Below are 43,648 nucleotides of genomic sequence, written 5' to 3' on the forward strand. Positions count from 1 at the left end.
GGCCTGGCGTCGGTGGGCTGCGCACTGAGCACCGACCTCACCACCCTGCTGGTGTTCCGTTTCATCCAGGGCCTCTGCGCGGGCGTCGGCATGATCGTCGGCCGCGCCGTGATCCGCGACGTCTTCGACGGCGAGGACGCGCAGCGCCTGATGAGCCAGGTCTCGATGATCTTCAGCATCGCGCCGGCCATCGCGCCGATCGTTGGTGGCTGGATCCTCGGTTTCGGCGACTGGCATGCGATCTTCTGGTTCCTCGCCGCCCTGAGCCTGGTGCTGGGGGCGCTGGTGTGGCGCCTACTGCCGGAAACGCACCCGCCGGAGCGCCGCCTTCCGCTGGATGCGGGCGTGTTGATGGGGAATTACGTCGCCATGCTCCGTCACCGCCGCTTCGTCTGGCTGGTGGCGGTGACGACGATGAACTTCGCGGCGCTGTTCCTCTACATCGCCTCGGCGCCCGTGGTGGTGATGACCCACCTCGGCATGGGCGAGGCGGACTTCGGCTGGTTCTTCGTCCCGGTGATCAGCGGCATGCTGGCGGGCGCTTGGGCGACCGGGCGCGCCGCGGGTCGATTCACGGCGCGGTCCATGGTGCGCGCCGGTTTCGCCTGTTGCCTGGTCGCGGCGTTGGCGAACCTCGCCTATGCGGCCTTCGCGCCCGGCTACGTCTATCCGTGGGCGATCCTGCCGTTGATGCTGCTGAGCTTCGGCGTCGCGCTGGTGTTCCCGCAGCTGATGCTGCAGCTGCTCGACCTCTACCCGACGCAGCGCGGGAGTGCCTCCTCGATGCAGGCCTTCCTCTCGCTGATGTTCCAGGCCGGCGTGGCGGGCCTGCTTTCGCCGATGCTCTCAGCCAGTCCGCTGTTGCTCGCGCTCGCGGCGGCGGTGCTGTCGGTGGTGGCCTTCGGCCTGTGGCGATGGGGCGACGCGCACCTGATGCGGCGCGCGGTCGCCCCCGCCTGATCAGCCCTGCGGCCAGCCGCAGGCCTTGCCTTCGTTCTGCGTCTTGAGCCACGCCTGCAACGGCGCGAAGTACTCGAGCACGGCCGAGGCGTCCATTCGCTCGCCACCGGTGAGCTCCCGCATCGTCTGCTGCCAGGGCTGGCTGGCGCCCTTCTGCATCATCGCCCAGTAGCGGCGGCCGGCTTCCGGGTTGCCCGCATAGCTGCACTCGTACAGCGGGCCCTTGAAGCCGGACGCGTCGCACAGCGCCTTGTAGAACTGGAACTGCAGCACGTGCGAGAGGAAGTAGCGGGTGTAAGGCGTGTTGCCGGGCACGTGGTACTTGGCGCCGGCGTCGAAGAATGCCTCGCCGCGCGGCGTCGCCGGCGCGACGCCCTGGTACTTCGCTTTCAGCTCCCACCACGCCGCGTTGTAGCGGTCCGGGCTGATCGAGCCGTCGAACACGCCCCAGCGCCAGCGGTCGATCATCAGGCCGAAGGGCATGAAGGCCACTTTCGCCAATGCCATGCGCATCTGCGCGTTGATCGTGGCCTCGCGGCTGACTTCAGCTTCGCCGACGAGGCCCACCGACTTCAGGTACTCCGGCGTCATCGACAGCACGATGGTGTCGCCGATGGCTTCGTGGAAGCCGTCATGCGCGCCGGTCTGGAAGCTCAGCGGCTGGTCCTTGTAGGCGAGGTAGTAATAGATGTGGCCGAGCTCGTGGTAGATCGTGGTGAGCTCTTCCTCGGTCGGCTCGATGCACATCTTGATGCGCACGTCGCTGGCGTCCGCGTTCATCTGCCAGGCGCTCGCATGGCAGACGGCGTCACGGTCGCGCGGACGCAGCAGCTGCGACTGCGTGTAGAAGCTCTCCGGCAGCGCCGGCATGCCGAGGCCAGTGTAGAAGCCCTCGGCCAGCTTGGTCATGGCGACCGCCGTTTCGTGGTCCGCCTGCCGCGCGGCTTCGGCTTGCTGGAGGATGGCTTCCTCGCGCTGCTCGGGCGGAAGCGCGGGGAGAGCGGCGAGGATCTTCGCCAGCCGCTCGTCGCGCTGCGCCTTCAGCACGCTGCTCAGGTCGAGGCTGGCGGCGTTGGGGTAGGGCTGCAGGATCGGCCAGAGGTTGCCCCAGTCCTGCTGCCAGAGGTTGCCCGTCAGGTGGGCCGGAAGCAGGCCGTTGACCTGCCCCTTGTCCTCGCCGTACTGGGCGACGAGCTTCTCGCGGGTGTAGCACTGCAACTGCTCGTACAGCGGCTGCACCTGGCCCCACAGGCGGTCGGTTTCGGCGGCGAAGGCATCGGCCGGCATGTCGTAGCCGGCGCGCCACATGGCGCCAGTATTCGCATAGCCCATCTCGCGCGCGCCTTCGTTCGCCAGTTCGACGAAGCGCTGGTAGTCGCGGCGCATCGGCACCGAGATCGTGTGCCAGCCCTGCCACGCCGCCAGTTGGGCGTCGTAGTCGCGGTTGCTGGCGAGGGTCTGGGTGATCGCGCTGATGTTCTGGCACTTGCGCTGCGGGCCTTCGCCTTCGCACCACTGGCCGGCGCCGTAGGCCTGGTCGAGGCGCGTCGCGATGGTGGCCAGTTCCTTCAGCTTCGCCGGGTCGCGCGGGGCCGGCATCGAGGTGCCGAGCTTCAGCAGGGCGATGGTGCGGGCGGTGGCCGGCGACATCGGCTGGCCTTCGAAACGCTTGGCCTGCTCGACCAGGGCGTTGAATCGCGCCAGGCCACGTTCGCTGGCCAGCGCGCTGATGCGCGCCGTGTCGCCGTTGATGTAGGTCTGCGAGAGCCAGGCGGCCGAGGTGCCCTCTTCGAAGTACTTGGCGAAGGTGGCATTGACGCGCGCGGCGAACTGGTCGGCGGTCTCGTTCGGCGGCGTCGTCGACTGCGCCTGTGCAGCGCACGCGGCGGCGAGGGACAGGGCAAGCAGGGTGCAGCGAAGGCGCATGGCGCATCACCGGATGGGAAGGTGCGCCGAGGCTAGGCCAGTGCCAGGAACCCCACAAGCCCCGAGGCTTTCGACGCCGGATTGACGTCCGTCAATCGTTGCGGCGAGCCATGGGAGGAACATCACTCCGAACCCCAATGCAGGAGCTGCCCATGTCCCATACCCCGCACGAGCTCGCGGTCGAATTCCCCGCCCACGTCGTCCGCATGCACGACCTCAAGGGTACGAATGCCCATTTCGCTCGCCTCTGCGACGAGTACCACGAGGTGAATCGCGCCATCCATCGCGCCGAGTCTCGGGCGGAGGTCGTCACCGAGGAGCACGAGTCGATGCTGCGTCGCCAGCGACTCGCGCTGAAGGACCAGATCGCGACGATGCTCGAGGCCTGAGCGACGCGTTCGCCTTCGACGCCGGAGCGAGGGCGGTTCAGCCCGGCGCTTTGCGCGCCGCGAGCAGGCTCGCGGCCGCCGAGCCGGCCAGCACCAGCAGGGCGCCGGCCCAGCCCATCGCGCCGAGCTGTTCGGCCTCGATGAGTGTCGGCCAGAAAGCGTGCACACCCGCCACGGCGCCGACGCAGAGGATCGGCGTCGTGGCGAGGATCGCCGACACCCGCGAGGCCTCCCAGTGCGCCAGCGCTTCGGCGAAGGCGCCGTAGGCGACCAGCGTGTTGAGCGCGCAGTACCCGAGCAGCACGGCGTGCAAGGCGTCGAGCTCCAGCAGCACCGAGGGTGCGGCGAACGGCCAAAGCAGCAGCGCGGCGAGCGCGTAGATGGCGCCGAGGATGGCCGGCGAAGAGAGCTGGACCAGCAGCTGCTTCTGCAGAAGGGCATACACCGCCCAGACCACCGCCGCGAGCACGACGAGGCTCGCCCCCAAGGCGTAATCGCCGTCATGGCTGGCGTTCTGCTCGCCGAAGAACAGGCCGAGGCCAACGACGATCACCGCGAGCCCGAGCCACTGCGCGGCGGCGAAGCGCTCCTTGAAGACGACGATGCCGCCGAGCGCCATCAGCAGTGGTGCCAACTGGATGATCAGTTGTGCGTTCGCCGGCGTCGTGTACTGAACGCCCAGCAGGTAGAAGACGTAGTTCCCCAGAAGCATCAGCCCGGCGAGCAGCAGCATCGCCCAGTGCCTGCCGGTGAGCGCACGGAACGCCGGGAATCCCCGGCGCGCCGCCAGCCACGCGCCCATGACGCCCGCCGCCACGAGGAAGCGGAACCACGTCAGGGTGATCGCATCGACCTGTTCCAGCGTGAGCTTGAGGGCGACCGGCAGGGTCGCCCAGCAGCCGGCGGTGACGAGGGCCAAGGCCAGCCCGATGCGCCAGCGGCCCGAGGATTGGTGGAGAGCCACGGCGTCATCCGGTTCAGGGTGCCGGATGATCGCCCGGGAAGGCGGCGCACGGCCAGCGCCGCACGCCGCCCGCCTGACCGCGAGGATCAGTAGATGACGAACTCGGCCCGGCAGCCTTTGTCCACCCAGACTTCGCCGCGATCGACACCCCAAGTGCGTCCGTACTGGCAGTCACCGCGGCTGAGCTGGCGCGTCAGCTCGACGTGCTCGCGGCGGTTGACCGTCTGGCGGCACCAGGTCATCCGTCCGCCCGTCGACTCGCAGGTGAAGTGGCGTTCCGCCCCGCCGCTCCAGCCGCCGCCACCCCAACCGTCGCCGCAGCCGCGCGGGCCGCAGTCCGGTCGGCGATCGTCGTCGCGGTCATGGTCGTTGTGGTTCGCGATCACGGCGCCGGCGATGGCCCCCATGATCAGCGCACCAGCGAGGGCACCATTGTTGTTGCCGGAGGATGAGGACGGACGGTTTCCGCCCACGCGGAACTCGGCCCGGCAGCCGTTCGTCACCCAGATGCGGTTGCGGTCGTAGCCCCAGGTGTCGCCTTGCCAGCAGCCGGCGCGGCTCAGCTGGCGGGCCAGCGTGACACCGCCGTAGGTGTCCACATTGCAGGCTTTCCAGCGCCCGTCGGTGGATTCGCAGCGCATCGTCGTGCTGGCCTCGGCCGGCGTCGATGCGAACAGCGCCGCAGCGGCGAGAAGGAGAGTGGCGAACATGCGGTTCATCGGGCACCTCCCGCGGCGGCGGCCGCGCGGCCTTGGGTGATTTCCTCGGCGCTCAGGCAGCCGCTGTTGTCCGCGTCGAACGAGGTGAAGCGCGCCGTATAGGCGTCCTGCCAAGCGTCGATGCCGATCGGCCGCGCCGCGCTCGGTTCGCCCGGCAACGGCGGGGCTTCGTTGGCATCGAGCACGTTGTCGCCATTGCTATCGAGCAGGTGGAAACGACGGCTGGTGTAGTTCCGTCCTTCCTCGAGGTCGAGGCAACCATTGGCGTTGCGGTCGAGCTGCTGCACCAGGGCTGCGGGCTCGATGCTGCCGATCGCCGGCGGCGCATCGGCCGCGACGACGACTTGGGCCAGCGCGATCGCGGCCCCTCCGATCCAGAATTTCATTGGAGACTCCCCGGACGCCGCCTCGTCGGGGGGACGAGGTCCCTCGGCTTCCGGCGCCAACCCTACGCCGCTCTCGTGTCCGCTGCCATCACGGTGGGCAGCAGGCCGTGCAGGTGCGGGAGCGACGCCAGATACGCGGCGGCATCCTCGGCATCGCCTTCGAACCAGGCCTTCGCCGAGCCCCGTCGGAAGGTGTAGCCCCACGCGTCCATATCGGCGAAGCCGCGCTCACGGCCGAAGCCGGGCAGGGTGTCGGCCAGCAGCAACTGCAGATAGCACACGGCGTCTTCGTCGCGCTGGGTGTCACTGGCATCGGTGTGCACGGCGGCGCGGCGCTCGGGCGGCATCACCATCAGGTGCCCGGCCTCATGCAGCAGGGAATGCACCGGGGTGTCGTCGCGTGCATGCACGCGGGAACCGATGATCCCGGCCTCGGCGTCACCCCAGTAGCTGCCGGGGATGGGCTCGCCCGGCTCGACCTCAATCAATTCGAGGCCGAAGCGGGCGAGCAGGGCGGCGGGGCCCACCCAGCCGATGTCGGCGAGGGTGAGCACGCTCGTCGCCTGTCGCATCGTCGCTTCCGACATCGCGCCACCCCGCGGCTGGGCCGCGGGGACCTCCTCAGCCGTTCTTTTCCGGCAGTGAGACGGAGATGTCGAGCACGTCGTGCTCGCCGTCCTTCACCAGGTCGACCTTCACCGCGTCGACGTCGACATTGACGTACTTGCGGATCACTTCGAGCAACTCGCGCTGCAGCAGGGGCAAGTAGTCGGGGCCGCCGCGGGTGCTGCGCTCCTGCGCGACGATGATGCGCAGGCGCTCCTTCGCGAGGTTGGCGGTGGCGGGCTTCTTGCCCGTCAGGAAATCGAACAGGCCCATGTCAGCCCCCGAAGATCTTGGCGAAGAAGCCTTTCTTCTCGGCCGTGGTGAAGCGCATCGGGCGCTCCTCGCCGAGCAGGCGGGCGATGGCGTCGGTGTAGGCGATGCCGGCGTTGCTCTGCTCGTCGAGGATGACCGGGTTGCCCGAGTTCGAGGCCTGCAGCACGTCCGGCGATTCCGGAATGACGCCGATCACCTTGAGGCCGAGGATCTCCTCGACGTCGCCGATCGAAAGCATCTCGCCCTTCTCGACGCGTTCCGGGTTGTAGCGGGTCAGCAGCAGGTGCTCCTGGATGCGCTCGCCGGCTTCGGCCTTCTTCGTCTTGCTCTGCAGCAGGCCGAGGATGCGGTCGGAGTCGCGCACCGAGGACACTTCCGGGTTCACGACGACAAGCGCGCGGTCGGCGAAATACATCGCCAGGAACGCGCCTTTCTCGATGCCCGCCGGGGAATCACAGACGATGAAGTCGAAGCCGTCGTCGGCAAGGTCCTTCAGCACCTTCTCGACGCCTTCCTTCGTCAGCGCGTCCTTGTCGCGGGTCTGCGACGCGGCGAGCACGTAGAGGTTGTCGAAGCGCTTGTCCTTGATCAGCGCCTGCTTGAGCGAGGCCTCGCCGTGCACGACGTTGACGAAGTCGTACACCACGCGGCGCTCGCAGCCCATGATCAGGTCGAGGTTGCGCAGGCCGACGTCGAAGTCGATGACGGCGGTCTTCTTGCCGGCGCGGGCGAGGCCCATCGCGATGCTGGCCGAGGTGGTCGTCTTGCCGACGCCGCCCTTGCCCGAGGTGACTACGAGGATTTCCGCCAAGGTCGTTTCTCCGTCTTTGTGTGGCCGTCAGGCCAGCGGCTGGATTTGCAGGATGTCGTTGTTGTCGAGCCAGATCTGCACGGCCTTGCCGTGCAGGGCCTTGGGCACGTCGTCGAGCACTTTGTACTGCCCGGCGATGGCCACAAGCTCGGCGTGGAATTCGCGGCAGAAGATGCGAGCGCCGGTGAAGCCCGAGGCGCCGGCCAGCGCGCGGCCGCGCAGCGCGCCGTAAACATGGATGGAGCCGTCGGCCACCACTTCCGCGCCGGCACCGATCGGGGCCAGCACGGTCAGGTCGCGGTTGGCCGCGAAGACCTGCTGTCCCGAGCGGACGGGCAGGGCGTGCACGAGGCCCGGCTCGGCCTCCACGACCGGCACTGGGGCCGAGGCCGCCGCGACTTCACGGGCCGGCGGCGCGGTGGCCGGGCGCTCGGCCGCGCGGGGTTCCGGGGCAGGCGTTTCGCCGGCGCGTTCGTACTGCGAACGGAACTTGGCCAGCACCGGCAAGCCGAGGCGCTCGGCGAGCGCGTCGTTCTCGGGCGTGCCGTAGGCCAGCGCGACCGGATGCACGCCGGAGCCTTCGAGCGCCGCCACCAGCGCCTTGGCGGTGGCGTCGTCGGGCAGCTGCATCAGGCCGCCGAAATCGAGGATCACCGCGGCGCGGGCGAACAGCTTCGGCGCCCGTTCCACCCGCTCGCGCATCTCCGCGGCGAGCTGGGCGACATCGAGGGTGCGGATGCGCAGGTTGGCGATGCCGACCTGGCCGAACTTCAGTTCGCCAGCCTGCTCGTAGTTGGGGAGGTCGGCGGGGTGCGGTGTCGCCATGCGTCAGGTTCCGGTGTTGCGGGCGGCGGCGGGAGGCGTCGGGCCACGGCGCGGGGCCAGCCAGGGTTCGTCGGGCAGCGTCCCGCCGTAGGTCGCGGCGATCCAGTCGTGGCTGCCGAGGTCCTTCATCAGCATGCAGGCGCGGAGGCCCGTGCCTTCCATCGTCTGCTGGCCGACCTCGCGGAAGCCGAAGGCGCCGTGGAAGAGCAGGGCCGGGTCGTAGCCCACGCCGAGGAACACCTCGCAGCAGAGGTGGGCCCAGCGCGGCTCGGCGAAGCTCATCGCGTCGGCGTAGAAGGCACGGCCGCGGCCACCACCGCGGCGGGCGGCGGCGATGACGATGCGGTCGATGTAAAGGAAATTGCGGTGCCGTTCCCGGAACCAGCGGAAGTTCGGGCTGTCATGCGGGGCCAGGTCGCTGAACCCGACGAGGAAGCCGGTGATGGCGTCGTCCTGCTCGATCACGCGGAAGTAGTCGGCGTGTTCCCAGAAGAAGCGGGCCTTTTCCGCGTCCATCGGCAGGATCGAAGGCCCCGCCGAGTTGTTGAGCGCCACCACGAGGTCCAGCTCGTGTTCGCGCACATCGCGGATCTGGAACGGCATTCCTTTCCTCCGGGGCAGGCCGGGTCTCGGTGAAGCCGCCAGTATCGCATGCCCCCCGGCCGCCTTCGCCCCGCGGGGTGACTTTCGGGGGTGCGGAAGGGGGGGGCTGGGCGTTTAGGATGCCTCGATGCTTCCGCGCCTGACCCACGCCACGCTCCTTCGCTATGCCGGCCTGTTCACTTGGGCGATGGTGGGCAGTGGCCTGGTCATGAACGCTTTGTTCGTGATGGACGCCAGCTCCAGCCCCCTGCCGGCCATGGCCTTCGTCGGGCCGGTCGGCGCCTACGTGGCCTTCGGCGTCGCGTTCTGGCTCTCCACCCAGTCGCTGGGCCACCAGCGCGGGCGCGTCTGGCCCATCGTGCTGATGCTCGCCATGGCGGCTTCGGCCATCGCGGTCAGTGCGCTCACGAACAGCGCGTTGGGCGCCATCCTGATGATGGTCATGGCCGCCGTGGTGCCCTGGTTGCTGCCGGGCTGGCCGGGGGTGCTCTGGCTCGTGGTGCAGCACCTGCCGCTGACCGCGGTGTTCGTCCGCACCTTCGAGTTCACCCCGCTCGAGGCCGTGCTGCAGTCCATGCTCTACATGGGCATGTCGGGCTTCGTCTACGTGGCCGGCCTGATCGCCAAGCAGCAGGCCGAGGCCCGCGAGGAGCAGCGACGGCTCAACGCCGAACTGCGGGCCACCCGTTCGCTACTGGCCGATAGCGCACGCGTCGGCGAGCGCCTGCGCATTTCCCGCGAACTTCACGACCTTCTCGGGCACCACCTCACCGCGTTGAGCCTCAACCTCGAGGTCGCCGGCCACCTGACCGACGGCAAGGCCCAGGAGCACGTCCGCCAGGCTCACACCTTGGCGCGCCTGCTGCTCACCGACGTGCGCGAGGCCGTCAGCGCCATGCGCGGCGAGGAACGCATCGACCTCGAGGCCGCATTGCGCACCCTGGTGGAAGGCGTGCCGGCCCTCGAAGTCACGCTGGACATCGAATCCCCGCTGCCTGTCGACGACGCCGAGTGCGCGCAGGTCGTCGTGCGCTGCGCGCAGGAAATCATCACCAACGCCATCCGGCACGCCCAGGCCCAGCGCCTTTGGCTCAAGCTGGGGCGGCAAGGGCGCGAACTGCACCTCGCCGCCCGAGACGATGGCGTCGGCAGCGACGCCTTCACCCCTGGCAACGGGCTTTCGGGCATGCGCGAGCGCCTGAAGACCGTCGGCGGCCGCGTCGAGGTCTCGACCGCGCCGGGCCAGGGCTTCAGCATCGACATCCACCTTCCCCTCGAGGCTTCCGCATGATCCGAGTGATGCTCGTCGACGACCAGACCCTGGTGCGCCAGGGCGTCCGTTCCCTGCTGGAATTGGCCGACACCATTGACGTGGTCGCGGAGGCGGCCGATGGCAAGCAGGCCGTCGAGCAGGTCCCCGTCGTGAAGCCGGACGTCGTGCTGATGGACATGCGCATGCCGGTGATGTCCGGCCTCGAAGCGCTGCGCGCGCTGGCGGCGCAGAACGCCCTGCCACCCACCATCATCCTGACCACCTTCGACGACGACCAGCTGGTGCTGGCGGGCATCAAGGCCGGGGCCAAGGGCTACCTCCTGAAGGACGTGTCCCTCGACCAATTGGTGTCGGCCATCCAGACGGTGGCCGATGGGGGATCGTTGGTGCAGCCTGCCGTGACGGCCCGGCTGCTCTCGGGCCTCGAGGGGCTGCAGAACGACTTCCACAGCCTCGAGCAGCCCGACCCGCTGACCGAGCGCGAGACCGAGATCCTCCGGCTCATGGCGGGCGGCTTCTCCAACAAGGAGATCGCCAACTCGCTCGGCGTGGCCGAAGGCACGATCAAGAACCATGTCTCCAACATCCTCTCGAAGCTCGGCGTGCGCGACCGGACCCGCGCGGTGCTGAAGGCCTTCGAGTTGAAGCTGGTGTGACAGGCAGCCCCGCGGCGGTGTCCGCGGGGCCGTCCCACGCTTACCCCGGCCCCGACGGTGCTGCTATCCTCTGGCGCTCCTCGGGGCGGCGGTGTGCCGACCGGGGCCGATCCCGGAGATTTGATGCATGGCTCGATTCCTTGAATTCGTCGTCGCGTTCGTTCTGGTGGCCATCCTCGGCGTCGCCGTGGGCTTGGTGTTGCCGCCGTCGCGCAGCGTGTCGCACTCGGTGGAAACCAACCGCCCCGTCAATGTCGCCTTCGACATGCTGAACGGCTTCCAGCGCTTCAACGACTGGAACACGCTGCATCTGCGCGACCCGAACGTGAAGTTCACCCTGAGCGGCCCCGCTTCGGGCGTCGGCGCCAAGCTCGAATACACCTCGAACGACCGGACGGTCGGTTCGGGCAGCTGGGAAATCACCGAGAGCGTGCCGGGCGAGAAGATTGTCTTCAACGTGACCGACAACGCCATGGGTGAGAACAAGACCATGCGCTTCACGTTCGAGCGCTCGGGTCGCAGCCAGCGCAACGTGAAGATCACCCAGCGCTACCGCGTCGAGTACGGCTTCGACCTGATTGGTCGCTACGCCGGCATGTACATGTCGAGCAGCGCCGGCAAGCGCGTGCAGAACGGCCTGAAGGTCCTCTCGAACGCCCTGGCCAGCGTGCCGCGCGTCGACTACACGATCTACGAGCACCCGCTGCAGCTCGTCGACGTTCCGGCCATGAACGCGCTGCGCGTCGACGTCGAAGCCCCGCTCCGCGACGACGGCGTCGCCGTCTCCATGACCAACCAGCTGGCGTGGATGGACCGCGTCATCGAGGCCAGCGGCTTCGCCAAGGACGGTCCGCTGCGCATCGTCACCGTCGACCGTACGTCGGAGGCCTACTCCTTCATCATGCTGCTGCCGGTCCGTGCGAAGGACGCTCCGGAGGGCTCGTCGCGCGCCGCCACGGTGGCCGAGCTGCCGGTCCTCGAGGCCACCATCGCCGGCGACGGCAACAAGGTCGTGCTGTCGCAGGAAGCCCCGCTGAGGGCGGCGAACACCAAGTGGGTCGGCCCGGCGCCGGGTCTGCAGCGCGTGCGTGACACCCTGCGCGCTTGGGCGATCGTCCGCGGCTACCCGCTCGACAACGCCAGCCAGGGCTTCGACGACTACAACGTCGATATCCCGGAGATCCTCAGCCCGGAAGCCGAGTTCCAGGCCTTCCTGCCATTGAAGGCCCCAGAGGCCCAGTAAGCGCAGCGAGGCGGGCCTAGGCCCGCCTCGTCGTTTGCGGGGGCGTGGAACTTGTCGTCTCCCCCGCGCTCCAACGCGCGCCGAACTGCGGTGCCGAGCGGGAACCCGACATGATCGAAGTGGAAGGACTGACCAAGCGCTTCGCAGCGTTGACGGCCGTCGAGGACCTGCGGTTCTCAGTGCAGCCGGGTGAGGTCGTGGCCTTGCTGGGGCCGAATGGCGCCGGCAAGTCGACGACGATGAAAATGATCGCCGGCTTCCTCGCGCCCGACGCGGGCCGCGTGCGCGTGGCGGGCCACGACGTCGTGTCCGACGGCCTGGCCGCTCGTCGCGCCCTGGGCTACCTGCCGGAAGGCGCGCCGGGCTACGGCGAAATGGAAGTCGCCGATTTCCTCGGCTTCATCGCCGACGTCCGCGGCCTGTCGGGCGCACACCGCCAGCAGCGCTTGGCCTTTGCCTCCGATCGGTTGCAGCTGGGCGCCGTGCGCCGGCAGCCGCTGGACACCTTGTCGAAGGGCTTCCGTCGCCGCGTAGGCTTCGCCGCCGCCATCCTGCACGACCCGCCGGTGCTGTTGCTCGACGAGCCCACGGACGGCCTCGATCCGAACCAGAAGCACGAGGTCCGTGGCCTCATCAACGAACTGGCGCGCGAGCGCACGATCATGCTTTCCACGCACCTGCTGGAAGAGGTGGACGCCATCGCCACGCGGGCCGTGGTGATCGCGGCCGGCCGTCTGCGTGCGGACCACACGCCTGCGGAACTGTTGGCGCTCTCGCGTTGGCACGGTGCGTTGTCCTTCGCGGCGCCGGACAGCGTGGCTGCCGTGGCGGCGCTGGATGGCCTGGTGCCGGCTGCGGCGACGACCGTGGACGCCCGCGAGGGGCGGGTGGTGTTGTTCGTCCGTGGCGGCGGCGTGTCTTCCGAGGTCGTGACGCGGCGACTCGACGAACGTCGCGTGGCGTGGTCCGACCTCCGCGTCGAGCGGGGCCGCCTCGACGAAGTCTTCCGCAGCCTGACCTCCGATGCCGGAGCCGCCGCATGAACGGCACGCTCGTCATCGCGCGGCGCGAGTTCGCCGCCTATTTCGCCTCGCCGCTCGCAGCGGTTTTCATCGTGCTGTTCCTGGCCCTTTCTTCGGCGCTGGCCTTCTACCTCGGCGGCTTCTTCGAGCGCGGGCAGGCCGACCTGCAGCCGTTCTTCGCCTTCCACCCGTGGCTGTACCTGTTCCTCGTGCCCGCGGTGGGCATGCGGCTTTGGGCCGAGGAGCGCAAGAGCGGCACGCTGGAACTGCTGCTCACCTTGCCGATCACGCCGTGGCAGGCGGTGCTCGGCAAATTCCTCGCAGGCTGGGCCCTGCTGGGCATCGCTCTGGTGCTCACCGCGCCGATGTGGTGGACGGTCAGCTGGCTGGGCGATCCGGACCACGGTGTCATTGTCGCGAGCTACCTCGGCAGCTGGCTGCTCTCGGGCGCGATGCTCGCCGTCGGTAGCGCCCTCTCGGCACTGACGCGCAACCAGGTCGTGGCCTTCGTCGTCACGGTGGTGGTGTGCTTCGCGCTGATGCTCGCCGGACACCCGCTGGTGCAGGACGCCGTGCAGGGCTGGGCGCCGCGCGACGTGATCGACGCGGTGGCCGCGTTGAGCTTCCTCACCCACGTGCAGTCCATCCAGCGCGGCGTGCTCGACTTGCGCGATGTGCTGTTCTTCCTGCTGTCGATCGCGGCCTGGCTGTGCGCGACGGTGCTGATCCTCGACGCCAAGAAGGCGGGCTGACGCATGGCCATCGCATCCCTCCGCCGCTCCGCCTGGGCCCTGCCGCTGCTGGCCCTGGCTTTCCTTGCCTTGGTCGGGCTGTCGTCCGTGCTGCTGCGCGGTGCGCGGATCGACCTCACGGCGAATCAGGAGCACACGCTCTCGCCGGCCACGATCGCCCTCATCGAGGGCATCGAGGAGCCGGTGACGCTCCGCCTCTATTTCTCCGAGCGCTCGGCCGGCGACTTCCCGCAGGTGCGCGCGTATGCGCAGCGCGTGCGCGAACTGCTGCAGGAGATGGCCGCGCGCTCGAAGGGCCGCCTCGTCGTCGAGGTCATCGACCCGGAGCCGTACTCCGAGCAGGAAGACCTCGCCGTCGCGCAGGGGCTCACCGCGGTGCCGCTGCCGACCGGAGGCAACTTCTTCTTCGGCATCGTCGGCAGCAACAGCACCGATGGCGAACTGCCGATCCCGTTCCTTCAGGCCGAGCGCGAGGCCTTCCTCGAGTACAACCTCGCCAAGCTGGTGTCGGCGCTGACGGTCGAAGAGCGACCCGTGGTGGCGCTGTTCAGTGGCCTGCCGATGGCCCCCGAGTTCGACCCGGCCACGGGCTCGCCGTCGCCCGGTTGGGTGGTCGACCAGCAGCTGCGCGAACTCTTCGAACTGCGCCGGCTCCAGCCGGATTTCACTGCGATCGATGCGGACGTCGACCTGCTGATGCTGGTGCATCCGGCCGGCTTGTCCGATGACAGCCTCTACGCCATCGACCAGTTCGCCCTGCGCGGCGGCCGCGTGCTGGCCTTCGTCGATCCGGACGCGGAGAACGCCGCCCCCGACGATCCGCTCGGTGGCAATGTCGGTGGCGCGCGTGCCTCCGACCTCGGGCCGCTGCTCGCCGCCTGGGGCGTGGATTTCGATCCGACGCAGGTGGTGGCCGACCCCGGCTCCGCGCTGTCGGTGCAGACGAGCGAAGGCGGTGCCAACGAGCCGCTGATCACGCTGCTCGGCCTGGACGCCGAGGCGCTGTCGAGCACCGACATCGTCACGGCGCAAATGGAGCTGATCAATCTCTCCACCGCGGGCGTGCTGAGGCCGCGCGAGGCGGCGACGACCCGCTTCGAGCCGCTGCTCTCGAGTTCCGACCAGAGCGGTGAGCTGCCGACCTCGATGCTCGGCACGGTGAGCGCGACGCCGTCGAACCTGCTGCGCGAGTTCCGCGCCAACGGTGGGGCGCGCACGATTGCGGCGCGCGTCAGCGGCCCATCCGCGACGGCCTTCCCGCAGCGCGGCGGCGACGGGCACCTCGCGGCCAGCGCCAGCGACCTGCAGCTCATCCTCGTCGCCGACACCGACCTGTTGGCGGACCCGTTCTGGGTGAACGTGGCGCCGGGGCCGGGTGGCTTCAGCGAGCCCTTCGCCAACAACGGGGATCTTGTCTACAACGCGGTCGAGAACCTGAGCGGGCAGGCGGGTCTGATCGGCCTCCGTACCCGCGCCGTCGCCAGCCGTCCCTTCCATCGCGTGCAGGCCCTGCGCCGCAGCGCCGAGCAGCAGTTCCTGCAGACCGAGCGGTCCCTCCAGCAGCGGCTCTCGGAGCTCGAACAGCAGCTCGGCGAACTGCAACGCGGCGAGGACGGCGCACCGGCGCTGGGCGCCGAACAGCAGGCCGAGCTTGAGCGCTTCCAGCAGGAGAAGATCGACGTCCGCCTGCAGCTCCGCGAAGTGCAGCGCCAGCTCAATGCCGACATCGACGCACTGTCGATGACCCTGCGCATGGTGAACATCGTGCTGGTGCCGGCCTTCGTGGCCTTCCTGTTCCTGATCGGCGGCCTGTGGCGGTTGCAGCGCCGGCGTCGCCCCGCCGCGTGATGCGCGGACTGGCGTCCGCCGCGGCGGCGCTCCTGGGGCTTTCGGCCTGCTCAAGCGAGCCTGCAGCGCCGGAGGTCCTGGTGCCGGGTTTGGCGAAGGCCCTGCCGGCGCTCTCGGAAGTCCGGCTGCAGCAGGGCGACGCCTCGCTGGTGTTCGAACGCCAAGGCGAGGAATGGCGCATCCGCGACGCCGCATGGCGTGCCGATCGCCGCTGGCTGCAACCGCTGCTGTTGGGGCTGGCCAATGCGCGCTGCGATGAGGCGAGGACGGCCGATCCGGCGCGCTTCGGGCGCATCGGCGTGGCTTGGCCGTCGGAGTCGGAGGCTTCGCCCGATGGTGCCTTCGCGCGGCCGACCGGCCGATTGAACCTGACCATCGAGGGCCGCGAGGTGTCGGTCGTCATCGGCTACCCGCAGGCGCGCGGCGGCACGTATGTGCGCGTCGAAGGCGCGCCGCACAGCTGCCTCAGCGCGGCCACGTTGCGCTTGCCGGCACGGGTTTCGGAATGGTTCGACCCGCAGCTCTGGCGGATTCCGACGGAACGCGTGACCGCGGTGGTGGTGGAGGATCCGGGAGCGGCCGCGCTGCGGCTCGTGCCCGGCGAGGGTGGCTTCCGGCCGGAGGGCGCGATCGTCGCCCTGACCCCGGACGCGGATGCGCTGGCCTCGGCGCTTGCTGCCCCGCGGCAGCTCGATCTCCGCGCTGCAGGCAGCGCCGAGCCAACGCGCGTGCTGCGCCTTGAAGGCGAGGGCGACCTCGCCTACGCCTTGGCCGTCTGGCGCGAAGGCGAGGCGACCTGGGCGCGTGTGCTCGCCGCACCGGCGGGGGAGTCCTCGTGGTACGCGGGGCGCGAGTTCCGCCTGCCGGAGGACGTTGCCGCCCCGCTCTGGGCGGACCGTGGCACGCTCGGCGCTCCCTGACGGAGGCGCGCCATGGCCCGTGGTTTCGATCTCGAAGAGGCAACCGCCCATCTCGCCAAGCGCGATCGCGCGCTGGCGAAGTGGATGAAACGCATCGGGCCGCTTGAGATGGATGGCTGGCGCAAGCCGTTCGACACCGTCGACGCGCTGTCGCGTTCGATCCTCTACCAGCAGCTTTCCGGCAAGGCCGCGGCGACCATCGTCTCGCGCGTGGAAGCGGCCGCGGGCTCGCGCAAACTGGTGCCGGTGGCCTTGGCCCGGCTGGATGACGCGGCGCTGCGCGCCTGCGGGGTGTCGGGAAACAAGGTGCTGGCCCTGCGCGACCTCTGCCGTCGCGCCGAGGCCGGCGAGGTGCCGGCCGCTCGCGCTCTGCCCAAGGTGGACGACGCGACCCTGATCGAGCAGCTCACCGCGGTGCGCGGCATTGGCCGCTGGACCGTCGAGATGCTGCTGATCTTCCGCCTTGGCCGTCCCGACGTGCTGCCGGTGGACGACCTCGGCGTGCGCAAGGGCGCCCAGGTGCTTGATGGCCTCGAGGTCGTGCCGACGCCGAAGGCCTTGTTGGCGCGTGGCGCGGACTGGGGGCCTCACCGGACCTTGGCCAGCCTGTACCTGTGGCGCATCGCCGACGGCGAAGGCGTGGTCGAGCCGGCGAAGAAGGTCAAGCGCTCGCAGGGTTGAGCCAGCACCAGTGCCAGGGCTCGTAAGTGATTCCGTGCGGGTTGCCGCGCGGGTAGCTCAAGCCGAAACCGAAGCGTTCGGAATGCTGCTGCAGCCAGGCGAACGCGGGCGTGTGTTCGAAGCTTTCCTCGGCCGGCGGCTCGCCGGGCGTGCCGATGTCGAGGGCGCGGCCGCTGTGGTGCTCGGAATGCCCGGGCGCGGCATTGACGTGCAGGATCTCGTCGAGCGACAGCCCACGCGCGAATTTCCGCTCGAAGATCCCGCGCTGGTAGGCGTGGCCGCGGAAGCCGGAAATCGCCTCCAGGACGATGCCATCCTGCCGCGCCGCTTCGCGCATGGCCTGCCACGCCCGCGAGGCCGGGGCGAGCAGCCACAGGGCGCGCTGCCAACGGTCGCGTCCGGCGAAGGCGAGCAGCCGCGGTTCCTCATGGAAGGGCAGGCCGCTGGTCTCGGCGTAGTCTGCGGCGAGCCCCATTGCCGTGTTGGCTTCGTGTACCGCGTCACCCGGAAGCGTGCCCCGCGCGGCGATCAATGCCGCGGGCTCGCGCGCATCGAGCACGGCCGTCGCGGCAATGGCGGCTTCGAGGCCCGGTTCGCGCCAAAGCGCTGGAACCAGGGGGACGAGTTCAGCTGGACCGAGCGCCGCGAGGAAACGGCCGTCGCGCTTGCGCCGAAGGACGAGGTCGGCGCCTGCGATGAGGCGCGCGTCGGCGCTCGACCGCGCACGGCACAGCGTCGCGGGCCAGAGTTCGATGTCCGGCGTATTGACGAGGAAGCGGGGCAGGACGCGCATGGGCGCAGTCTATTCGCCGTCCGCGGCGCCGTCGTCCATCGGGGGTTTCGGCAGCCGTCCGGCTTTCCTCAACGCCTCGCGCAGCACGTACTCGATCTGGGCGTTCACCGAGCGCAACTCATCGTCGGCCCAGCGCTGGACGGCGTCCAGCACCGGGGCGGAGATGCGCAGCGGATAGGCTTTCTTCTCGCTCACTTCGAGACGAACCGCGAGAGCCCGAACAGCAGCCGGACGACCACCAGACCGACGAGTACGACGAGCCCCAGCGTGGCGACGAGGATCTGGCCCTCGGGCAGGAAGGCCACGACGCCGGCGAATGGCACGTGCAGCAAGCCGAGCAGGATCAGCGACTGGCCGACGAATCGGCCGAGGCCGGCCGGGTCGCGGACCTTTTTCGGGTCCACGCCGGCCAGCAGGTGCAGGGCGCGGCCGCTGCGGAAATAGAAGCCGATCACCAACAGCGGCGCGGCGGCGACGAGCACGACCAGGGCGGCAAGCATCTGTTCGTTCATGGCGGGCCTCAGTGGTGCAGGGTGCCGGTGTTCACCACCGGCTGCGTGCCGCGTTCGCTGCACAGCACCACGAGCAGGTTCGACACCATGGCCGCCTTGCGCTCCTCGTCCAGCTGGATCTTGCCGGCATGGTCGAGCTGTTCCAGCGCCATGTGCACCATGCCGACCGCGCCTTCGACGATGCGGCTGCGTGCGGCGATGATCGCCGCGGCCTGCTGGCGCTGCAGCATGGCCTGGGCGATCTCCGGCGCGTAGGCGAGGTGGCTGATGCGGGCTTCCAGCACGGTCACGCCGGCGGCGCCGAGGCGTTCCTGGATCTCTTCCTTCAGATGCTGGTTGATCTCGGTGGCGTGGCTGCGCAGCGCGATCTGCGTGTTCGCACCGCTGCCGTCGTGGCCGTCGTACGGGTAGCTGGTCGCCATCTGGCGCAGCGCGGCTTCCGACTGCACATGCACGAAATTCTCGTAGTCGTCGACCTGGAACACGGCCTCGGCGGTGTCGTGCACCTGCCAGACCACGACCGCGGCGATCTCGATCGGGGAGCCTTCCAAGTCGTTGACCTTGAGCTTGCTGGATTCGAAGTTGCGCACGCGCAGCGACACGGGCTTCTTCGAGTAGAACGGGTTGGCCCACTTCAGGCCGGAATCGCGCGCGGTGCCGACGTAGCGGCCGAAGAGCTGGAGCACCACGCCGTTGTTCGGCTGCACCATGAAGAAACCGCACCACAGAAGGACGATGACAAGGGTGCCGAGGCCATTCAGCGCGATCAATCCGCCCGGCACGTCCATGCCATCCAAAGTGGGGAAGGCGGCGAAGTTGGCCAGGCTCAGGACCAGCAACGCCAGCAGCATCGGGACGCCGGGAAGGGGGGAATGGACGCGTTCGTTCATGGTCGGGCTCCGGGAATGGCCTGATCATCTGATATCAATTTGATATCTTCGTCAAGGGGCGTCCAAAGGGAAGTGGATCAGCGGGCTGGGGCGCTGCTCGCCGGCCACCCACAGCTGCCGCCCGTCCAGCGAGTAGCCCATCGCCTCGGCCTGGGGCATCCAAGCGAAATCGAGCCGTTGCGGATTCGACAGGGCGCCCGACCAGCCCGCCCCCGACCCGCGCCGGTACAGGTAGACCGCCTGGTAGTTGAGGACGGCGAGGGTGCGGCCATCCGGGCTGAGGTCGGCGGCGGTCACCTGCGATCGGTAGCGCCCGTAGACGGGGTTCTGCGTGAGTTCGGCGGCGCTGGGTTGGGCGATGCCCCTCAGGCGGCCGACGCGTCGGGCGGTCTGCAGGCCCTCCCGCGCGGGACGGAGGGCGACACGGAACAGCTCGGGCGGCACGCGCTTCTTCGAGACCAGCAGCACCTCGCCAGCGGCGGCATCGACCGCCACCGCTTCGCAATCGCGGGCGCCGTCCGGCCAGCGGAAACGCAGCGTCCATGACGGCGTGACGCGCATGCCGTCCGTCACCACGGCCGGTTCCTCGACGACCACGAGCTCGAGGGTGCGGCGCAGCCCGCCGTTGTCGCCGGTGTCGGCCACCAGCAGGTAGCGCTTGCCATCGAGATCGAAGGCGGCGAGGTCTTCCCAATCGACGTTGCGCACGCCTTCGAGGGTGATGCTGGCCAACCGTGTGCCCGCGGCCGACATCAGGTGCAGCTCGGGCGCATGGCCGCTGTCGTTGTTGACCCAGAAGCTGCCCGGCCGGGCGCGCGAAGCGGCAAACCCACTGGTTTCGGACAGGCGCGCATCCGCCATGACGCCACTGATCACCGGGGCGGGGGTGGTCGGTGCCGCGGTCGCGGCCCACAGTGGAGCGACGCTGCCGAGCATCGGCAGCAAGAGGGTCAGGATTCGTCGGGACATCGGGTGGTTTTCCAATCAGGCCAGCATGCCCAGTGGTGCCCGGGGCGACAAGCCGTGCCGGTAGAATTCGCGCCTCGCCTCACAGGAATCCACGATGTCCCGCGCCCCCGCCATGCCTGCGTCCGTCACCCTCGGCACGCCGCTGTCGCCCACCGCCACCCGCGTGTTGTTCCTCGGCAGCGGCGAGCTCGGCAAGGAAGTGGCCATCGAGCTCCAGCGGCTGGGCGTCGAGGTGATCGCGGCCGACCGTTACGCCGACGCGCCGGCGATGCAGGTCGCGCACCGTTCGCACGTGTTGAACATGCTCGACCCGGCTGCGCTGAAGGCGCTGATCGAGGCCGAGAAGCCGCACCTGGTGGTGCCGGAGATCGAGGCCATCCACACGCCCACGTTGCTCGAGCTGGAAGCCGCGGGGCAGCGCGTCATTCCCACCGCACGCGCCGCGCGCCTGACGATGGATCGCGAAGGGATTCGCCGCCTGGCCGCAGAGACGCTCGGACTACCCACCTCGCCCTACCGCTTCGTCGACACCGAGGCCGAATACCGCGACGCCGTCGTCGCGCTCGGGATGCCCTGCGTGGTCAAGCCGCTGATGTCGAGCTCGGGCAAGGGCCAGAGCGTCGTGCGCTCGGAAGCGGACATCGACAAGGCCTGGGCCTACGCACAGACCGGCGGTCGCGCCGGCCAGGGCCGCTGCATCGTCGAAGGCTTCATCGACTTCGACTACGAGATCACGCTGCTCACCGTGCGGCACCGCGATGGCACCACGTTCTGTCCGCCGGTGGGCCATCTGCAGGTGGACGGCGACTACCGCGAGAGCTGGATGCCGCAGCCGATGAGCGCGGCCGCCTTGGCTGAAGCGGAACGCATCGCCCAGGCCGTCACCGACGACCTCGGCGGCTGGGGCCTGTTCGGCGTCGAGCTTTTCGTGAAGGGCGACGCCGTGTGGTTCTCGGAAGTGAGCCCGCGCCCGCACGACACCGGCTTGGTGACCTTGATGGGGCAGGAGCTCTCGGAATTCGCGCTGCACGCCCGCGCCATCCTCGGCCTTCCCATCCCGAACCTGAGCACGCTCGGCCCGGCCGCGTCCTGCGCGATCGTCGCGGAAGGCCATGGCGTGCCGGTGTTCGGGAATGTCGAAGCCGCGCTGGCCGAACCCGACACCGGCTTGCGCCTGTTCGGCAAGCCGCGCGTCGAGGGCAGCCGCCGCGTGGCCGTCACGCTGGCGCGCGATGTCGACGTCGACGCGGCCCGCGCCAAGGCGCGTCGCGCCGCGGCGGCGATGACGGTGCGTCTCGTCTGAATCAGTGCGCCGCCGGCAGGGCGGTGCGCGGGAAGCCCAGGGCGAAAGTCGGCGGGTCGCCTTCAGGGAATCGCAGGCTCAGTTCCACGTCCAGCGCCTTGCCGCAGCCGATCACGTTCCACATCTCCACCCGGTCGGCGATGGCGGCCGCCGAGCTGGCGTCGCCGCGCAGCACGGCCGGTGGCGCGGCGCGCACGTCGATGCGCTCCGGCGCTTCGCAGGTCATCAGCTTCGTGGCCACCGGCAGCAACTCGTCGATCACCTCGCGGCGGGTGTCCTCGTCGAGCGCCGCGCCGCGCACCGGCAGCACGGGTTCACCACGCAAGGTGAAACGAAGCTTGTCGCAGGTGTAGGCGAGCGTTTCCGCATCGGCACCGGCGTGCTGGCGCTCGGCCTGCTCGCGGATCGCGGCATCGATGCTCTCGCGGGACTGCGATTGCGCGGCGGCGACGCGTTCGACCAGCGCGGCGGCCTCGGTGAGCGTCGCTACGCGGCGTTGCCGCCACTGCGCGAGCTCGGCCTCGAAGGGGGCGTCGCGGAACGCAGGCAGGCGACGGCAGCGGTTCGCCAGTGCGGGGAAGGTGAGCGTCTCCGCATAGCGCTCGACCAGGCGCTGCTGGGCTCGCTCGCCGGCCTGGAGCATCGCGGGGAGGCCCAGCAGGAGGGCCGCGACGCCCAGCGTCGTTCGGCGAACCCTCATCGGTCAGGCTCCGCGTCCGCCGACGCCGGGGCGGCGGCCACGTCGAGGTCCAGCCACACCATCCGATGGTCGCTGGCCCCCACCCAGTCGGCGCCAGGCTGCCCGGCCACCGGCCAGAACACGCCGCTGCTGGTGATCCGCAAGCCCACCGAGGGAAGCACGAAGTCGAGGTGCAAGTTGCCGCTGGCACCGCCGAACTGGCTGGTGTCCTGTGCCGGGTTGCCGCGATGGCGAAGGTTGGCGCCGCCGCGCTCGCGGGCACTCTGCACCGCGCCCTCGCTGGTCGGGAACGCGTGCCGGAGCACGCGCGGGTGCTCGATCAGTTCGACGATGGCCTCGTGGTGGCCGTCGCCGTCGGCGGGGTCGTTGTTGAGATCACCCGCGATGACGAAACGCGCTTCGGCCGGAAGCCCGCCGCAGCGGCCCTGGTCGTCGCACAGCCAATCGGCGTCGCGGTCGTCGAGGTAGTGCCGCCACAGCGTCAGCTCGTCGGCGTTGCGCAGCCCATTGCGGTCCTCGGGGCCGTCGAACACCGGCGGCGTCGGATGCGAGACGAGGAAGTGCACGACGCCGCCCGGCGTCTGCACCGGCACGTCCCAGTGCGACTTCGACGACAGCCGTAGCTTCGGCCACACCGCATCGTCGTACCACCAGCGACCCGTCGCGGGGTCCTTCGGGCGGCGCGCGTTCGGCAGCGCGGACCATGGCAGGGTCTGGAAGCTGCGCACGGCCGCGGTGTCGATCGGATGGCGCGATAGCACGAGCATCCCGTATTGGCCCGGATGCAGGCCGTAGCCGAAGGCATCCTCGCCATGCAGACGCCCCGGACCGCCGATGCGCCCGTCGCCGTTGAGGTCCATGCCACTGGGCTCACCCGTGTTCACCGGCGCGAAGTAACGGTACGGGTAGTGGATCGGCGCTTCACCGTGCTGGCCGACCTCGAGGTACTCGCGCTGGAAAACGTCGGCCAGCGCGCCCTTCGGGTCGTAGTCGAACTCGTTGAGCAGGAGCAGGTCCGGGCGCTGGCGCTGGATCACGGCGGCGACGCGTCGGGCCTTGTCGTCGGTGCCCCCGGCCAGCCGCGTGCGGACGCCGTCCGCCACTTCGGCGTACAGCGAGACGTTGTAGGTCGCCACGCGCAGTGGATTGGGCGGATCAGCCATGGCAGGGGTCGTCGTGCAACCGGCGAACAGTGTCGCCAAACCCAGCGCCGCCAACGCGGCGCGGAAGAAAACCCTCATTCACGATCCTCATCGAAAGCAATCCAGTGGCCGTTCCAGAGCCGTTCCAACGGCTGGAAGCGGCGTTTGTAGTCCATTTTCGGGTGGCCTTTCAGCCAAAACCCGAGGTACAGGTGCGGGCGCGCCGTTGCCGCGGCCCACGCGATCTGCCCGAGGATGGCCTGCGTCCCGAGGCTGCGGTGCTCATGGGCGGGATCGAAAAAGGTGTACACCGCCGACAGCGCGTTCGCGGTGACGTCGGTGACCGCGACGGCGACCAGCCGGCCATCCAGCCGCCATTCGAAGAAGCGCGTCGGGCTCCAGTCGCCGATCAGGAACTGCTCGAACTCCTCGTGCGTCGGCTCGGCCATCGGGCTGTCGGGATGGCGGGCGCCGAGGTAACGCGCGTAAAGGTCGAACAGTTCGTCACTGCGTCGGGCCGGGCCGACGGTCATCACGAGGTCGGCGTTGCGCTTGGCGATGCGCCGCTGCGTGCGGTCGGGCTGGAAGCGGGCCACCGGCAAGCGGATCGGCAGGCAGGCGCTGCAGTTGCTGCAATGGGGGCGATAAACGTGGCGTCCCGAGCGACGGAAGCCGAGCGCCAGCGCCGGCTCGTAGACCGCGGCGAGGGCGGGTTCCTGCGGGTCGAGCACGAGGTCGCGGGCCTGCCGGTCGGGCCAGTAGCCGCAGGCGTGGGCCTGCGTCAGGTACACCCGGATGTCGGTCAGCGCGCCCATGGGCCGAGTGTAACTTCCGGCACGGGTTTGCCGTTGGGGGAGGGCGCAGGATCGCGGGGTCCCCAGCCTGACGATCCCACCGCGGAGTGAACCATGTCGATCGAACGTCGTGACGTCCTGAAACTCGGCGCCCTGGCCGCCGCCGTGACGCTGGCCGGTGCGGGCCGCGCGCAATCGCCGGCCGCCGCCACGGGCGAGACGCGCAACGCCAACCGCAAGCTGTCGATCCTGATCCTCGGCGGCACCGGGCTGACCGGCCCGCACCAAGTGGCCTATGCGCTGTCGCGCGGCCATGAAGTGACCATCTTCAACCGCGGCCGCAAGCAGCGCGAGTGGCCGGGCACGGTCGAGCAGCTGCTCGGCGACCGCGACGTCAATGACTACAAGAGCCTCGCCGCCGAAGTCGCGAAGGGCCGCCGCTGGGACATCTGCATCGACAACCCGAGCAGCGTGCCGCACTGGATCCGCGATGCCGCCACCGTGCTGAAGGGCCACATCGGTGGCTACATGATGATCTCCAGCCTGTCGGCCTATGCCGACAACGCGACGCCGGGCGATGACGAGACCGCCGCGCTGGCGACCTTCGAGGGCGATCCGCTGGCCGAGACCATGACGAGCCTGCGCGCCGACATGGGCAAGTACGCCGGGCTCAAGGCCGCGACGGAAGCGGAGACGCTCAAGCACTTCGGCACGACCGCCACCCTCGTGCGTCCCGGCCTGATCGTCGGCCCCGGCGACGAGACCGACCGTTTCACCTACTGGCCGATGCGGCTCGCCAAGGGCGGCGAGGTGCTGGCCCCCGGCGACGGCCGCGACCCAATGAAGTTCATCGATGCCCGCGATCTGGGCGAGTGGATGATCCGCCTCGCCGAGGCCGGCGCCACCGGCGCCTTCAACGCCATCGGGCCGGCGCATCCCCTCGACATGGCGGGGTTGCTCTACGGCATCCGAGCCAGCACCACGGCAGGCGCGCAGCTCACGTGGGTGCCGACCGAGTTCCTGATGGCACAGGAGGTCAGCCCCTGGGGCGACATGCCGGTGTGGGTGCCGGGGCAGGGCGAAATGGCCGGCTTCCACATGCGCAGCAATGCCAAGGCCATCGCCGCGGGGCTCACGTTCCGCAGCCTGGCCGATACGGTCGAGGCCACGCAGGTGTGGTTCGCCGCGCAGCCGGAAGAGCGCCGCAACGCGCCCCTGCGTGCCGGCATCAAGCCCGAGCGCGAGGTCGAAGTGCTGGCAGCGTGGAAGGCGCAGGCTGCGAAACCGGCCTGAGCCTCAGGCCAGCGTGCCGATGCGCTGGCCGAGCACCACCGGGGCTTCCGCGGGGATGGCTTCCATGGAGGCGAGCATCGCTTTCGGGAACAGCAGCACCACGGTGCTGCCGTAGTTGAAGCGCGCCATCTCGGCGAAGCGCTCGAGCGTGATGCCCTTGCCGCGCCAGTCCTTGCGGATCACGCGGTCGGCGTAGGCGGGGATCTCCTCGCCATACCACACGGTCTCGACGCCGGAGACGAGGATCGCTCCGACCATCACCGCCACGAAGGGCCCGTGCTCGCCCTCGAAGTGGCAGACGAGGCGCTCGTTGCGCGCGAACAGCCGCGGGATGGCGCGCGCGGCCCACGGCGCCACGCTGAACAGCCGGCCCGGCACGTGGGCGGTTTCGACCAGCGTGCCCTTCAGGCTCATGTGCACGCGGTGGTAGTCGCGTGGGGAGAGGTAGACGTTGGCGAACCAGCCGTCGCGGTAGGCCTCGGCCTTGGCTTCGTCGGCGAGGAACTCGGCGGCAGTGAAGTGCTGGCCCTTGGCCTGGAAGATGCGGCCCTCTTCGATGCGGCCGATCTGCGCGATCTTGCCGTCGGCCGGGCACAACACCGCCTTCGGGTCGGCATCGGCGACGCGCGCGCCGGGCTTCAGCGGGCGGGTGAAGAAGGCATTGAAGCTGGCGTAGCTTTCCGGATCGGAGTTCGCCGCTTCGGCGAGGTTGACGTTGAACTTCCGCACCACGGTGGCGATCAGCCAGCGCTTCAGCGGTACCCACTGCGAACGCGCCAGCCGGTAGGCGAGGCTCGAAAGGAAGCGATGCGGCAGGACGTACTGGAGGACGACCGCGGGGCTCACGGCGTGGCTCCGGCGAGGCGGGCGAGATCGCGGGCCACGGCCTGCGGGTCGATGGTGGCGATCGCGCCGCCGCCGACGGTGGCGCCGGCGGGCATCTGCGGACGGATCACGCCAGCCACGCGGACTTCCGGGTCGAGCAGCACCATCGAGCCGCTGTGGTCCATGGTGTAGCTGGCGCCGAGCGGCACCTTGCGGAACACCAGGCTGAGGCTGCTGGTAAAGGTTTCCAGCGCCGCAAGGTCGGGCTGCGTGGCCGCCAGCGTGGCCGGGTGGAAGTGGCGCGCGTAGCCGGCCAGCAGTTCCGGGGTGTCGCGCTCCGGGTCGATCGACACGAACAGCAGGCGCGGGCGCTGCGCTTCGGGTAGGGCCTCCCAGGCCTTCTGCGCCTTGGCCATGTCGGTCAGCGTGGTCGGGCAGACGTCCGGGCAGGAGACGAAACCGATGAACACCACGGTCCAGCGGCCGCGCAGGGTCTCGGCGGTGACGGGGCCATCCGCCGACAGCAGCTCGAACGGCGGGATGGCGCGCGGCGTGGGGTAAGGGGTGATCGCCTCGAAGGCAGGCAGGGCAGAGCCGCCATCGCGCGACAGCCAGCGCTCGCCGGCCAGCAGGCCGAGGCCGGCGAAGACAGCTGCGACGATCACCAGGAGAAAGGTCCGATTGAACATGGAAATGCCGCCAAAACATCAGGATCAAGGCCGCAAAGTATAGGGGCGCTGGCTATACTCGGGCGCTTGTCCCGTGAAGCCCGCTTTGGGCCGTTGAACCGCATGCCTGCCGAACTCCAGACGATTATTGACCTGATCCGGTATGGGGCGAGCCGCTTCGGGGAGGCCAGCCTGACCTTCGGCCACAGCTACGACAACGCCATGGACGAGAGCACCCAGCTGGTGCTCCATGCCCTGCACCTGCCGCACGACCTCAACCCGATCTACGGCCAGTCGCGGGTGACCGCCGACGAGAAAGCCGAGGTGCTGGGCCTGTTCCAGCGCCGCATCGACGAGCGCGTGCCGGCCTGCTACCTCACGGGCGAGGCCTGGTTCGCCGGTCTCTCGTTCAAGAGCGATTCGCGCGCCCTGGTTCCGCGCAGCCCCATCGCCGAGCTCATCCTCAACGGCTTCCAGCCGTGGATCGGCGACGTCGAGGTTCGCGACGCGCTCGACATCTGCACCGGCGGCGGCTGCATCGCCATTGCCATGGGTCACTACAACTCAGATTGGACCGTCGACGCCGTCGACCTGAGCCCCGAGGCCCTGTCGCTGGCCCGCGAGAACGTGGAGCGCCTCGACGCCCGCAACGTCAGCCTGCACCACGGCGACCTCTATGGCCCGCTGGTCGGCCGCCACTACGACCTGATCGTCACCAACCCGCCCTACGTCACCAACGCCGAGACCGACGCGTTGCCGGCCGAGTATTCGCACGAGCCGGAAATGGCCCTGCGCGCCGGCGACGACGGCCTCGACCTGGTGTTGAAGATCCTCCGCGACGCCCCGCTGCACCTGCGCAAGCACGGCGTGCTCATCTGCGAGGTCGGCGAGAGCCAGCAGCACCTCGAGCGCCTGCTGCCCGACGTCCCCTTCGCATGGATCGAGTTCAAGGTGGGGCAGATGGGCATCTTCGCCCTGCACCACGACGACCTCGTGGCCCACCACGCCGACATCGCCCGTCTGGCGAACCAACGCCCCTGAGCACGGACGCCTGACGCGCATGGCCAGCAACACCTTCGGGCAGCTCTTCGCGGTCACCACCTTCGGCGAAAGCCACGGCCCGGCCATCGGTTGCGTCATCGACGGCTGCCCGCCCGGCCTCGCGATCGCGCCGGAGGAATTCCGCGCCGACCTCGAACGCCGCGCCACCGGCCGCTCGCGCCACACCTCGCAGCGCCACGAGGCCGACGAGGTCGAGATCCTCTCCGGCGTGTTCGAGGGCCGGACCACCGGCACGCCGATCGCCCTGCTGATCCGCAACACCGATGCGAAGTCGAAGGACTACGCCAAGATCAGCGAGCAGTTCCGCCCGGGCCACGCCGACTACGCCTATTGGCAGAAGTACGGCATCCGCGATCCGCGCGGCGGTGGCCGCAGCTCGGCGCGCGAGACGACGATGCGCGTGGCCGCCGGCGTCATCGCCAAGAAGTGGCTGCTCGAGCGTTTCGGCGTCACCGTGCGCGCCTGCGTCAGCCAACTGCACACGATCACGCCGAAGGGCTGGGACTGGTCCGCGGTCGAGGACAGCCCATTCTTCTGGCCGGACGCCGCCCAGGTGCCCGAGCTCGAGGCCTTCATGGACGCCCTGCGCAAATCCGGCGATTCCGTCGGCGCCCGCGTCCGCGTCGAAGCCCTGGGTGTGCCGCCGGGTTGGGGCGAACCGATCTACGGCAAACTCGACGGCGAGCTCGCCCACGCGATGATGTCGATCAACGCGGTGAAGGGTGTGGAGATCGGCGCGGGTTTCGCCAGCGTCGGCCAGCTCGGCACCGAACACCGCGACCTGATGCACCCGGACGGCTTCGCCAGCAACCACGCGGGCGGCGTGCTCGGCGGTATCAGCAGCGGCCAGCCGGTCACCTGCGAGGTGGCCTTCAAGCCCACCTCCAGCCTGCGCCTGCCGGGCCCGACGGTGGATGTGCACGGCCAGCCGGTCGAGGTCATCACCACCGGACGCCACGACCCCTGCGTGGGCCTGCGTGCGCCGCCGATCTGCGAGGCCATGATGGCCCTCGTGCTGATGGACCAGGCCCTTCGCCATCGCGCCCAGTGCGGCGACGTCGGCGAGGTCGCGCCGCGCGTGGCGGGCGAGGGCGGCGGCACGGCCGGAAAAAGCGTCGAGCGAAAACCCTAGCCTCGGGCGTCACGCTTCCGAGGCCCGGGGCCACTGATTCCGCGACGCGGGCGCCGTGCCCGCGCGCCCTGCGCCGGCGCGTCGCGCCGCGCCGCGCACCCGCAACGCTCAACGCACAAGAATCGAAAAGGAAAACCCATGTCGAACCGTTTCAAGGTCGCCGTCGTCGGCGCCACCGGCGCCGTCGGTGAAACCATGCTCTCCATCCTCGCCGAGCGGAAGTTCCCGGCGAGCGAGGTCATCGTCCTCGCCAGCGAGCGTTCCGCCGGCAACAAGGTCGATTTCGGCAACCACAAGCTGACCATCCAGGACCTCGCCACCTTCGACCCGACGGGTGTCGATTTCGCGCTGTTCTCGGCCGGCGGCGACATCTCGCGCGAGTACGCGCCGAAGTTCGCCGCCGCGGGCGCCATCGTCATCGACAACAGCTCGGCCTTCCGCATGGACGCCGACGTGCCGCTGGTCGTGAGCGAAGTGAATCCGGAAGCCTTGGATTCGATCCCGCGCGGCATCGTCGCCAATCCGAACTGCTCGACGATGCAGATGGTCGTCGCGCTGAAGCCGATCCATGACGCCGTCGGCATCACCCGCATCAACGTCGCCACCTACCAGTCGACGTCGGGCGCCGGCCGCTCGGGCCCGGAGGAGCTGGGGCGCCAGACCGCCGCCCTGCTGCGCTTCGAGGACCCGAACCCGACGCGCTTCCCGGTGCAGATCGCCTACAACCTGATCCCGCAGATCGACGCCTTCACCGACAACGGCTACACCAAGGAAGAGATGAAGCTGGTCCACGAGACCCGCAAGATCCTCGGCGACGACAGCATCCAGGTGAACCCGACGGCGGTGCGCGTGCCGGTGTTCTTCGGCCATTCCGAAGCCGTGCACCTCGAGACCCGCGACAAGCTCACCGCCGCCGAGGCGCGCGCTTTGCTCGAGAAGGCCCCGGGTATCGAGGTGGTCGACAACCCCGCCAACGGCGAGTGGCCGACGCCGGTGACGCATGCCTCGGGCAGCGATCCGGTCTACGTGGGCCGCATCCGCGAGGACATTTCGCACCCGCGCGGCCTGTCGCTGTGGATCGTGGCGGACAACATCCGCAAGGGTGCGGCCCTGAACGCTGTGCAGGTCGCCGAGCTGCTCGCGGCAAAGCGCGGCTGACCGAAATCCTTGGCGGATCAGGGGCATTCGGCTTACTGTTGCGGCGGTTTTCAAGTGTTGACGTTCGGCCGGGACCCCGTCGGCCGCGTCTTGGGAGAAAGGCATGAAACACCCGGTGAAGGTCCTTCCCCTGGCCATGGCGCTCGCGTTCATCGCGAGCGACGCCCATGCGCTGGGCCTTGGCACGCTCGAAGTGAAGTCGCAGCTCAACCAGCCGCTGGTCGCGGAGATCCCGTTGATTGGCGTCGGCCCGGGCGAGCTGGACGCCCTGAGCGTGCGCCTCGCGCCGCCGGAGGCCTTCGACCGCGTCGGTCTGCCTCGACCCGCCGGCGTCACCGCCAACCTGCAGTTCAGCGTGGGCCGAAATGCCCGGGGTGAACCGGTGGTGCGAGTCACCACCTCGAACCGCGTGGATGATCCCTTCGTCGCCTTCCTCCTCGAAGCCGATTGGGGTCGGGGCAGCGTGGTGCGCGAGTTCACCGCCCTGGTCGATCCGCCGCACATCGCCGCGGCGGTCGTCACGCCCATGGCCGCGCCCACCGTGGCTGCGGCACCCACGCCGCCTGCGCCTGCGCCTGCGCCGGAGCCGGTGCCCGCCGAGGCGATGCCGCCGCTGTCGGTGCCCTCGCCGCCGGTGGCCGAGGCTGAACCCGCACCCGTCGCCGAACCGCTGCCGCCGGAGCCCGTCTCGCCGGCGCCGACTCCGGTCGCTGCCACGCCGCCGCCCGAGCCGACGCCGGCTCCGCAGCCCGAGGTCGTGCCGCCGCCGCCGTCGCCCGCGCCGCAGCCGGTGATCGCCGAGGCCCCGCCGCCGCCGCCCGCACCGTCGCCCGTGCCGGCCGCCATCCCGGCGGCCACGCCCGGCAGCCATGCGGTTGCGGAAGGGGAGACCCTGTGGCGGATCGCTTCGTCCAATCAGCAGGGCACTTCCGTCGCCCAGATGATGCTCGCCATCCAGCGCGCGAATCCGGACGCTTTCCTGCGCGACAACATCAACTTGCTGCGCAAGGGCGCCGTCCTGCGTATTCCGACGGCCGACGAGGCACGTAGTCTCGCCAACACCGAAGCCCAGGACCGTGTTCGCGAGCAGATGGCCGCGTGGCGCGCCCTGTCGCCGACCCCGGCGCCGATGCCGAGCCCGGGCGAAGCGCCGACGGCGGCGCTGCCGCCGGCCGCCACCGCCCAAGCTCCGGCCCGTCCGTCGGCCGCACCGTCGACGCCGGCCAGCGGTCGGCTCGAGATCGCGCCGCCGGCCGGTGCCGGTGCAGTCGGTGCGCAGTCGGGCGCGTCGTCCGGTGGTTCGGGCAGCGAGCTGCGCGCGCAGCTCGAGCAGGCCCGCGAGGACCTGTCGGTACGCGAGGCCGAGCTTCGTGAGCTTCAGTCGCGTCTCACGGAACAGGAGTCGCTTGCCAACGAACAGAAGCGTCTGATCGAGCTCAAGGACAGCCAGCTCAGCGCGATGGAGCAGGCCCTGCGCGAGCAGCGCACGGGCGAGCCCGCGGCGCCATCGGACGCGACGGATCCGGCCGCGTCCGGCGCCGTCGAGCCCGCCGTTGCCGGCCCGGCCGCTGCCGAACCTGCGGACGCCACCGTGGTCGTCACGCCAGACGCAGGCCCCGCTGCCGAAGCCTCCGATCCGGCCAGCCCGGCGCCAGCCTCGCCGACAGCCGCCGCCCCGTCGGAAGCGCCGGTCGACGCGGCAGCGCCGTGGTACAGCAACCCGATGGTCCTGGGGGCTGGTGGCCTGGTGCTCGTTGGCGGCCTGGTGGGCCTGTTGCTCCGCCGCCGACGCGGCACCGACCCGAAGCGCCCCCTTCCGAACGTGCCGCCCGCCGCGGGCACGCGCTCGCGCCTGTCGGACGATGAGGATTTCCTGTCGAACCTCCCAGCCCCGGGCGAGGAGTCGAATGCCGCCGCCGAAGACGGCGTCGCGCCGACGCCGGAGGCGCCGTCGATCGACAACGACACCCCGCCCGCGGCGAATCCGATGCTGCGCGAGCTCGAGCGGAATATCGACGGGGCGCCTGCGGATCTCGATACGCATGTCGCCCTGCTGCGGCAGCTCTACAACACCGGCGACACCGACGCCTTCCTCAAGGCGGCCGAGCGCATGCGCGAGCACGTCGAGAAGCCCGGTGATCCGCGCTGGCGCGAAGTGGTGGTGATGGGGATGGGCCTGGTGCCCGGCCATGCCCTGTTCCGCGAGCTGCAGTGGAATCCGATCAGCGGCATCGATGTGCGCACGCGTCCTACCGCCGTAGAGCCCGCGCCGCCGGTTGTTGAAGCCTTCGACGAGCGCGAGACGGCCGAGCGCCCCATCGTCGAGTTGCCCACCTCGGACGAGGCCGGCCTCGACGACACCCGCCTCGAGCTGGCCAAGGCCTACATCGAGATCGGTGACGTCGACGGCGCTCGCGGCATGCTCGAGGAAGTGCTGGCCGAGGGCAGCGCGGCCGCCCGTGCGGAAGCCGAGCGCCTGCTGAAGTCGATCGGTTGAGGTTGCGGCCGCAGGGTTCGACCTGCGGCCCTCCACCATGCGTTACGCACTCGGCATCGAATACGACGGCAGCGGCTTCCTCGGTTGGCAGCGGCTTTCTCACGGTGATTCGGTGCAGGGCGCGGTCGAGGCCGCGCTGGCCTCGATCGTCCAGCACGAGGTCGATGCGGTCTGCGCGGGGCGCACCGATGCCGGCGTGCACGCCACGCAGCAGGTGGTCCACTTGGAAAGCACGGTCGAAAGGCCGCTGCGCGCCTTTGTCGAGGGGACCAACACGCGCTTGCCGCCATCGGTGCGCGTGCTCTGGGCCCAGCCGGTGGCCGATGCCTTCCATGCCCGCCATTCGGCGCGGGCGCGCCGCTATCGCTATCGCCTGCTGAACCGCCGCGTCCGCCCCGCGCTGATGCGCGAGCACCTGAGCTGGGAGCCGCGGCCGCTCGACGCCGATGCCATGCACCGCGCGGCGCAGGCCCTGCTCGGCGAAAACGACTTCAGCGCCTTTCGCACCGCGCAGTGCCAGGCCCGCCATCCGATGCGCGACCTGCACGCGATCACCGTGCGCCGCGAGGACGACCAGGTCATCGTCGAGGTGCAGGCCAATGCGTTCCTGCACCACATGGTGCGCAACATCGTCGGCAGCCTGATGGTGGTGGGGCGTGGCGAGCGGCCCGAAGCCTGGATCGGCGAACTGCTCGTTGGACGCGATCGCACCGTCGCCGGTCCGACGGCGCCCGCGGCCGGCTTGGCCTTCCTCGGGCCGCGCTATCCGCGCGCCTGGGCCTTGCCGGAGGCCGTCAGCCTGCCGGAGGGTTGGATCGATCGCCCGCGGCCCCTCGCCGTCCTGCCTTACGCCGACCTCGACGCCTGACGCCATGGCCCATCGCACCCGCATCAAGTTCTGTGGCCTGACCCGACCCGGCGATGTGCGCCTCGCCGGCGAGCTCGGCGTCGACGCGCTGGGCTTCATCTTCGTGCCCGGTAGCCGCCGCGCGCTCGATCCCGCCCAAGCGGAATCGCTGCGCGTCGCCGTGCCGCCGTTGTCGCAGGTCGTCGCGCTCTTCATGGATCCGGAGGAGGCGCTCGTGCGGGCCGCGATCCGTGCGTTGCGCCCGACGCTGCTGCAGTTCCATGGCCGTGAAGAGGCCGCGTTCTGCGAGCGTTTCGGCCTGCCGTATGTGAAGACTTTGGCGATGGGCGAGGGCGTGGCCGCTGCGGAATCGCTCGCCAAGCGCTACCCTTCGGTGGACGCCTTTCTGCTCGATGGCCACAAGGCCGGCGAGCAGGGCGGGCAGGGTGCCCGGTTCGACTGGTCCGACCTGCCCGCGCTGCCGAAGCCTTGGCTTCTGGCCGGCGGGCTCACTCCCGACAACGTCTTCGAGGCGGTCCGCCAGTCGCGGCCGTTCGGCGTCGACGTGTCCAGTGGCATCGAGAGCGCTCCCGGCCTGAAGGACGGTGAGCGCATGATTCGTTTCGTCGAAGAGGTTCGCCGCGCCGATGGCTTCATCGCAGATCCCCCCGTCCGTTGACGATTTCCACCAGTACCCGGACGCCCGCGGGCATTTCGGCCCCTACGGTGGCAGCTTCGTCGCGGAAACCCTGATGCAGCCCTTGGCCGAACTGGCCGAGGCCTATCGCGTCGCGCAGTCCGATCCCGCGTTCCAAGCGGAACTGGCGGACGACTACAAGCACTACGTCGGCCGGCCGAGCCCGATCTACCACGCGGCCCGCCTGTCGGCGAAGGTCGGCGGCGCGCAGATCCTGCTGAAGCGCGAAGACCTGAACCATACCGGCGCGCACAAGATCAACAACACCATCGGCCAGGCGATGCTCGCCAAGCGGATGGGCAAGACCCGCATCATCGCGGAGACCGGCGCCGGCCAGCACGGCGTGGCCTCGGCCACCGTGGCCGCGCGCCTCGGCCTCGAGTGCGTCGTGTACATGGGCGCCACCGACGTCGAGCGCCAGGCGCCGAACGTGTTCCGCATGAAGCTGCTCGGTGCCACCGTGGTGCCGGTGGAGAGCGGCAGCAAGACGCTGAAGGACGCGCTCAACGAAGCGCTGCGCGACTGGGTCACCAACGTGCACGACACCTTCTACATCATCGGCACCGTGGCCGGCCCGCACCCGTACCCGACGCTCGTGCGCGACTTCAACGCCGTGGTCGGCAAGGAATCGCGCGCGCAGATGCTGGCCGAGTACGGCGCACTGCCCGACGCCGTCGTCGCCTGCGTCGGCGGCGGCAGCAACGCCATCGGTATGTTCCACGCCTTCCTCAACGATCGCGATGTCGCGCTCATCGGCGCCGAAGCCGCGGGCGACGGTGTCGCCACTGGCCGCCATGCCGCTTCGCTGGTGGCGGGCCGCCCGGGGGTTCTGCACGGCAACCGCACCTACCTGATCTGCGACGACGATGGCCAGATCACCGAGACGCACTCGATCTCGGCCGGCCTCGACTACCCCGGCGTTGGCCCCGAACACGCCTTCCTCAAGGACACCGGCCGCGCGCAGTACGTCGGCGTCACCGACGACGAGTGCATGGAGGCCTTCCACCTGCTGGCGCGCACCGAAGGCATCCTTGCCGCGCTCGAAAGCAGCCACGCTATCGCCCAAGCCATGAAGCTCGCCCGCACGATGCGCAAGGACCAGCGCGTGCTGGTGAACCTGTCCGGCCGCGGCGACAAGGACATCTTCACCATCGCCAAGCGCGAAGGGATCTCGCTGTGAGCGCCGTGAACCGCATCGACGCGCGCCTCGCCGCGCTGCAGGCCGCAGGCCGCAAGGCCCTCGTGCCCTTCGTCACCGCGGGCGATCCGTCCCGCGAATCGACCGTGCCGGTAATGCACGCCTTGGTCGAGGGCGGCGCCGACCTGATCGAACTCGGTGTGCCGTTCTCCGACCCGATGGCCGACGGCCCGGTCATCCAGAAGAGCTCCGAGCGCGCCATCGAACGCAAGGTCGGTCTCACCTTCGTGCTGGAGGCCGTGCGCCATTTCCGTGCGGCGGATGCAACCACGCCGGTCGTGCTGATGGGTTACCTCAATCCCATCGAGATGCGTGGCCTCGAGCGCTTCGCCGACGAGGCCGCCGCCGCCGGCGTGGACGGCGTGCTGCTGGTCGACCTGCCGCCCGAAGAGGCCGACCCGGTGCGCGAGGTGTTCACCGCCCGCGGCCTGCACCTGATCGCCCTGGTCGCCCCGACCACCACCGAGGCCCGCCTCGTCCCGCTGCGCACCCACGCGCAGGGCTACCTGTACTACGTCAGCTTCGCGGGCGTCACCGGGGCCAGCAAGCTCGACACCGGCGACGTCGCCGCCAAGGCGGCCGTGGTGCGCGCGCACAGCCCGGTGCCGGTGCTGATCGGTTTCGGCATCAAGGACGCAGCCTCCGCCAAGGCCCTTGCGGCCCACGGCGACGGCGTCATCGTCGGCAGCGCGCTGGTCCAGGCTCTAGCGGACGCTGCCGACCCGGTGGCGACGGCACGCGCCTTCCTGCAGCCGATCCGCGCCGGCCTCGACGGCTGATCCGGCGCCGGCGGGGGCTTTCCGGCCCCCCGCCGGCCTTCCGCTACACTTTGCGGCCCTGACCACACCCGGGCCCTCCATGAGCTGGTTGAACAAGCTGAAACTCGGCGGCATCCGTACGCAAGGCGGCAACAAGCGCGGCGTGCCGGAAGGCCTGTGGGAGAAGTGCGACAACTGCGGCGCCGCCCTCTACGCGCCGGAAGTCGACCAGCACCTCCACGTCTGCCCGAAGTGCGACCACCACATGCCGATCGGTGCGCGCGAGCGCATCGCGGCCTTCCTCGACGCCGACAGCTTCGTGGAGATCGGTTCCCACCTCGAGCCGGTCGACGCACTGAAGTTCCGCGACCAGAAGAAGTACGCCGATCGCATCAAGGCCACCCAGAAGGCCACCGGCGAGAAAGACGCGCTGATCGCCGGCGCGGGCCGCCTGATGGGCATGCCGGTGTGCGTGGCGGCCTTCGAATTCCGCTTCATGGGCGGCTCGATGGGCTCGGTGGTCGGCGAGCGTTTCGCCCTCGCCGCCGAGCGTGCGCTGGCCGACCGCAGCGCCCTCGTGTGCTTCTCCGCCACCGGCGGCGCGCGCATGCAGGAAGGCCTGTTCTCGCTGATGCAGATGGCCAAGACCTCGGCGGCCATCGCCCGCCTGCGCAAGGCCGGCGTGCCCTACATCTCGGTGCTGACGCACCCGACCACCGGCGGCGTCTCGGCGTCGCTCGGCATGCTCGGCGACATCAACGTCGCCGAGCCGAAGGCGCTGATCGGCTTCGCCGGCCCGCGCGTGATCGAGCAAACGGTCCGCGAGCGCCTGCCGGAAGGCTTCCAGCGCAGCGAGTTCCTCGTCGAGCACGGCGCCGTCGACCTGATCGTCGACCGCCGCGAGATGCGCCAGCGGCTGGCGTCGTTGATCGCCCTGCTTGGCCGCCGTCCCGCCCCGGTCGAGGCCGCCTGATGGGTACGCGCAAGTACTTCGGCACCGACGGCATCCGCGGCCGGGTGGGCGAGGGCGCCATCTCGGCGGACTTCGTGCTGCGCCTCGGCAACGCCTACGGCCACGCGCTGCGCGCGGCGCGTGGTGAGGGTGATTGGCGCAAGCCGCTGGTCGTTATCGGCAAGGACACCCGCATTTCGAACTACATGTTCGAAGCGGCGCTGGAGGCCGGCCTCGTCGCCGCTGGCGTCGACGTCCAGCTGATGGGCCCGATGCCCACGCCCGCGGTCTCGCACCTGACGCGTTCGCTCGGTGCCGACGGCGGCATCGTCATCAGCGCCTCGCACAACCCGCACTACGACAACGGCATCAAGTTCTTCTCGGCCGAAGGCGAGAAGCTCGACGACGCCACCGAGCTCGCGATCGAGGCCGCGCTGGATCATCCGTTCAGCACCGTGCCCTCGGAGAAGCTCGGCAAGGCCGTGCGCACCCGCGATGCGGTCGCGCGCTATGTCGAGGCTTGCAAGGGCTCTGTGCCGCGCCGCTTCAACCTCGGCGGCATGCGGATCGTGGTGGATTGCGCCCATGGTGCGACGTACCAGCTCGGACCGCTGGTGTTCCGCGAGCTCGGTGCTCGGGTGGACGCCATTGGCGTCGATCCGAACGGCCTGAACATCAACGACGGCGTGGGCTCCACGCACCCGGAATTCCTCGCCGCCCGCGTGCGCGAGACCGGTGCCGAGCTCGGCATCGCCTTCGACGGCGACGGCGACCGCGTGCTGTTCGTCGACAGCGATGGCGTCGTGCGCGACGGCGACGACCTGCTGTGGATCCTCGCGGACGACTGGCAGCAGAGCGGCCGCCTCCGTGGCCCGGTGGTCGGCACGCTGATGACCAATTACGGCCTCGAGCGTGCGTTCGCCGAGCGCGGCATCGGCTTCCTGCGCACCAAAGTCGGCGACCGCTATGTGCACCAGGCCCTGATCGAGAAGGACGCCGTCCTCGGCGGCGAAACCTCGGGCCACCTGCTATGCCTCGACCGCGTGAGTTCGGGCGACGGCATCGTCAGTGCGCTGCAGGTTCTCGAGGTCCTGCGCCGCCGCGGTCTCACGTTGAAGCAGGCGCTGTCGGGCATGGCGAAGGTTCCGCAGAAGACCGTCAACGTGAGGGTTGCGCCGGGCGTGAAGCCGGCCGAGGCCGAGAGCGTCAAGGCCGCGCTCGCCGACGCCCAAGCGGCCGTGCAGGGCCGTGGTCGTGCCTTCCTGCGCCCTTCCGGTACCGAGCCCGTGGTGCGCGTCACCGTCGAGGCCGACGATGCGGGCCTGATGCAGCGCGTGCTCGACGCTCTCTCCGCCGCGGTGAAGGCCGCGGCTTGATCCGCGTCATGCCGGCCCGCGAGGGTCGGCATGATGATCTCCCCCCGAATTCCCAAGACGATCCACGACGATGGCCATCCCCACCCTCGACATCCGCCGCTTCGATACTGACCGCGAGGCCTTCGTGGCCGAGCTCGGCGCCGCCTACCGCGAGTGGGGCTTCTGCGGCATCCGCGGCCACGGCATCCCGCAGGCGCAGATCGACCGCGCCTATGACGTCTTCCAGCGCTTCTTCGCGCTGCCCGAAGCCACCAAGAAGGCGTACCACGTGCCCGGCAGCGGCGGTGCCCGCGGCTACACGCCCTTCGGCATCGAGACGGCGAAGGGCGCGAAGCACTTCGACCTCAAGGAGTTCTGGCACGTCGGCCGCGAGATCCCGCGCGACTCGAAGCACGCCGAGGTGATGCCGGCAAACCTGTGGCCGAGCGAGATCCCGGAGTTCAAGGAAGTGGCCTACGGCCTGTTCACCACGCTCGACCAGCTCGGTTCGCGCGTGTTGTCGGCCCTGGCCCTGCACATCGGCCTGCCGGAGCAGTTCTTCGCCGACAAGACCAACTTCGGTAACAGCATCCTTCGCCCGATCCACTACCCGCCGATCACCGCCGACGACATCCCGAACGTCCGCGCCGGGGCGCACGAGGACATCAACCTCATCACCCTGCTGGTTGGCGCCAGTGCCGCGGGCCTTGAAGTGCTCTCCCAGAAGGGTGAGTGGGTGCCCTTCACCTCGGAAGCCGACACCATCGTGGTGAACATTGGCGACATGCTGCAGCGCCTCACCAACCACGTGTATCCGTCGACGACGCACCGCGTGGTCAACCCGCCGGGCGATGCCGCCCGCCAGCCGCGCTATTCGACGCCGTTCTTCCTGCACCCGAATCCGGACTTCCTGATCGAGACGCTGCCGGGCTGCATCACGCCGGACAATGCGAACCGCTACCCGGAGCCGATCACGGCGCACGGCTACCTGATGGAGCGCCTGCGCGAGATCAAGCTGGCCTGATCCATTCGCTCTCGCCAGTGGCCACGAAGCCCCGCTTTGCGGGGCTTCGTCGTTTCCGGGCCGGCTCAGCCCTCGTCGCGGAAATCCTTGGCTTTCGAGGCGATGAGCGCACCGGCGAGCCGGTCGGGTAGGTACTTCGAGAGCGCGGCGATCAGGCGGTTCGCGCGCCCGGTGATGAGCCGCGTCCGTCCCGACTCGACGGCGTCCACGCCGAGCTTCGCCACGGTTGCGGCGTCGAGCCAGATGCCCTTCGGCAGTTTGGCCACCGTCGCGCGCATGCCGTTCACGTCGTGGAACTCGGTGTAGGTCATGCCGGGGCAGAGGGCGGTCACGTTCACCCCCTTCGGCCCGACTTCCTTGGCCAGCGTCTCGCTGAACCGGATCACGAACGCCTTGGTCGGGCCGTACAGCGTGTGCCCCCCGGTCGGCGGCACCAGGCCGGCCAAGGAGGCGACGTTGAGGATGCGGCCGTGGCCCTCGGCCTCCATCGCCGGCAGGAAGCGATGCGAGAGTTCGCAGACCGCCACGAGGAGGACCTGCAGCGAGGCCTGGTGCGTGGCCCAGTCCTTGGCAAGGTAGCGGCCCGGCACGCCGAAGCCAGCGTTGTTCACCAGCGTGTCGACGCGCAGCCCCCGCGCCTCGCAGTCCGCCACGAGCCGGGCCGGCGCGGCCGGATCGGCGAGGTCGGCGGCGATCACCTCCACCCGCACCCGCGGCCGCAGCTCGGCGGCGAGGGCCTCCAGCCGGTCCGCGCGGCGCGCGACCAGCACCAGGGGTTTGCCGCGCCGCGCGTATTCGCGGGCGATCTCGGCGCCGATGCCGCTGGAGGCGCCGGTGACGAGGGCGAAACGGTCGGTGCGGAGCGGGGCGGGCATGGCGGCAATCCATCGAGGCCCGGGTGGGCGGCCTGCTATCCTTCCGCGCCTCGGAACCTTGGAGCAAGCCCGCATGCGTCCCCGCATCGTCGCCGGCAACTGGAAGCTCAACGGCACGCGCGCCTCGGCAAAGGCGCTGCTGCAGGCCATCGTCGACGCGCCGCGCCCGGAAGGCGTGCAATGCCTCGTGATGCCGCCGATCGCCTATCTCGCCGAGTCCATCACGGGCTTCGCCGGCCAGGGCATCGGTTTCGGCGCGCAGGACCTCGATGTCCACGAGGCGGGCGCGTTCACCGGCGAGACCTCGGGCGCCATGCTGAAGGACGTTGGCGCCACGCACGTGCTCGTCGGCCATTCCGAGCGCCGCCAGTTCCATGAAGAGTCAAGCGACCTCGTCGCCGAGAAAATGCTCGCGGCGCGCCGGGCGGGCCTGGTGCCCGTGCTGTGCGTCGGCGAGAGCCTGCACCAGCGCGAGGCCGGCCAGACCGAATGGGCGCTGTCGGGGCAGGTGGCTGCCGTGCTGAAGCGGGGAGGCATCGAGGCCTTCCGCGGCGCCGTGCTGGCGTACGAACCAGTCTGGGCGATCGGTACGGGCCGCACCGCCACGCCGGAGCAGGCGCAGGAGGCGCATGCGTTCCTGCGTAGCGAACTCCGGGCGCACGATGCTACAATCGCCGACTCGCTGCCGATCCTTTACGGCGGCAGCGTGAAGGCCGCCAACGCCGCCGAGCTGTTCTCTCAGCCCGACGTCGATGGGGGACTGATCGGCGGTGCCTCGCTGGTCGCCAACGACTTCCTCGCCATCGTCGCAGCCGCGGCGCGGTGAACTGAAAAGACATGAATCTGATCGTCCTCGCCACCGTCATCTACGTTCTCGTCGCCGTCGCGATGGTCGTGCTGATCCTCATGCAGCGCGGTGCCGGCGCCCAGGCGGGCAGTGGCTTCGGAGCCGGTGCCTCGGCAACCGTGTTCGGCGCCTCGGGTTCGGCCAACTTCCTGTCGAGCACCACCAAGTGGTTGGCCGTGGTGTTCTTCGCGATGAGCCTCGGTATGGCGTGGTACGCCAGCAAGCATGGCGGTCGCCTGATGCCGTCGGACACGGACGACGTCGGCCTGATGTCGGAAGCGGCTCCGGCCGCCGACGCGGCGGCCCCGGCCCCGGTCTCGACGGATGCTCCGGCGGCCGAGGCCCCGGTGGCTCCGGCGCCGGAAGCGGCTGCGCCCGCCGCGGCTGACGTGGCGGCACCGGCCGCGGAAACCGCGACGCCGGCGGCAGAAAATCCGCCGGAAGGCGAGTCAGGCGGCTGATGGCCTGATATAATCTCGTTGCTCCGCGAGCCGTACGGAGTATGCATTACAAGCCCAGATGGCGGAATTGGTAGACGCACTACCTTGAGGTGGTAGCGACTTAGGTCGTGGGGGTTCGAGTCCCCCTTTGGGCACCAAACAATCGAAGTCTTGTATCGCGCCCCAGCCCGGGGCGCGGTCGCAATGCGCCCCCGGGGCGCTAGCCGAGGGCCTGCATGCTGGGCGAGTACCTGCCGATCCTGCTGTTCCTGATCGTCTCCACCGGCCTTGGTCTGGTGCTTCTCGTCGCCGGCTGGCTGCTCGGCCCCAAGCGTCCCGACGCAGAAAAGCTTTCGCCCTACGAGTGCGGCTTCGAGGCCTTCGAGGACGCGCGCATGCCATTCGACGTGCGCTATTACCTCGTCGCGATCCTGTTCATCGTCTTCGATCTCGAAATCGCCTTCGTGTTTCCGTGGGCGCTCGTTTACCGCGACATCGGCGAGCCCGCGCTGTGGGCCATGGCCGGCTTCCTCGGCATCCTGGTGTTCGCTTTCATCTACGAATGGAAGAAGGGGGCGCTCGAATGGGAGTGATCCAGACCGTCTCGCGCGTGATGCACAACCCGGAGCCCTTGAGCCGGGTCGATGACCTCCTGCGTCCCGAGTCCGACAACCCGCTGTTCGAACGTGGCTTCGTCACCACCTCGGTCGACTCGCTCGTCAACTGGGCGCGCACCGGCTCGCTGTGGCCAATGACCTTCGGTCTCGCCTGCTGCGCCGTCGAAATGATGCACGCGGGCGCCTCGCGGCTCGACCTCGACCGCTACGGCGTGGTGTTCCGCCCGTCGCCGCGCCAGTCCGACGTGATGATCGTGGCCGGCACGCTGGTCAACAAGATGGCTCCGGCGCTTCGCAAGGTCTACGACCAGATGCCCGAGCCGAAGTGGGTCATCTCGATGGGTAGCTGCGCCAATGGCGGCGGCTACTACCACTACAGCTATTCCGTGGTGCGCGGCTGCGACCGCGTGGTGCCCGTCGACGTCTACGTGCCGGGCTGCCCGCCGACGGCCGAGGCGCTGGTGTACGGCATCCTGCAGTTGATGAAGAAGATCCGCCGCACCAACACGATCGCGCGCTGACGCGCGCGCCGCTGCAGAACGCAACGCACGCAGAATTCGACCATGGCCGAAGCCAAGCCGCGTCTCGCCGAACGTCTCCGCGCCCGCTTCGGCGAGCGCGCCCTCGCCATTGTCGAAGCGCATGGCGAAACCACGCTCGAAGTCGCGCCGTCCTGCTGCTTCGACGTCGCCCGGGCGCTGCGCGACGAGCCGGAATTCCACTTCGAGCAGGCTGTCGACGTCTCGGGCATCGACTTCCTTGGCTACGGTGAAGGCGAGTGGGAAACCACCGACGTCAGCAGCGAGGGCTTTTCGCGCGGCGTCGAGGGCGATGGCCCGGGGCGTTTCCGCTGGGAAAACCGCCCGCAGGGCGTGGGCCCGGCGAAGCGCTTCGCGTCGGTCGTGCACCTGCTGTCCATCCGCAACAATGATCGCCTGCGCCTGCGGACTTTCGCCACCGACAACGCGCTCCCGGTCGTTCCGTCGCTGGTCGAGTTGTGGCCCGGGCTGGACTGGTTTGAGCGCGAGGCTTTCGACCTCTATGGCATCGTCTACGAAGGCCATCCGGACCTGCGCCGCATCCTCACCGACTACGGCTTCGTGGGCCATCCGTTCCGCAAGGACTTCCCGCTGATCGGCAACGTCGAAGTGCGCTACGACGCAGAGAAGCAGCGCGTCGTCTACGAGCCCGTGACCTCCGTCGAGCCGCGCGTCGGCGTCCCGAAAGTGGTCCGCGAAGACTCGCGTTGGCACCAGGCGGCGTCGGAAGCCGCGGCGAAGAAGGCCTGAGCCATGACCCCTGCCGCGATGAACCAAGAGATCCGCAACTACACGATGAACTTCGGGCCGCAGCATCCGGCGGCCCACGGCGTGCTCCGCCTCGTGCTCGAGATGGACGGCGAGACCGTCCGCCGCGCCGATCCGCACATCGGCCTCCTGCACC

The 43,648-nt window shown here is 69.7% G+C and carries 48 protein-coding genes, 1 tRNA gene and 1 pseudogene (1 of these 50 running past the window's edge); 30 read left to right on the forward strand and 20 right to left on the reverse strand.

Features of this window, described 5'->3' with window-relative positions; genetic code table 11:
* On the forward strand, window positions 1–960 hold the 3' portion of the coding sequence (locus ACIQ6S_RS04915; RefSeq protein ID WP_397607377.1) for a multidrug effflux MFS transporter. 258 nt of this gene lie to the left of the window's left edge; only the last 960 of its 1,218 coding nucleotides appear in the window; the start codon falls outside the window, past its left edge; its stop codon occupies window positions 958–960.
* Here ACIQ6S_RS04915 and ACIQ6S_RS04920 read toward each other — a convergent pair whose 3' ends face one another.
* On the reverse strand, window positions 961–2,886 hold the full coding sequence (locus ACIQ6S_RS04920; RefSeq protein ID WP_397607378.1) for a M2 family metallopeptidase: 1,926 nt from the start codon (window positions 2,884–2,886) through the stop codon (window positions 961–963).
* Between the two features lie 152 nt (window positions 2,887–3,038).
* Here ACIQ6S_RS04920 and ACIQ6S_RS04925 point away from each other — a divergent pair, with 152 nt between their 5' ends.
* On the forward strand, window positions 3,039–3,275 hold the full coding sequence (locus ACIQ6S_RS04925) for a YdcH family protein (RefSeq protein WP_297866780.1): 237 nt from the start codon (window positions 3,039–3,041) through the stop codon (window positions 3,273–3,275).
* A gap of 37 nt (window positions 3,276–3,312) precedes the next feature.
* On the opposite strand, the gene ACIQ6S_RS04930 is transcribed toward ACIQ6S_RS04925, so the two are convergent.
* The 8 genes from ACIQ6S_RS04930 to ACIQ6S_RS04965 all read right to left on the reverse strand — a co-directional run bounded on the left by ACIQ6S_RS04930 (window position 3,313) and on the right by ACIQ6S_RS04965 (window position 8,462).
* Complete coding sequence (locus ACIQ6S_RS04930) at window positions 3,313–4,239, reverse strand: DMT family transporter (protein WP_397607379.1); 927 nt, start codon at window positions 4,237–4,239, stop codon at window positions 3,313–3,315.
* Between the two features lie 86 nt (window positions 4,240–4,325).
* Window positions 4,326–4,958 (reverse strand): DUF3011 domain-containing protein, encoded by a 633-nt coding sequence (locus ACIQ6S_RS04935; RefSeq protein ID WP_397607380.1) that lies wholly within the window; start codon window positions 4,956–4,958, stop codon window positions 4,326–4,328.
* On the reverse strand, window positions 4,955–5,344 hold the full coding sequence (locus ACIQ6S_RS04940; protein WP_397607381.1) for a hypothetical protein: 390 nt from the start codon (window positions 5,342–5,344) through the stop codon (window positions 4,955–4,957). The genes ACIQ6S_RS04935 and ACIQ6S_RS04940 overlap by 4 nt, the downstream gene beginning before the upstream one ends.
* Window positions 5,345–5,406: 62 nt before the next feature.
* Entirely contained in the window at window positions 5,407–5,916 is a 510-nt protein-coding gene (locus tag ACIQ6S_RS04945; protein ID WP_397607382.1) for a hypothetical protein, read from the reverse strand.
* A 49-nt stretch (window positions 5,917–5,965) separates the two neighbouring features.
* Entirely contained in the window at window positions 5,966–6,223 is a 258-nt protein-coding gene (gene minE / locus ACIQ6S_RS04950) for a cell division topological specificity factor MinE (protein ID WP_297866775.1), read from the reverse strand.
* 1 nt (window position 6,224) lies between these two features.
* Window positions 6,225–7,034 carry a septum site-determining protein MinD gene (gene minD, locus ACIQ6S_RS04955; RefSeq protein WP_297866774.1) on the reverse strand — a complete coding sequence of 270 codons (810 nt, stop codon included), beginning with the start codon at window positions 7,032–7,034 and terminating at the stop codon, window positions 6,225–6,227.
* Between the two features lie 27 nt (window positions 7,035–7,061).
* The gene (minC, locus tag ACIQ6S_RS04960; RefSeq protein ID WP_397607383.1) at window positions 7,062–7,859 is read right to left on the reverse strand and encodes a septum site-determining protein MinC; all 798 of its coding nucleotides are present in this window, start codon (window positions 7,857–7,859) and stop codon (window positions 7,062–7,064) included.
* A gap of 3 nt (window positions 7,860–7,862) precedes the next feature.
* On the reverse strand, window positions 7,863–8,462 hold the full coding sequence (locus ACIQ6S_RS04965) for a GNAT family N-acetyltransferase (protein WP_397607384.1): 600 nt from the start codon (window positions 8,460–8,462) through the stop codon (window positions 7,863–7,865).
* A gap of 127 nt (window positions 8,463–8,589) precedes the next feature.
* Between ACIQ6S_RS04965 and ACIQ6S_RS04970 the strand changes: the two genes are divergently transcribed.
* From ACIQ6S_RS04970 to ACIQ6S_RS05005, 8 genes are all read left to right on the forward strand, one after another.
* Entirely contained in the window at window positions 8,590–9,753 is a 1,164-nt protein-coding gene (locus ACIQ6S_RS04970; RefSeq protein ID WP_397607385.1) for a sensor histidine kinase, read from the forward strand.
* Window positions 9,750–10,391, forward strand: coding sequence for a response regulator transcription factor (locus ACIQ6S_RS04975; protein WP_298340406.1), 642 nt, complete (start codon window positions 9,750–9,752; stop codon window positions 10,389–10,391). The genes ACIQ6S_RS04970 and ACIQ6S_RS04975 overlap by 4 nt, the downstream gene beginning before the upstream one ends.
* A gap of 127 nt (window positions 10,392–10,518) precedes the next feature.
* On the forward strand, window positions 10,519–11,634 hold the full coding sequence (locus tag ACIQ6S_RS04980) for a hypothetical protein (protein ID WP_397607386.1): 1,116 nt from the start codon (window positions 10,519–10,521) through the stop codon (window positions 11,632–11,634).
* Window positions 11,635–11,744: 110 nt separating this feature from the next.
* Window positions 11,745–12,677: an ABC transporter ATP-binding protein gene (locus ACIQ6S_RS04985; protein ID WP_397607387.1), complete on the forward strand. Its 933-nt coding sequence runs from the start codon at window positions 11,745–11,747 to the stop codon at window positions 12,675–12,677.
* The gene (locus ACIQ6S_RS04990) at window positions 12,674–13,408 is read left to right on the forward strand and encodes an ABC transporter permease subunit (protein WP_297866767.1); all 735 of its coding nucleotides are present in this window, start codon (window positions 12,674–12,676) and stop codon (window positions 13,406–13,408) included. The genes ACIQ6S_RS04985 and ACIQ6S_RS04990 overlap by 4 nt, the downstream gene beginning before the upstream one ends.
* A 3-nt stretch (window positions 13,409–13,411) precedes the next feature.
* On the forward strand, window positions 13,412–15,256 hold the full coding sequence (locus ACIQ6S_RS04995; RefSeq protein WP_397607388.1) for a Gldg family protein: 1,845 nt from the start codon (window positions 13,412–13,414) through the stop codon (window positions 15,254–15,256).
* A gap of 80 nt (window positions 15,257–15,336) precedes the next feature.
* Entirely contained in the window at window positions 15,337–16,176 is an 840-nt protein-coding gene (locus ACIQ6S_RS05000) for a hypothetical protein (RefSeq protein ID WP_397607389.1), read from the forward strand.
* 12 nt (window positions 16,177–16,188) lie between these two features.
* Window positions 16,189–16,857 carry a DNA-3-methyladenine glycosylase family protein gene (locus ACIQ6S_RS05005; RefSeq protein WP_397607390.1) on the forward strand — a complete coding sequence of 223 codons (669 nt, stop codon included), beginning with the start codon at window positions 16,189–16,191 and terminating at the stop codon, window positions 16,855–16,857.
* On the opposite strand, the gene ACIQ6S_RS05010 is transcribed toward ACIQ6S_RS05005, so the two are convergent.
* The 5 genes from ACIQ6S_RS05010 to ACIQ6S_RS05030 are packed head-to-tail and all read right to left on the reverse strand — an operon-like array spanning window position 16,838 to window position 20,021.
* Entirely contained in the window at window positions 16,838–17,650 is an 813-nt protein-coding gene (locus ACIQ6S_RS05010; protein ID WP_397607391.1) for a M15 family metallopeptidase, read from the reverse strand. The genes ACIQ6S_RS05005 and ACIQ6S_RS05010 overlap by 20 nt on opposite strands.
* Window positions 17,651–17,659: 9 nt before the next feature.
* On the reverse strand, window positions 17,660–17,845 hold the full coding sequence (locus tag ACIQ6S_RS05015; protein WP_397572770.1) for an Arc family DNA-binding protein: 186 nt from the start codon (window positions 17,843–17,845) through the stop codon (window positions 17,660–17,662).
* Complete coding sequence (locus ACIQ6S_RS05020; RefSeq protein ID WP_397607392.1) at window positions 17,842–18,162, reverse strand: DUF3784 domain-containing protein; 321 nt, start codon at window positions 18,160–18,162, stop codon at window positions 17,842–17,844. The genes ACIQ6S_RS05015 and ACIQ6S_RS05020 overlap by 4 nt, the downstream gene beginning before the upstream one ends.
* Window positions 18,163–18,170: 8 nt before the next feature.
* Window positions 18,171–19,052, reverse strand: coding sequence for an SPFH domain-containing protein (locus ACIQ6S_RS05025; RefSeq protein WP_397607393.1), 882 nt, complete (start codon window positions 19,050–19,052; stop codon window positions 18,171–18,173).
* A 51-nt stretch (window positions 19,053–19,103) separates the two neighbouring features.
* On the reverse strand, window positions 19,104–20,021 hold the full coding sequence (locus tag ACIQ6S_RS05030) for a hypothetical protein (protein ID WP_397607394.1): 918 nt from the start codon (window positions 20,019–20,021) through the stop codon (window positions 19,104–19,106).
* A 112-nt stretch (window positions 20,022–20,133) separates the two neighbouring features.
* Between ACIQ6S_RS05030 and purT the strand changes: the two genes are divergently transcribed.
* On the forward strand, window positions 20,134–21,324 hold the full coding sequence (purT, locus tag ACIQ6S_RS05035) for a formate-dependent phosphoribosylglycinamide formyltransferase (RefSeq protein WP_397607395.1): 1,191 nt from the start codon (window positions 20,134–20,136) through the stop codon (window positions 21,322–21,324).
* A gap of 1 nt (window position 21,325) precedes the next feature.
* Here the strand turns inward: purT and ACIQ6S_RS05040 are convergent, their stop codons facing one another.
* The 3 genes from ACIQ6S_RS05040 to ACIQ6S_RS05050 are packed head-to-tail and all read right to left on the reverse strand — an operon-like array spanning window position 21,326 to window position 23,981.
* Window positions 21,326–22,024 (reverse strand): hypothetical protein, encoded by a 699-nt coding sequence (locus ACIQ6S_RS05040; protein WP_397607396.1) that lies wholly within the window; start codon window positions 22,022–22,024, stop codon window positions 21,326–21,328.
* Window positions 22,021–23,265, reverse strand: a complete 1,245-nt coding sequence (locus tag ACIQ6S_RS05045; RefSeq protein ID WP_397607397.1) for an endonuclease/exonuclease/phosphatase family protein — start codon at window positions 23,263–23,265, stop codon at window positions 22,021–22,023. Before ACIQ6S_RS05045 ends, ACIQ6S_RS05040 begins: the two co-directional genes overlap by 4 nt.
* A complete protein-coding gene (locus ACIQ6S_RS05050; RefSeq protein WP_397607398.1) occupies window positions 23,262–23,981 on the reverse strand; it encodes an arginyltransferase in 720 nt (239 codons plus the stop codon). Before ACIQ6S_RS05050 ends, ACIQ6S_RS05045 begins: the two co-directional genes overlap by 4 nt.
* Before the next feature lie 93 nt (window positions 23,982–24,074).
* On the opposite strand from ACIQ6S_RS05050, the gene ACIQ6S_RS05055 reads away from it, so the two are divergent.
* Window positions 24,075–25,253, forward strand: a complete 1,179-nt coding sequence (locus ACIQ6S_RS05055; protein WP_397607399.1) for an NAD-dependent epimerase/dehydratase family protein — start codon at window positions 24,075–24,077, stop codon at window positions 25,251–25,253.
* 3 nt (window positions 25,254–25,256) lie between these two features.
* Here the strand turns inward: ACIQ6S_RS05055 and asd are convergent, their stop codons facing one another.
* Window positions 25,257–26,099 (reverse strand): archaetidylserine decarboxylase, encoded by an 843-nt coding sequence (gene asd / locus ACIQ6S_RS05060; protein WP_397607400.1) that lies wholly within the window; start codon window positions 26,097–26,099, stop codon window positions 25,257–25,259.
* Window positions 26,096–26,767 carry an SCO family protein gene (locus ACIQ6S_RS05065; RefSeq protein WP_397607401.1) on the reverse strand — a complete coding sequence of 224 codons (672 nt, stop codon included), beginning with the start codon at window positions 26,765–26,767 and terminating at the stop codon, window positions 26,096–26,098. Before ACIQ6S_RS05065 ends, asd begins: the two co-directional genes overlap by 4 nt.
* A gap of 102 nt (window positions 26,768–26,869) precedes the next feature.
* Between ACIQ6S_RS05065 and prmB the strand changes: the two genes are divergently transcribed.
* From prmB to ACIQ6S_RS05120, 11 genes are all read left to right on the forward strand, one after another.
* On the forward strand, window positions 26,870–27,787 hold the full coding sequence (gene prmB / locus ACIQ6S_RS05070; protein ID WP_397607402.1) for a 50S ribosomal protein L3 N(5)-glutamine methyltransferase: 918 nt from the start codon (window positions 26,870–26,872) through the stop codon (window positions 27,785–27,787).
* Between the two features lie 19 nt (window positions 27,788–27,806).
* Window positions 27,807–28,940, forward strand: coding sequence for a chorismate synthase (aroC, locus tag ACIQ6S_RS05075; RefSeq protein ID WP_397607403.1), 1,134 nt, complete (start codon window positions 27,807–27,809; stop codon window positions 28,938–28,940).
* 138 nt (window positions 28,941–29,078) lie between these two features.
* Window positions 29,079–30,098, forward strand: coding sequence for an aspartate-semialdehyde dehydrogenase (locus tag ACIQ6S_RS05080; protein ID WP_397607404.1), 1,020 nt, complete (start codon window positions 29,079–29,081; stop codon window positions 30,096–30,098).
* A 115-nt stretch (window positions 30,099–30,213) separates the two neighbouring features.
* On the forward strand, window positions 30,214–32,595 hold the full coding sequence (locus ACIQ6S_RS05085; RefSeq protein ID WP_397607405.1) for a FimV/HubP family polar landmark protein: 2,382 nt from the start codon (window positions 30,214–30,216) through the stop codon (window positions 32,593–32,595).
* A gap of 37 nt (window positions 32,596–32,632) precedes the next feature.
* On the forward strand, window positions 32,633–33,463 hold the full coding sequence (gene truA, locus ACIQ6S_RS05090) for a tRNA pseudouridine(38-40) synthase TruA (RefSeq protein ID WP_397607406.1): 831 nt from the start codon (window positions 32,633–32,635) through the stop codon (window positions 33,461–33,463).
* Window positions 33,464–33,467: 4 nt separating this feature from the next.
* Window positions 33,468–34,121: a phosphoribosylanthranilate isomerase gene (locus ACIQ6S_RS05095; protein WP_397607407.1), complete on the forward strand. Its 654-nt coding sequence runs from the start codon at window positions 33,468–33,470 to the stop codon at window positions 34,119–34,121.
* Window positions 34,090–35,319, forward strand: a complete 1,230-nt coding sequence (trpB, locus tag ACIQ6S_RS05100) for a tryptophan synthase subunit beta (RefSeq protein ID WP_397607408.1) — start codon at window positions 34,090–34,092, stop codon at window positions 35,317–35,319. Before ACIQ6S_RS05095 ends, trpB begins: the two co-directional genes overlap by 32 nt.
* A 5-nt stretch (window positions 35,320–35,324) precedes the next feature.
* Complete coding sequence (gene trpA, locus ACIQ6S_RS05105) at window positions 35,325–36,116, forward strand: tryptophan synthase subunit alpha (protein WP_397607418.1); 792 nt, start codon at window positions 35,325–35,327, stop codon at window positions 36,114–36,116.
* A gap of 79 nt (window positions 36,117–36,195) precedes the next feature.
* The gene (accD, locus tag ACIQ6S_RS05110) at window positions 36,196–37,068 is read left to right on the forward strand and encodes an acetyl-CoA carboxylase, carboxyltransferase subunit beta (RefSeq protein WP_397607409.1); all 873 of its coding nucleotides are present in this window, start codon (window positions 36,196–36,198) and stop codon (window positions 37,066–37,068) included.
* Window positions 37,068–38,423, forward strand: a complete 1,356-nt coding sequence (gene glmM / locus ACIQ6S_RS05115) for a phosphoglucosamine mutase (RefSeq protein ID WP_397572752.1) — start codon at window positions 37,068–37,070, stop codon at window positions 38,421–38,423. Before accD ends, glmM begins: the two co-directional genes overlap by 1 nt.
* Before the next feature lie 70 nt (window positions 38,424–38,493).
* Window positions 38,494–39,426, forward strand: coding sequence for an isopenicillin N synthase family dioxygenase (locus ACIQ6S_RS05120; protein ID WP_397607410.1), 933 nt, complete (start codon window positions 38,494–38,496; stop codon window positions 39,424–39,426).
* A gap of 65 nt (window positions 39,427–39,491) precedes the next feature.
* Here the strand turns inward: ACIQ6S_RS05120 and ACIQ6S_RS05125 are convergent, their stop codons facing one another.
* A complete protein-coding gene (locus tag ACIQ6S_RS05125) occupies window positions 39,492–40,301 on the reverse strand; it encodes an SDR family NAD(P)-dependent oxidoreductase (protein ID WP_397607411.1) in 810 nt (269 codons plus the stop codon).
* A 73-nt stretch (window positions 40,302–40,374) separates the two neighbouring features.
* Between ACIQ6S_RS05125 and tpiA the strand changes: the two genes are divergently transcribed.
* The 7 genes and pseudogenes from tpiA to ACIQ6S_RS05160 form a co-directional block, all read left to right on the forward strand.
* Complete coding sequence (tpiA, locus tag ACIQ6S_RS05130) at window positions 40,375–41,127, forward strand: triose-phosphate isomerase (RefSeq protein WP_397607412.1); 753 nt, start codon at window positions 40,375–40,377, stop codon at window positions 41,125–41,127.
* An 11-nt stretch (window positions 41,128–41,138) separates the two neighbouring features.
* Window positions 41,139–41,609, forward strand: a complete 471-nt coding sequence (gene secG / locus ACIQ6S_RS05135; protein ID WP_397607413.1) for a preprotein translocase subunit SecG — start codon at window positions 41,139–41,141, stop codon at window positions 41,607–41,609.
* A 52-nt stretch (window positions 41,610–41,661) separates the two neighbouring features.
* Window positions 41,662–41,746: transfer RNA gene (locus tag ACIQ6S_RS05140), tRNA-Leu, on the forward strand.
* 78 nt (window positions 41,747–41,824) lie between these two features.
* Window positions 41,825–42,181 (forward strand): NADH-quinone oxidoreductase subunit A, encoded by a 357-nt coding sequence (locus ACIQ6S_RS05145; RefSeq protein WP_297866739.1) that lies wholly within the window; start codon window positions 41,825–41,827, stop codon window positions 42,179–42,181.
* On the forward strand, window positions 42,172–42,726 hold the full coding sequence (locus ACIQ6S_RS05150; protein ID WP_298340339.1) for an NADH-quinone oxidoreductase subunit B family protein: 555 nt from the start codon (window positions 42,172–42,174) through the stop codon (window positions 42,724–42,726). The genes ACIQ6S_RS05145 and ACIQ6S_RS05150 overlap by 10 nt, the downstream gene beginning before the upstream one ends.
* A gap of 42 nt (window positions 42,727–42,768) precedes the next feature.
* Window positions 42,769–43,494, forward strand: a complete 726-nt coding sequence (locus tag ACIQ6S_RS05155) for an NADH-quinone oxidoreductase subunit C (protein ID WP_397607414.1) — start codon at window positions 42,769–42,771, stop codon at window positions 43,492–43,494.
* Between the two features lie 3 nt (window positions 43,495–43,497).
* Window positions 43,498–43,648 (forward strand): annotated as a pseudogene (locus ACIQ6S_RS05160) (NADH-quinone oxidoreductase subunit D); the annotation flags it as partial.

This window comes from Silanimonas sp. (assembly GCF_044377035.1).
In the GTDB taxonomy this organism is placed as follows: domain Bacteria; phylum Pseudomonadota; class Gammaproteobacteria; order Xanthomonadales; family Xanthomonadaceae; genus Silanimonas.

Excerpts from the sequence above, each read along its gene's own strand:
- ACIQ6S_RS04920 (WP_397607378.1), bottom strand. The coding sequence starts at position 2,886 with ATGCGCCTTCGCTGCACCCTGCTTGCCCTGTCCCTCGCCGCCGCGTGC.
- ACIQ6S_RS04925 (WP_297866780.1), top strand. The coding sequence starts at position 3,039 with ATGTCCCATACCCCGCACGAGCTCGCGGTCGAATTCCCCGCCCACGTC.
- trpB (WP_397607408.1), top strand. The coding sequence starts at position 34,090 with ATGGCTTCATCGCAGATCCCCCCGTCCGTTGACGATTTCCACCAGTAC.
- ACIQ6S_RS05120 (WP_397607410.1), top strand. The coding sequence starts at position 38,494 with ATGGCCATCCCCACCCTCGACATCCGCCGCTTCGATACTGACCGCGAG.
- ACIQ6S_RS04975 (WP_298340406.1), top strand. The coding sequence starts at position 9,750 with ATGATCCGAGTGATGCTCGTCGACGACCAGACCCTGGTGCGCCAGGGC.
- ACIQ6S_RS04990 (WP_297866767.1), top strand. The coding sequence starts at position 12,674 with ATGAACGGCACGCTCGTCATCGCGCGGCGCGAGTTCGCCGCCTATTTC.
- ACIQ6S_RS05145 (WP_297866739.1), top strand. The coding sequence starts at position 41,825 with ATGCTGGGCGAGTACCTGCCGATCCTGCTGTTCCTGATCGTCTCCACC.
- ACIQ6S_RS04970 (WP_397607385.1), top strand. The coding sequence starts at position 8,590 with ATGCTTCCGCGCCTGACCCACGCCACGCTCCTTCGCTATGCCGGCCTG.
- ACIQ6S_RS04965 (WP_397607384.1), bottom strand. The coding sequence starts at position 8,462 with ATGCCGTTCCAGATCCGCGATGTGCGCGAACACGAGCTGGACCTCGTG.
- aroC (WP_397607403.1), top strand. The coding sequence starts at position 27,807 with ATGGCCAGCAACACCTTCGGGCAGCTCTTCGCGGTCACCACCTTCGGC.
- ACIQ6S_RS04940 (WP_397607381.1), bottom strand. The coding sequence starts at position 5,344 with ATGAAATTCTGGATCGGAGGGGCCGCGATCGCGCTGGCCCAAGTCGTC.
- minE (WP_297866775.1), bottom strand. The coding sequence starts at position 6,223 with ATGGGCCTGTTCGATTTCCTGACGGGCAAGAAGCCCGCCACCGCCAAC.
- ACIQ6S_RS05020 (WP_397607392.1), bottom strand. The coding sequence starts at position 18,162 with ATGAACGAACAGATGCTTGCCGCCCTGGTCGTGCTCGTCGCCGCCGCG.
- ACIQ6S_RS05030 (WP_397607394.1), bottom strand. The coding sequence starts at position 20,021 with ATGTCCCGACGAATCCTGACCCTCTTGCTGCCGATGCTCGGCAGCGTC.
- ACIQ6S_RS05125 (WP_397607411.1), bottom strand. The coding sequence starts at position 40,301 with ATGCCCGCCCCGCTCCGCACCGACCGTTTCGCCCTCGTCACCGGCGCC.
- secG (WP_397607413.1), top strand. The coding sequence starts at position 41,139 with ATGAATCTGATCGTCCTCGCCACCGTCATCTACGTTCTCGTCGCCGTC.
- prmB (WP_397607402.1), top strand. The coding sequence starts at position 26,870 with ATGCCTGCCGAACTCCAGACGATTATTGACCTGATCCGGTATGGGGCG.
- ACIQ6S_RS04985 (WP_397607387.1), top strand. The coding sequence starts at position 11,745 with ATGATCGAAGTGGAAGGACTGACCAAGCGCTTCGCAGCGTTGACGGCC.
- ACIQ6S_RS05055 (WP_397607399.1), top strand. The coding sequence starts at position 24,075 with ATGTCGATCGAACGTCGTGACGTCCTGAAACTCGGCGCCCTGGCCGCC.
- ACIQ6S_RS05065 (WP_397607401.1), bottom strand. The coding sequence starts at position 26,767 with ATGTTCAATCGGACCTTTCTCCTGGTGATCGTCGCAGCTGTCTTCGCC.
- ACIQ6S_RS05005 (WP_397607390.1), top strand. The coding sequence starts at position 16,189 with ATGGCCCGTGGTTTCGATCTCGAAGAGGCAACCGCCCATCTCGCCAAG.
- ACIQ6S_RS05050 (WP_397607398.1), bottom strand. The coding sequence starts at position 23,981 with ATGGGCGCGCTGACCGACATCCGGGTGTACCTGACGCAGGCCCACGCC.
- ACIQ6S_RS04980 (WP_397607386.1), top strand. The coding sequence starts at position 10,519 with ATGGCTCGATTCCTTGAATTCGTCGTCGCGTTCGTTCTGGTGGCCATC.
- ACIQ6S_RS04945 (WP_397607382.1), bottom strand. The coding sequence starts at position 5,916 with ATGCGACAGGCGACGAGCGTGCTCACCCTCGCCGACATCGGCTGGGTG.
- ACIQ6S_RS05045 (WP_397607397.1), bottom strand. The coding sequence starts at position 23,265 with ATGAGGGTTTTCTTCCGCGCCGCGTTGGCGGCGCTGGGTTTGGCGACA.
- glmM (WP_397572752.1), top strand. The coding sequence starts at position 37,068 with ATGGGTACGCGCAAGTACTTCGGCACCGACGGCATCCGCGGCCGGGTG.
- ACIQ6S_RS05025 (WP_397607393.1), bottom strand. The coding sequence starts at position 19,052 with ATGAACGAACGCGTCCATTCCCCCCTTCCCGGCGTCCCGATGCTGCTG.
- ACIQ6S_RS05155 (WP_397607414.1), top strand. The coding sequence starts at position 42,769 with ATGGCCGAAGCCAAGCCGCGTCTCGCCGAACGTCTCCGCGCCCGCTTC.
- ACIQ6S_RS05095 (WP_397607407.1), top strand. The coding sequence starts at position 33,468 with ATGGCCCATCGCACCCGCATCAAGTTCTGTGGCCTGACCCGACCCGGC.
- tpiA (WP_397607412.1), top strand. The coding sequence starts at position 40,375 with ATGCGTCCCCGCATCGTCGCCGGCAACTGGAAGCTCAACGGCACGCGC.
- ACIQ6S_RS05040 (WP_397607396.1), bottom strand. The coding sequence starts at position 22,024 with ATGAGGGTTCGCCGAACGACGCTGGGCGTCGCGGCCCTCCTGCTGGGC.
- truA (WP_397607406.1), top strand. The coding sequence starts at position 32,633 with ATGCGTTACGCACTCGGCATCGAATACGACGGCAGCGGCTTCCTCGGT.
- minC (WP_397607383.1), bottom strand. The coding sequence starts at position 7,859 with ATGGCGACACCGCACCCCGCCGACCTCCCCAACTACGAGCAGGCTGGC.
- ACIQ6S_RS05010 (WP_397607391.1), bottom strand. The coding sequence starts at position 17,650 with ATGCGCGTCCTGCCCCGCTTCCTCGTCAATACGCCGGACATCGAACTC.
- accD (WP_397607409.1), top strand. The coding sequence starts at position 36,196 with ATGAGCTGGTTGAACAAGCTGAAACTCGGCGGCATCCGTACGCAAGGC.
- purT (WP_397607395.1), top strand. The coding sequence starts at position 20,134 with ATGCCTGCGTCCGTCACCCTCGGCACGCCGCTGTCGCCCACCGCCACC.
- ACIQ6S_RS05080 (WP_397607404.1), top strand. The coding sequence starts at position 29,079 with ATGTCGAACCGTTTCAAGGTCGCCGTCGTCGGCGCCACCGGCGCCGTC.
- ACIQ6S_RS04995 (WP_397607388.1), top strand. The coding sequence starts at position 13,412 with ATGGCCATCGCATCCCTCCGCCGCTCCGCCTGGGCCCTGCCGCTGCTG.
- ACIQ6S_RS04935 (WP_397607380.1), bottom strand. The coding sequence starts at position 4,958 with ATGAACCGCATGTTCGCCACTCTCCTTCTCGCCGCTGCGGCGCTGTTC.
- ACIQ6S_RS05150 (WP_298340339.1), top strand. The coding sequence starts at position 42,172 with ATGGGAGTGATCCAGACCGTCTCGCGCGTGATGCACAACCCGGAGCCC.